This is a genomic window from Sphingomonas sp. PAMC 26617, from assembly GCF_000242835.1.
Classification (GTDB): domain Bacteria; phylum Pseudomonadota; class Alphaproteobacteria; order Sphingomonadales; family Sphingomonadaceae; genus Sphingomonas.
The window spans coordinates 7,677-63,282 of the sequence record NZ_JH594426.1 but is presented as its reverse complement, the minus strand read 5'-3'; the positions used below and the strand labels follow the sequence as shown (position 1 = coordinate 63,282).

The following is a 55,606-nucleotide window of genomic DNA, read 5'->3' as shown; positions in this document are numbered from 1 at the left end:
ATCGGGCACCAAGAAGGGATTCGGACTGCTACTCGCGCTTGCACTCGCGCTGTTCGGCGCGCGCAACGGTGCTGCCTCGATCGTGACCGCGCTCAACATCGCCTATGAGGAAAAGGAAACCAGGAGTTTCATCCGTCTTAATCTGCTGGCGTTGGCAATCACGGCCGCCGGCGTGCTCGTCGCAATTATCGCATTGGTGGCGATCGCCGCGCTTGGCCACCTTGAAACGCTGTTCCCGGGCGCGCCAGGCTTCGTCCTCGTGGCTGGCAAGATTCTCTCCTACCTTCTGGTAGCGCTTGGCGGGGCGGCGGGCGCGGCGACGCTATACCGCTATGCGCCGAACCGCCGGACGGCTAAATGGGTGTGGCTGACCCCCGGATCGCTATTCGCAGCTGTGGCATGGCTTGTGCTTACTATCGGCTTTGGCATCTACGTTGCTAAATTTGGCAATTACAATGCCACCTATGGGTCGCTCGGCGCGGTGGTCGTCATGCTGACTTGGCTCTATCTCTCTTCCTATGTGCTGCTACTGGGCGCGGAGCTAAATTCTGAGCTGGAGCAGCAAACTGCGCACGATACCGCGACTGGTGCCGAACAGCCGCTAGAATCGCGCGGAGCGCGTTCCGCCGACACAGTCGCAGGGGCCGAACCACCAGCGACCACCCCGCGCGGTGAGTCCGTGCCGGAGCATGTGGTTACCTCTAACGCACGGTCGAGCCTGACCAAGGATTTCTTGACGTGTCGAGCAGCTCAGTGGGCCGGCGCCCTTGTCGGCCTCGATCCCGTCGGCGTTGTACCCAGTCTCCTAACGACGGGCGGTTTGGCCCTGCTCAAGCGACGCGAGCGGACGCCCGCGGGACTGGCGCTGCTTGCCGCGGGCGCGCTTCTCGCATGGGTGTGTGGGAGGCAGCCATCAGCAGCGCCGCCCTCGTCCTCCCCTGATCATGAATTCAAGCGTTGAGCCGAAAGACTGTCTATGCACCTCTATAATCGACCCGTCATTTTCCTGCTCACCTCCGCGCTGGGTATGGGTTCTGCGCAAGCGCAACCCGCGCCGGCGCCTCAGAAAGCACCGGCTGATCCAGCCCCTGCTATTCCCCCTGCTACAGCGGCCGCTCCGGCGAGGGCCGCTCCGCGAGTCTCTGATCAGATGTTCGACGCGAAGATCATGCAGGCGCAGGTCATCCTTGATCGTCTTGGCTTTTCGCCTGGCGTAATCGATGGAAAGCAAGGCTTTACGCTAAAGTTGGCACTGTCGGGATTTCAGCAGATGCACGGTTTGCCAACAACCGGCGTACTTGATCCTGCCACTACCGCAGATCTCGCAAAGCTCGCCGGACCGCCGCCAGAACTGGAGATAACGCTTGCTCATGGCGATATTGTCGGCCCCTATGTCGGGCCCTTGCCCAAGCGTGAGGACGATCAGGCAAAGCTTGCTACGCTCGGCTACGCCAGCATCTTGGAAATGCTTGCGGAACGCTACCATACGACGCCTGTGACGCTCGTTGCGCTGAACTCTCCCAGCACGAGGCTTGGCGAGGGTGCCAAGATCAAGGTGCCAAATGTCGCTACCGCCGCGCACGACTACCCGGCCGCCCTCCCCGATGGGTACAAGCAAACCCTGTCCGGACTGAATGTTGCGTCAGGGCAGCCGCAAGCCGACCACCTCGTCGTATCGAAATCGAAACGCAGCCTGTCGGTCTACGACGGTAATAACAAGCTTGTCGCGCAATTTCCGGTTACGACCGGCAGTCAGCATGATCCATTGCCAATTGGGCATTGGAAGGTGCTCGGAGCCTCGTACAATCCCGAGTTCCACTTTAATCCCAAACTGTTTTGGGATGCTAAGAAGGGTGAAAAGAAAGCGACCCTCCCGCCAGGACCAAACGGCCCGGTAGGCATCGTTTGGCTCGATCTCTCCAAGCCGCATTATGGTATCCACGGAACGCCAGAGCCGCAAAACATCGGCCGAACGCAAAGCCACGGCTGTATTCGCATGACAAATTGGGATGCCGCACGCGTGTCACTGATGGTCAAGGCCGGCACCCCGGCGATCTTTGAAAAATAGGTCATGCCCTCCAACCCAGATAAACTGGCAGGTGAGACCCACGAGGGGCCCGTAAGTGGTCATGTCGAGGCAACAGTTCAACGTCTCATCGAGCTGCAAGTCGAGCATGACCGTCAGGCGTCGACCATGCAGCGGGTTGCCAATCGTGTGACTGCGGCGCTTGGTAAGCCAAGTTTTGTCGCATTCATCCTTACTTTAATTATCATTTGGATGATCGGTAATTATATCGCCGACCAACTGGGGGTGCAGGTACTTGAAAGGTTTCCGTTCCCTGATTTGGCGTTCTTTGCGACGATCGGCGCGCTGGTCGTGGCGCTCTTGATTTTGACGACGCAGCGCTACGATGAAGCACTCGCTGAGAAGCGGGCGCAGCTCACGCTTCAGATTGCGATGCTCGGCGAACGCAAGACCACTAAGATCATCGCGCTCCTGGAGGAACAGCGTCGCGACAACCCCCTTTTGGCGTCGCGTATTGACGTTGAGGCTGACCATATGGGGCGACCCTTGGATCCATTAGAAGCGCTCGAAAAGGTTCAGGCGGCGACGTCCAACGATCAAGCGGACTGACAATCAATCAACACTCTGTCGAAAACAGATCGGCGTAAATTATCTTAGCGTTTAAGTAATCATTTTGGGATTCCGTCCTTAAGGGCTGTGACGATAGTCCAATATTACAATGTCGCTTCGGTCCGGGAGGAAACTGTGTCAATCGAACTGAATTTCGAGCAACGTTCTTTGGGTGGTCTGAAGCCGTCACAACCGAACGGGTTGGCGGCAATGTCGCTTGCTGCCCTTGGTATCGTGTATGGCGACATCGGTACGAGCCCACTCTATGCTTTTAAAGTCGCTCTGCAGGCATCTTCTGGGGCCGGTTTTAGCTCGGGGGTGGCAGCGGTTGGCCTTGCTTCGCTGATTATCTGGTCCCTTGTGATCGTCGTTTCGTTAAAATACGCGATTCTTATCCTGAAAGCTGACAATGAGGGTGAAGGCGGCGTCGTTGCCATGCTCGCCTTGCTCGATGCGCGCCACGCAAAAAAGGGAAGCTGGCGCGGCTATCTGCTTGTCATTGGTCTGGTCGGCGCCGCTTTGTTGTATGGGGATGGTGCGATCACGCCCGCAATATCGGTTCTCAGCGCCGTCGAAGGCGTCAAGGTCGATGCGCCGCGTCTCGCGCCGGCGGTCATTCCGATTACCGTCGCAATCCTCGTCATGCTCTTCTTTGTGCAGTCCAAGGGTACGGGCTTTATTGGCCGGATCTTTGGACCTGTTATGCTCGCCTGGTTTGCAGCAATTGCAATTATGGGCGTCGCGGCGATCAGTCGTGAACCGCATGTCCTCATCGCGCTGACACCTTGGCCCGCCATCGCCTATGTTGGACACGCGCCGCTTGGCGTGACGTTTGCAACGCTGGGCGCTGTTTTCCTTGCGGTTACAGGCGGCGAGGCGATGTACGCCGATATGGGACATTTCGGGCGCCTGCCAATCCGATTGGCGTGGTTCGCTATATGTCTTCCAGCTCTGGTGCTGAACTATTTGGGTCAGGCGGCCGACGTATCCATGCATCCCGCCAACGCCGCCAATCCCTTCTTCCAGATGGCTCCTGGCTGGGCACACTACCCTTTGGTCATTTTCGCTACGTCTGCGACTGTGATCGCATCGCAGGCGATCATATCGGGCGTATTTTCGCTCACGCAGCAATCGATCCAGCTGGGATTTTTGCCGCGGCTGCAAATCCGACACACCGCAAGCGAAGAGCAGGGACAAATCTACGTCCCGTTTGCGAATTGGCTGCTTGCCGCGGCAACGCTAGCGGCCGTCCTCGTTTTCCGTTCCTCCGACGCGCTTGCCGGCGCTTACGGCATAGCGGTGTCCGGGCTCATGGTTATTTCGACGATGCTGGCAGCGCTGGTGGCGATCAAATGGGGATATAATCCTCTGCTGGTCTTAGCTGTCAACGGGGCGTTCCTGCTCGTCGACTTTGTGTTCTTCTCTGCAAACGCGACGAAGCTGATCGAAGGGGGCTGGTTCCCTCTGCTCATCGCCGGCATCATTGCCTTCCTGATGCTGACCTGGCGGGAGGGTCTCGGCCTGGTAGAAGCGGTGCGCTCAGTGCAGCGCGAGGATGAGGGACCTTTTCTGGCATCGCTTAAGCAGGAAAGTCTTCACCGAATGCCTGGCGCTGCCGCGTTTTTAAGTGCCTCGCCGACAGGTATTCCGTTGGCGCTGACCCAGCATCTGCGTCATAATCGAGCCCTCCAGGAACGTGTCTTGCTCGTTTCGCTCATTCCACAAAGCACGCCCCACATTCTCGACGCGGACCGCACTAGCGTGACAAGTCTTGCTGACGGCTTTCAGCGCGTCGTGATCAAATATGGCTTCATGGAGCAATTGGACATTCCCGCCGGTCTGGCGATCGCCAATACCTGCGTGCCGTCTTCCGAGCTCGACGACATCAGCTACTATATTGGCCACGAGACCGTGGTAGCCAGCGCTCACGTTAAAGGTATGGCACCATGGAGAGAAGAGCTATTTGTAGCAATGCAGCGAAACACCACGCCGACCGGCTCATCGTTCTGCATCCCATCGCGGCAGGCAGTCGAGATCGGAATGGAGATTGTAATCTGACCTATGCGAGCACCATCCGTTTGTTCACCGCCATCATGTCTGGCAAGAGCGTGGCCAGCCCCGGTCCGACCGAACCGCTTGGCTACGCGCCGGTAAAGCGATGCGTTGGCGATCGTGTGGGTTGTTAGGCTCGGTCGATCGCTCGGCGAGCTGCTCACACTCGTACAGATGCTGCGTAGCCCTCCGGTGTGGACCGCCTTGCCGGGAACGGGTGATTGGCTGACGTAGCACTGGTGCAAGCGACGGTGTTTGCACCGGTGTTGGCGATGGTGCGATGAGTCAGATCACGATTATCTCGGGCGCGGAGCGGCGCCGGGTTTGGACGGACGATCAGAAGCGGGCGCTGGTGGCGGCGGCCTGCGAGCCGCGAGCGAGCGTGGCGGAGATCGCGCGGCGTGCCGACCTGCGGCCGAGCCAGCTTTATCGGTGGCGACGCGATCTTGCCGAGCCGGTGTCGCAGGGCTTCGCGGCGGTGACGGTCGGCGGCGAGCCTGAGCCCGCGGCGGGGTGCACGATAGTACTGGAGGTCGGCGGGGCGGTGGTGCGGATCGCAAGCGATGCGCCGCCCGCATTGGTGGCGGCTGTGGTGCGGTCGCTCAGGCGATGATCCCGGTCCGAAGCGACGTCCGGATCTGGCTCGCGACCGGCTGCACAGACATGCGCCGTGGGATGTTCGGTTTGGCGTTGCTGGTGCAGCAAGGGGTCAAGCGCGACCCGCATGCCGGCGATCTCTACATCTTCCGTGGACGACTCGGCGATCTGATCAAGGTCCTGTGGCATGACGGTGTGGGTATGTCGCTCTATGCCAAGCGGCTCGACCGTGGACGGTTCATATGGCCTGCGGCAACTGACGGCGTCGTAGCGATCACCGCGTCGCAGATGGCGTGTCTGCTCGAAGCGATCGACTGGCGTAATCCGCGCATGACGTGGCGTCCGCAGGCCGCTGGATGATGCTAAAAAGCTAGGTTTTCCGAGGCTTTTTCGCTATCCTCAAGCCATGGCAGCGGCACCCTTCAGCGATGTCACGGCGCTTCGCGCGGCACTTCTGGATGCCGAGGCCGAAGCTGCCCGCGCGAAGGCGATCAACGCCGATCTGGCGGCCCGGGTGGTTCTGCTCGAGTTGCAGAACGAGAAGATGCGTCGGGCACTTTACGGGCAGCGTTCCGAGCGCGGCCAGTTGTTGATCGACCAGCTCGAGCTTGGTCTGGAGGAGCTGGAGGCGAGCGCCGGCGAGGAAGAGGCTCTGGGCCAGCGTACCGCAGCCGGCACCCCTGTCGAGGCATTCACCCGGACGCGACCTTCGCGCAAGCCGTTGCCGGCGCATCTTCCGCGCGAGCGCGTCGTCGTTGCCGCGCCGACCAGTTGCGCCTGCTGCGGGTCGGACCGGCTGTCGAAGCTGGGCGAGGACGTGACCGAGACGCTGGAGATAATCCCGCGGCAGTGGAAGGTCGTGCAGACCGTTCGTGAGCGGTTCGCCTGCCGCGTGTGCGAGGGCATCACTCAGCCACCAGCTCTGTTCCATGCGACGCCGCGCGGACTGTTCGGACCGAGCTTTTTGGCGATAGTCATGTTCGAGAAGTTCGGGACGCATCAGCCGCTCAACCGTCAGCGCGACCGCTATGCTCGGGAGGGCGTGGAGATCAGTCTGTCGACGCTCGCCAACCAGGTCGGGGCATGCGCGGCCGCACTCGCCGCTCCACCGGCTGATCGAGGCGCACGTTCTAGCCGCCGAGCGGCTCCACGGCGATGACACGACCGTGCCGGTGCTGGCGAAGACCAAGGCCCATGTCGGACGCCTGTGGACCTACGTGCGCGATGACCGACCGTTCGCAGGACCTGCGCCGCCAGCTGCCCTGTTCCGCTATTCGCGCGATCGTCGCGCCGAACATCCGGTCGCACATCTCACCGGCTATGGCGGTATCCTGCAAGCCGACGCCTATGCCGGCTACAACACCCTGTTCCGCTCCGATCGGTCGCCGTCACCAGTCACCCGTGCACTCTGCTGGGCACATGCCAGGCGCAAGTTCTTCGAGCTGGGCGACGTCGCCGCGCAGCTGAAGCGGCGTAAGGGTGCATCGGTCATCTCGCCGATCGCGGCCGAAGCGGTCAGGCGGATCGACGAGATCTTCGACGCCGAACGCGCGGTCAACGGCAACACCATCGCGGAGCGGCTTGCCATGCGCCAGGAGATCGCGATCCCGCTCGTCACAGACCTGGAGCAGTGGCTGCGATCCCAGCGTGCCGCGCTCGCACGCCACAACCCGGTCGCGGGTGCGATCGACTACATGCTCAAGGACTGGCCCGCGTTCGTCCGGTTCCTCGACGACGGCCGTATCTGCCTGACCAACAACGCCGCAGAACGCGCGCTGCGCGGCGTGGCCCTCGGCAGGAAGGCGTGGCTGTTCGCAGGCTCCGACCGCGGCGGCGAGCGCCGCGTTCATCTACACGCTGATCTGCACCGCCAAGCTCAACGACATCTATCCGCAAGCCTGGCTCGCCGATGTCCTCGCTTGCATTGCCGACATCCAGCAGAACCAGCTTTACGAACTGCTACCTTGGAACTGGCGACGACCAGCAGAACTGCTCAAGGCCGCGTAAACGCGGTCCTCACCGGATGCTTACGATGCTGCGAGAGTAAAGGGCAAGCCGCCCGGGCCACAACCTCTTGACGGGGACGGGGTTAGCGCAGCGTTCAAACTCGTCGCCGCAAGTATTTCACCGGCTGAACGGCGCGGCAGCTAGGCCTTTAGCTGCGCTTCAGGCGGGCCCGCGACAGACGCCGGTCTTCAAGAGAATAGTATAGCCAGACCTCGCCGTCGCGACTGGTAACGGAAGCGGCAAAAGCGATGTCGCTCGCCGTCCGGTCGGGGACCGGCGGCGGGGTGATCAGCGGCTCGATGCAGCGGTCGACGACGCGGGTGAGTTCGCGGTCGAACGCCACCCAGCCGATCCGCCAGCGTGCATCGTGCGTCGCGCCGTTGTAAAACATCACCGGCATTTCGGGATCGTCGAGCAACATCGGACCTGTCGACAGGTGCCAGTTGTCCCACCCGTCCTCCCGCGGCATGAACGGCGTTGGCTGCTCGTCCCACGGCCCATCCACCTTGGGGCCGATCGCCAAGCCTACGCGGCTCGCCTCGTCGGCCGCATATTCGTAGAACAGGCTCCATCGCCCATCCTTCTCGCGATCGACCGTGGCCTCCTTGGTGTTACCCAGCGACTTTGTGGAGGCAAGCGCCACGCCCGCTTTCACCAATCTGTCGATGCCCAGCCCGGCGGCGTAGAACATCTCGCCATGCGCCATGTCGGCCTCAACACCGGTGTAATAGACGACGTAGCTCCCGTCCTCCATCTTTACCACGGTGGGGTCTTCCACCCCGCCCGAATCCTTCTCGCCCGTACCGCCAGGCAAAATAGAGGCCTGGTCGAGCATCGCAAAGTTTACGCCGTCATCGCTCCAGCCGGCCCAGATGATGCCGGTGTCGGTCATCGGCTCGCCGGGCCGCGTTACCGCGCGCACCATGATCCCGAACCGGCCGTCCGGCTCCAGCCAGACATACGGGCTCATCAAATCGCGCCCCATCAGCAGCGGCGGACCCATTAGCTGAATGTCCTGCAGTTCTTGAACGTTGAAATCGACCGAGCCGGACGACGGATAGACCAGCACCTTGCGGTCGCCGGTCACGCTGTCGGCGCGCAGCCGCGACCGGATGACCGGTACGCCGGGCGCGATCTCGGTCTGGTTGGTGGCGGCGGCGGCGGGCGACGTAGGCGTCGCGGGCTTGTCCCCGATCATGCGCCAATCGCCTGCATCAGCGATAGGCCGCCATCGATCACAATCCTAGCGCCGGTGATGTAGGTGGCCTTGTCGGAGGCAAGGAACACGGCGAGATCGCCCACCTCCTCGGGTCTGCCCGCCCGGTTCATCGGGATGTTCTGTTCCAGCGTCTTGCGATAGACCGGATCGGCGCTGGCTCGCTCGTTCATTGGGGTCAGGATCATGCCCGGTTCGATGGCGTTCACGCGGATGCCATTCGGCGCCTCCTCAATCGCAAGCGTCTCGATCAAATTGGTCAAGCCGCCCTTGGCGGCGCAATAATCGGCTCCGCCAGCCCGGACCGCATAGGCATGGATCGACGATATGTGAATGATCGCACCGGGGCTATTTGCGGGCCGGTCACGCACGAAACGGCGCGATGTCAGGAACGCGCCGGTCAGGTCGGTATCGAGCATGCGCTGCCACTGCGCCATCGTCATTTGCCGCACTGGAACGCCCGCCATGTTAATGCCGGCAGAGTTGACCAGAACGGTAACGAGCCCGAATGCCTGCTCGACGGCCGCGAATGCCGCCTCGACCGATGCCTCGTCGCCGACGTTGCATTGGACCGCGATCGCGTCGCCGCCCGCCGTTTTCACCTTTGCGACGGTATCGCCTCCATCGTTATGGGCATCGTGGAACAGCACTACTACCTTGTCGCCGAGCGCTCCGAACGCAATCGCGCAAGCCGCGCCAATCCCGCTTTCCGCGCCGCTCACTAATACACACCTACCGTTCACCATAACGTTTCCTTTGTCGAAGACTCTCCGTTCGCCATACTTCGGCCTGGGAATGTTCAATCTGCTGCGCGATTGCCGTCGCGGGTTTAGGGAAGAGGCGTAACACCCGATCTAATCAGCGGGACAAAAAAAGACCCCCAAAGTGGGCATACCCTTACGGGCAGCGCCTGGAGAATTCGACCCGAAATACGGGTGAAGGCGCAACAAAGCAAATAGGGCGGCGCCTTTTTGGGATCTCTTTGGGGCAGCTACGATGGTCATTCGTCACCAAAGCCAGGTGTAGTAGGGCGGCGACCCACCATCACGCATGCTGATCGGAGTGGGCGTGATCAAGTCGGCCCCAAGAACCGGATAAGGACCGTAGCACAGGTCGCCTAGCGCGCGACGATAGTGCGCGTTCATCCGACGCCAGCGTCGATGCTTCGGGCCATCGTCAAGCATGTGGCAGCGTTGGCAAAGGGCCGCTAACTGGTGGAGCGCGCTGTCGCTGGGATTACGGTCGCAGATCTTGCCCTGGCGGCCGATGCGCAGGCGTTCTTCAGCGCGTGGTGCACTCGGCAATCGCCCGCTTATTGCCGTTTAGCACGGTTGCTCCCCGCTCCCGAACCCGTCATTCCACAATCAGAGTTGGTAGGGGTGAGCGATGGACAGCAGCTATGATCACACCGTTGGAACCCCCACGGTGAACGATTACCGACGGCTGCGCGTCGCCGCTGGATTGACCGCTCGAAGCCAGGCGGCTGCCGAGGCCGGTTTGCCAAACACGGTGGTCGCTGTCGTAGTTCGCCATGAAGGACGTGCGGTCGGCATGGGTCGTGCGATTGGCGACGGGCTGTTTTACCAAATCGTCGATATCGCAGTTGAACCCGCACATCAGGGAATGGCCTTGGGAAAGTGATCGTGTCGAACTTGATGGAAGCACTTCGGCAGGTAGCGCCTGCCGAAGCCTATGTAAGCCTAGTCGCTGACGGTGAGGCCCACAGGCTTTACGCTCAATACGGCTTCAGCCCCACTGCGCCTGCATCGATTGGCATGGCGCAGTGGATCGGCCGATAGCGCTTCTCGCTAAACCGAAAGCAGCCTGTCGCCTATCCTTCCAAATCCGGCCGATCTGCTTAGGTTTCATTTCGCCCTGAGTCGGAACCGAGCCCTTTCGTGGGAGCGCGGCGTCAGGCCAGAATGATGACGTTCAGCCGCTTTACGAAGCGCCGCGCCACCGCTTCCCGCGACTCCTTGTTGGCGCCGTAGGCCTCGAAGAACGCGGCCAGCACATCCTCGCTAGCCGGCACCGGCGTGTCGCTGTGGAACAAAGGCTCAGGCACGTACTCGATGTCGAGCTGAATCCGCTCGGCAATGGCGTCGCCACGCAAGAGGCACGCGACCAGCAGCGCCCTATCGAGCCCGGTGGTTACGCCGGCGGTGCTGACGTAGTTGCCGTCGGCCACCACCCTAGCACGGACGGGCGTCGCCCGGCAGAAGCGCAGGAGGTCGTGCGCCGCCCAGTGGTGGTCGCCATTCGGTCCCTGAGCAGCCCCGCAGCCCCGTAAAGCAGCGCCGCCGTACACACCGAGAACACCAAGCGGTCTGCTGTCGCGTGGCGACGGATGAGGCTGATCACCTCCGGGTCGTCCATGATGGCCTGCTAGCCGAGCCCGCCGGCAATGTGCAGGACGTCGAACAGGGGCGCTTCGGCGATCCGGAGGACGCGCGTCAAGGTTAACTCCTTGACGTCGACTACGGGTGTGAGCGAGCCCGCCACGACATGAACTTTGGCGCTGGGGATGCGGGAGAACACTTCAAACGGGCCGGCGCAGTCGACCTGATCGAGACGGTCGAAAATGAGCGCACCAATGGTGATCGCCCCTTCGCGCCGTGCGGGCCGCGGGCGGTCCCCGAAGACGACGGGAAGCGTCCGAGCCGCGTCTGTTGCGTCCGTAGATCGTGATGGTGGCGAGTGCATAAAATCTTCCTGCGAGCTGGGGTCAAAGCATCGGCGGCGCGATCCTGCTGGACCGGCCGCCGATCATCCAGGTCAGCCGAACGAAACAGGGCCGACCGCGCCAAACCAGTGCTTGACCTTTGACTGGCTCCGCTCGTCCATGTAGAAAAAGTGGGTCATGGTCGGATGGACAACCGGACCGCCGTTGTCGGGGGTCATAGTCACCTTGCCGCGGAACACCTTAAGATGCGGGCTGTCCCAATACTCTAGAACCTCGTGATGCGCGGTAAAGCCGGAGTCGATGAACTTCCGCAGGTTCTCACGGATGGCCTCGCGACCGTGCCAGTCGGCCACGCCCAGGTTGCAGACCGCGTCCTCGGCGAAGCAGTCGAAGCCCTTACCCCATGTCTTGTCGTCGATCTCGCGCCAGAAGCCGATCAGCCAGGCGGGCGCTTGGGTCTTGGTGAAGGTCACTTGTATCATTGCTGCCTCCTCTTTGGGCATACGGGTGGGCCGGATGGCTGCCGCCAGGGAAAGAGCGTACGAGAAGCCGGCCACGCCGAGCGCCGCGCAAAGCAGCTGCCTCCGGCTCGCTCCGACATCGATGGACCAGTCCATGCCTCTTCCTCCGCTTACGTCAGGTCGGAGCATGCTCGGTGCCAGTCGGCGACGGCGCGATCCGCCACCGCCAATTAGCGAACGAGACAATCGTCGCAATTACCTTAGAGGTAATAGAAGTTAGCGTCGAATCAATTAACCGTGCTTTGCAGCGCAATGCGACGCTAAATTAGAATGGAAAGACGCGACATGACCAAGACCGCTTATCTTGGCGACCTGCTGCGCGAATGGCGTTCGATCCGGGGTCGGAGCCAGCTCGACGTGTCGCTCGAGGCCGACATCTCCCAGCGTCACCTGAGCTTCATCGAAAGCGGGCGAAGCGCGCCGGGGCGTGACAAGCTCGTTAACATCGCAGAGGCGCTCGACGTGCCGCTTCGCGAGCGGAACGTCCTGCTGCTCGCCGCAGGCTATGCCCCCTTGTATCCCGAAGGGGCGTGGGACGCGCCGCAGATGAAGATCATCACTAAAGCCGTGGCCCGCATGCTCAAGGTACAGGAGCCCTATCCGGCCGTGTTGATGGACCGGCACTGGAATGTACTGGCGGCCAACGATGCCTTGCCGCGCTTTTTCGGGCGGTTCGTCGACATGGCCGCGCGAGCGGGTCCGCGAAACCTCCTGCACCTCATGTTCGATCCCTTCGGCATGCGCCCGTTTATCCGCGACTGGGAGCGCACCTCAGCGTCGCTTATCGACAGAGTGCGCCGCGAGGCCGTCGGCCGCGTGATCGACCCGAAGACCCGCGAGCTGCTAGACGCGCTCCTCGCCTACTCCGGTATGCAGGACGGTCGCGGATTCCGCGGTGCGAGCGCGGACCTTCCGATGATCCCGCTCGGGTTCGAAAAGGACGGGGTGACGCTTAATTATTTCTCCATGGTCTCCACCATCGGAACCCCAACTACGGTTGCCGCGCAGGAACTCCGGGTCGAATGTATGTTCCCCGCCGACGAGGAGACGGAACGCTGCCACGCTACCTTCATGGATGGTCCCTGAGGCTGTACTAACCATCAGGTAGAGCCACTCGCCTACACGTGCCAAAGCAACCCCTTTTTCAACGTTAGAACTTCCGCTTCGAGGTACGGCAAAACAGGCTTTCGTTATGCGTCCAAGCGGCTTCGAGTCACCCTTTCCAAGTCGGCAGTGTGGTCATTCGAGTCATTTCTCTAGGAAGTTGTGGCCGATGAGGTTGACCACGTCCTTCATGTGGCCGCCGAGCATCGCTTTGGTTGAGTAAAGTGCTGTGCCGTAAACCTGGGTGGGCTCGATGTGCGGAGGAATCACCAGCTCGAAACGGTCGGTCACCACATCCAACAGCGCAGCGCCGGGCGCGGCCAGCCATTCGACCACCGCCGCCTCGAGATCCTTTGCATGCTCTACACGCCTGCCCCACAGGCCCATCGCCTCCGCGACGCGTCCGAAGTCGGGATTCTTCAGATCGGTGAAGGCGTCGAGCAAACCCTCAACTTTCTGCTCGATCTCGACGAAGGCGAGCGAGGAGTTGTTGAACACCACGATCTTTATCGGAAGACGCTCTTGGACAGCCGTCATCAGGTCGCCGAACATCATGGCGATCCCGCCATCGCCGGACAGGGAGATGACCTGCCTGCCCGGAAATGCGGCGGCCGCCCCCAGTGCGTTCGGCATGGCGTTGGCCATCGTCCCGTGTGTAAGGCTCAGCACCGTTCGGTTCCGCCCGTTGGCTGGGACGTGACGCAGCAGCCATACCATTGGCGACCCGCCGTCCGCCGTGAAGACAGCGTCTTGCTCGGCGTGCTTGGCAATGAGCTGCGCGAGGTACTGGGGATGTATGCTGTGGTCACTCGCAACGGCCCGTCTGTCGAGCTTCGCATACGCCTCGTCACGCGTGCGTCTGATCTCTTTTAAAAATCGATCATCGTCGCGCGGTTCGATGCGGGGGAGAAGCGCGTCGATCGTAGCGGCGATGTCCCCAACGGCACCCAGGTCGATCGGGTGCCGGCGTCCCAGATGGGTTCCGTCGATGTCGATTTGCACGATCGTGGCGCCGTCAGGATAGAACTGACGCCAGGCGAAGTCGCAGCCAAGGAGGAGCAGCGTGTCGCACTCCATCAGGGCCCGATACCCGCTCTCGACACCAAAGACGCCCGTCATCCCTACGGCAAACGGGTTGTCGTATTCGAGGAAGTCTTTCGCGCGGGACGTGTAGGCCACGGGCGCCTTTAGCCTCCCGGCAAGCGCGACGACCTGGTCATGCGCGCCCTGGCATCCCGAGCCTCCGTATATCGCAACTTTGCCAGGTCTATTTAGAGCCTCGGCGATGCGCGCCAGCTCGTCGTCGCCCGGACGTGTAACGGGTGTGGTGCGATGCACACGAAAGGGCGGCTGCGGCGGGGCCTTAGCCTGGGACACATCGGCTGGAACGATCAGCACGGCGACGCCGCGTTTGGTAAGCGCGGCTTGCGCGGCAGCCATGGTAAGCCGGCGTGCGTTCTCAGGCGTGCGGATCTCTTCGCAGAATACACTGGACGCAGCGTAAACTGAGCGGAAGTCGACCTCCTGAGGAAAGTCGAAGCCGATCTCGCTGCGGACGATCTGGCTCGCGATCAGCACGACGGGGCAGCGACTGCGGTGCGCATCGTAAAGTCCGTTGATGAAGTGCAGGCTGCCGGGCCCGCAGGATCCGGCGCACAGCGCAAGTTCGCCAGTCAACATCGCGTCCGCCGCGGCAGCGAAGCCCCCCGCCTCCTCATGCCGCACATGGACGAAGCGCATTCCGTTACGCCGGATCGCGTCGGTGACGTAGTTAAGCGTGTCTCCAGGAACCCCGTAGCACCGTTGCGCCCCGGCCTCCGCCAGCACTTCGATGATGATATCTGCCACCGTCTGGCTCACTGGATCGTTCCCTCCTATTAGGTGGCCGACGCCGTCTGCGAAGGCGTCGGCCGGCAGTGCCGTCGTCAGCCGCCGAAGCCGCCATCCTTGGTCGTCATCAGGATCGACTTGGCGTGCGTATCCGCCTCTCCGCCCGGCGCTGGCGAGGCTGCGGGTTCCTGAGCCGAGCCGGCGTTCTGGGTTTCATCCTCCGGTCCCGTCCGTAGCATCGGCAGTTCGCCCTTGTTCACCTGCATGAGCAGCTGCTTGACGCCCGGCATTGCCTCTGAAATCGGAGAGTCTTCGCCGACGATCGCGATCAGCAAACCCTGGTCGTCATCGGGCGCCGGCACGAGGTTCTCGAACGAACGCGGGACGCCCGGCGGAAATGACACGATGTCGTAGGGATCGAGATCCGCCGATTCCATGTGCGCCGGACTGGACTCCCAGGTGAAGCGCCACTTCCCAGTCAGCGGAATGAAGGTCTCGTTGGTGTTGTGGTTGTGCAGCACCGGGCCGTTGTGAGGTTTGGCGCGCAGAAAGCCTACGCTAAAGCCAGCCTTTGGATGGATCGCGGACGGCGTGTCGTCACCCACCGGGTTAACGGCATCGGCACCCTTGGGCGGCTCGAAGCCGAAAACGTTCAGGATGAACTTTTGGTGGCCCTCGATTTCGCTGTCGGGCAGGCCGTGGCTCGAGCCCTTCAGGTCCTTGAACCTGGCGACATAGCCGGCCAGCATCTCGTCACGGGTGATCCAGCGGATAGGTAGCATGACACGTTCTCCTTCATGTTGCGTGTTCAGGTTGCGACGTCAAAGCGGGCCCGCACTAGTCGTCCGAACTCAGCGGGACGCTGCACCGACGGCAGGTGGCCGCCGCCCTCGATCCGGTGCTGCTCAGACCCGGCGAAGCGGGCCCGTACCGGATCACGCATGGCGGGCGGCAACAGGGGGTCAGCGTCGTCGTCGAGCACCATGACCTGCGCGGGGGACAAGGCAGGAGGAGCGAGCGGAGGGGCGGCCATCATCAGCAGCAGTCGCGACTTGTATCCATCAAATGGCTGAAGCGGGCCCACAAGGGCCTGAACCACCGCCTTCAACCGTATGTGTCCGTCGTCATCGGAAGCGTCGCCGGGGATGCCAGCGAGGTTAGCCTTAACGATAGCTGCCGCGTCCTTTGCTTCGAAGACGGAAATTGGCGGCGACTGGGCCAGAAACGGGCGTACGTCGAAAAAGCCGTTGGCGACGATGAGTTGCTCGATCCTATTGGGATGCGAGAGCGCGAAGCCTTGGGCAAGGTATCCTCCCAGCGACGACCCGATGACGCTGACCCTTTCTAAACCCAGCGCGGACAAGAAGTCCGCGAAGCCCCGCGTCATCTCCTGGGCGTCCGTGATGCTCGGGGCGTCGACAGTGACCACGTCGACCATGCCGCCAAGCGCCATTGCCCCATCGAACAGGAGATCGCCTCCGCCCTGGATCCCGGGCAAAAAGACGACAGGAGGCCTGCTTCGATCGACTTGGTTCCTACGATAGATCCAGCTGTGACCCGCGACTTCGACCGACCGTCGCGGCCAGTCGCGCTGGAACCGGACCAATTTTTCCAAGACGTCACGCTCAATCGCGGACCTGCGGTCGGGCGAGCTGACCGTCATTGCGCGCGCGCGATCGCCGATTGCAGCAGGCCGCCAATAGAGGACCCGACGCTTGCGTTAATGGCTGTCGCGGACTTGGGATAATTTGCTACGGCCATAGCGAGATCCCCGGAGTGAACGGGCCTTTTCGGATGGCGTGTGGCTTAGGAGATTGCTTGATCGCCGCAGTTTTCTGGCTTGGTTGTGGGGTCTGATCGCCGCTTCCGTATTCCGCTTTTGATTGGAAATTTCAGATACGCGCTGTCGTCTTTAAGCAGGATGGTAACTTTACCGGCGGGTCGCGTTACGATGCTCAACGATGGAGCAACCGACATGACACAATTCTCGCTGGCCACTGTCAGCACGCAAACCGGGCCGGCAGCGGCACTTATCGTCGCGAATCGATGCTTCCTGCTGGCTCAGCTGGATCCCGCGCTGGCGGGCGTCGACGCGCTGGCCGTGTTGAGATCGTGGGATTCCATGCTACCGCGTTTGAAGACGTTGGCGGACGCGGCTCCGGCATCGAGCGCCATCGCCGATCCCCATATGCTCGCCCCGATCCTATATCCCGATACCCTGCTGGCGGTGGGCGCGAACTATTCCGGCCACCTAAAGGAAATGGGGCTTAAAGTGGAGAAGTGGGCGGTCATGCCGTTCTTCATCCGCCCCCCGAGGACGACGCTGGTCGGCCCAGGCGAGACGGTGCGAATCCCGCGCTCGACCAAGCAGTTCGACTGGGAATGTGAACTGGCCATCGTTGTGGGGGCGCCTCTTCGACACGCATCCAAGGAGGAGGCGGCCGCGGCCATTGCCGGATACACGATAGGCCTCGATCTTTCTTGTCGGGATCTTATCCCTGTCGACAACGAACTCCATGTCGATCTTCTTCGAGGGAAGGCGCAGGACACGATGGCGCCATGCGGTCCAGCCATCGTGCCCGCGGAGTTCATCGATAACGTAGACGATCTGAGAATACAGCTATCTGTCAACGGTGAGACCATGATGGACGCCCGCACCTCCGAGATGCTCTACAAGTGTGACGAGATGCTGGCGACGATCAGCGAATACATTACGCTGGCACCCGGTGATATCTGCTTCACGGGGTCACCTTCCGGTTCCGCCGGCGTACATGGCGACCGCTGGCTCAAGCCAGGTGATCACATCCGCGCCGAGATCGAGCAGGTCGGCGTCCTCGAAGTGACGATGCGCTCCGATGGATAAGGAAATGCTGCCGATGACCAACCCCGACACCCCGGCGATCAAGGGGATCCACCACATCAAACTCCCCGTCACAAACCTGCATCGTTCACTCGAATTCTACCAACAGGTCTTCGGGGCGGAGCGGATACCGCAGGCCGATCATCGACGCGAGGACGATGGAGCGCTCTACGCGTACATCTGCGAGGTGCCTGGACTGGGGACCAAGCTGGAACTTCGGCTGAACCCTGAGCACGCTGAACGCCAGCGTGGGTTCGACTTTCTCACTATTGCAGTCAGCGACCGGGCGGTGCTTGAGCTTTGGCGGCAACGGCTTAATCAGCTCGGGCTCGAGAACTCCGGCGAGATCGTCGCGATACAGGCGTGGCTGATCGCCTTCGACGACCCGGACGGGCACCGGCTCAGGCTGTATACGCTAGAAACGCACGGGCCGGAAGAAAAGCCAGACGAGGACAACATCTGGCTTCGGAACTAGCTCTCGGGGGAAGCTGCTGCGGCGGCAACCCTGGCAAGATGACGCCACTTTCCGGGTGACTCCCCGACCCCTGTCCGAAATGCAGTGGTGAAGTGCGTCTGAGACGAGAAGCCGACGCTCATTGCGATGTCCGAGAGCGTCGTATTCTGAAGCACCAGCATCTCCTGAGCCCGCTCTAGGCGCCGCCTAAGCAGATACCTGCTAGGCGTCTGACCCAAGGCCTTGGCGAACTGGGCCGCAAAGTACACCGGACTTAATCCAACATGGTCCGCAAGATCCTTTAGCGTCAGCCGTTCGGAAAGATTCGCCTCGATAAACTCCAACGAGGCGCGGATGCGCCATGGCGGCATTGAGGACCCCGCCGCCCCTCGCTGCCCCGCGCTACGGGCGTGTCTGCCCAGAAGCCTGTTCAGCGCCATTGCGGCAAGCACGTCGGCCTCAAGCAGAAGCTGGTCGTCCTCCGATTCCGCCATGGTGACCATGAGACCCGCCATTTGGCAAAGCACCGGGTCGTGATGTGATCGATCGTCATCAAGCTCCAGACCAGATGGTGCGGCTGCCTGATATAAATCCTCGTACGCACTCGGCACCATCTCGGTCGGGATGAAGATGTGTATCGCTTCGAAAGGGCGGCGGAACCTGCACCTCACCTCTCTCGATGGGGCGGTAATGGACACCATGCCGGTGTTGGACGGACCCTCATATTTTGCTTTGCCGTCGATGTGGCATGAGACCCAGGCGACCTCCAGCGGTATTACAACCGTATAATGGGCTGCGAGCCCTGCCGAAAAGTGCTCCGTCTCCCCGGACTGTCCATCCCTCCACCTAGTCGCAATCATCTTGGAAGAGCCAGGAGAAGACTTAATAAGAGAAGGAGTGCGTCCCCATGAGACCGATCGCTCAAGGTTCAGCAACCCAGACCCAATCTTGCCCGCTCGGTACATCGAAAATCTCCTCGACGGCTAGTGCATAGCACATAGTGTCATTCAACCGATAGTGAGCTGCTGCCTGTTCCGTGGACACCGAGATAAGGTATTTTTGAAACCGGAGTATGATGACGTAACGACGGAAGTTCAAATTTGAGGCGATGAGGCGCTCGGCGCCAAGGTCCGGGCCAGCTTCATCTCCAGCTATCGGACATACGGCGCGTGTTGCGTCTGGCACGACCTTATGGCCGAAGGCTTATCATGTGGTTTGCATCGTATTGAGCGGCTGATGCGTGTCCACGGCCTGAAGGCCCACCCACGGCGTGGTGGCCTGCCCAAGGACGACGGCCTGCGGTCAGTCGTTGCAGATATGGGTGCCGGTCTCCCATCAGACGTTCCCAATCGAGCACGCGCTGCCTGAGCTGTATCTCTCATCTTGAGGGTGGTTCCGCTTGTTGGCAGTCGGCCAGGCTACCGGGTTCGGCGAAGCGTATCGGGTGTTCGGCGAAACCTGTTTGCGGTTGAAGCCCGAATAACCGCTTCGAGATCCGTCACCCGATGGAGCGGATTTATGTCAATCAATCGATTTGCCCGCCGCAATAGCTGCCAGGATGAAAACGTGGAGCGTGCCTTCGTCGACGACTTCCGCGTGCCAAAGGGTGTCATGGTCCGGCGCAGCCTCCTGGGCGTCGCGTTGTCCGGTTTTGCAATGCCGACGCTGGCTCAGCTGGAACGCGCAGGAATCTCTACGACAGAACCATCTTGGAACTTGGCCGACATTTATCCAAACGTCGCGTCACGGGATGAAGCACGCACAGCAGTGCTCGGTCATTTGGATACTCTACGCGAGGCTAACCCTATCGACAGTCCAGACACACTCCTGGAGGTGCTACGACTACAGTCCGATCTCGAAAGGCAAGCCGAAAAGGTCGAAACCTACGCGACTTTGGCGGCCGACGCCGATCACCGGGATGCACCGGCGCAGGAGCGCCTTCAGCTTGCAAATGCCCTCTCGGTCAAAATGGATGACGCAGCCGCGTGGATCCCGCCTGCCGTCGTTCGTTTAACCTAGACAGTCATGCTCCTTCAGGGCCGTGGGGACGGAGGCCGCCCCGCTCGAGCAAATAGGCGGGGGACGCGCAGGCCACGAGACGGAAGGGTGTGAGCGCGGGCGCGATGAATCTGAAGTCGACCAACTCGACCATCCGGAATACCGCTTCGAAGCCCTCCTCGGCAAGATGCTATTGCAAAACCGCACGATCGCGTCGACGATCGGTCTGCAAGCCAGGGCCTTGATCCTTAATCGCAGGGTCGGTTCCCCATGGCGCCATCCAACTACGAAGGGAACGACACATGGTCGATGATTCGATACTGGCCGGCAAGGTGGCGATCGTGACCGGCTCGGGCGGCGGTATCGGTGCCGGTATAGTGCAGCGACTTGCGGCGCAGGGAGCCATGACCGTGGTGAATTATCGTAGCGACGCGGCCGCGGCGACCAAGATCGTAACGGCGATCACTTCGGAGGGCGGCGTCGCAATCGCGGTGCAGGCCGATGCAAGCGATCCCGGGCAAATTGCTTCGCTTTTCGACGAGGCGGAGGTGGCGTTTGGCCCGGTAGATCTCTTGGTCAACAACGCCGCTACGCGCGGCCCACACGCATCGGTCCACGACGTCACGCTTGAGCAATATGACCAAATATTCAAATCCAACGTGCAAGGCCCGCTGCTGTGCACGATCGAGTTCGCTCGTCGGGCGAAAAGAGGCGGCAGAATCGTAAACATGACGTCTGGTCAAGCGCGGACTCCGATGCCGGGATCATCGCTCTATGCCGGGACGAAGGGCGCGCTGGAGGCCTTCACGCGGGCCTTCGCGGCGGATCTGGGACCACTTGGCATCACAGTGAACGCCGTCGCCCCTGGTGCGACCGCCACGGACAAGTTCAAGACGGCCAACTCGGACGCGGTTAAGCAGAAGACGATTCAGGACACCGCGCTGGGGAGGCTAGGAACGCCGGATGATATCGCCGACGTGGTGGCGTTCCTGCTATCCGATGCCGCGCACTGGGTAACAGGTCAGGTCCTAGACGCTAACGGCGGTCTGCGACGATGACTCCAGCATCACCGGTACTGCAATAGAGCGCGAGCCGGCCGGCTCGCGCTGACTCATCTACCAATGCATTTCAGTAATCGTGAGAGGACGATATCCCGTAGCGCTGCGGAAGACCAGCCCGCCGATCAATGCAGCTGCGCGGCACAGCATGAACAGCAGGCCGGTGCCACCTCCCGCGTCCAGGAACCTACCGCCGGTCTCATCAACAAGCCGTGGGGCACCGACTTTCTCTATGCGCTGACCATCGACCCGGGCAAGCTGTGCCACAAGCCACACATCGACTACCTGCGCCAGGCGGGCAGCAAGGCAATCGAGCTGGTCATGTAACTCATCATGCGCGGTGTGTTGGGACCACGGGCGCATGAAATGCACCTCTTCTACTACTTGCCCGCGAGCAACACCGCGGTCGGCCACACGGGGACGGCGGCATGAGGATCGCCCTCGCAGGTGCCGGCGCATTCGCGGAAGCGTATGCCCCTGTCGAGACAATACCAACTTGCAGTCTCCGAGACGTCGCATCGCTGAGGCCGTGATCGCGGCACAGCATGGCGGTCATGCCGCCAACCCGGTGCTCGCACGTCGCGACCTCGGTATGCTCGGCCGATTGGTCACACTGCAGACCGTGATCGTCCAGGGATCGGACTGATCGGAGGCTTGTCTCGCGGAGCGCAGGCCAGGCGCCACCTGCTTCACGGCTTAAATTCCGCGACTACCTCGCTGACGAAGCTCCTTAGCTTAGGCGTCTGCCGTCGGTCCGGATGAAACAGTAGGTGCATCGGGCGGGACGGAGTGTCGTAATCGGGCAGCACTCGGACCAGGCGACCGGACGACAGGGATGCGCGCGCCAGATCTTCGGCAATGAACGCGATCCCGAAGCCCTCCAATGCCGCTTGAAGCAGGGCTGCGGCGTTATTGACGCGCAGTCGGCTGCTGATCTCAACCGCATGCGTCCGACCGTCGCGTATGAACCTCCAGTCGTTCACGGTCGGCCCCGAGGGGTTGGCATAACCTAGACAGTCATGCTCCGTCAGAGCCGCGGGAATGGAGGGCGCACCCCGCTCGATCAGGTAGGCGGGGGATGCGCAGGCTACGAGGCGGAAGGGTGCGAGCGGGCATGCGGTGAAGCTGGAAGCGACCGCCTCGCCGATCCGGAATACCGCTTCGAAACCCTCCTCGGTCGGATCGACAAAGCGATCACTGAGGACGAGGTCGATCTCGACCGCTTGATGACGCTGCAGGTAGCGCGTCACGAGCGGCATCAGGCTATGCGTACCGAACGTCACTGGCGCATTGATCCGCAGTCGGCCACGTGGCTCACCCCTTGCTTCGTCAGCTAGTGAGTCCGCCCATTCAGCATCGGCGAGTACGAGCTTGCATCGATCGTAATAGGTCTTGCCGATCTCCGTCAGGCTCTGTCGCCGGGTGGTTCTGTTCAGCAGGCGCGCGCCGATCCGGGCCTCCAGGTAGGTCACATGCTTGGCGACCATCTGCGACGAGATGCCCAGCGCGCCCGCCGCCGCAGCGAAGGATCCAACCTCCGCCGCCTTGGTAAACGCAGTCATGCTGGTAATCCGGTCCACTCGCCACTCCTGGTTGTGAGACCTGGGTTGTGAACAGCATTTATGGAGCCGTCGCAACTCGCCATCTAACGTTTTCAGCAGCGCGCTTGGTCGCTGGCATTTTTCAGAGGTCATCCAAATGAAAGTCGGCATCATCGGCGCAGGCAATATCGGCGGCGCGTTGACTCGCAGGTTCCGCGTCGCAGGGCATCAGGTCACGGTCGCCAATTCGCGCGGCCCCGCCACCCTACAGGCGCTGGCGGAGGAGACTGGCGCTACCGCAGGTACGATCGCCGACGCGGTGGCGGGCTTGGAGGTGGTGGTCGTCACCATCCCAATGCACAACATACCCGGCCTTCCCGGCGACCTGTTCGCCGACGCGCCCGCCGATCTCGTCGTCATCGACACTAGCAACTACTATCCTCGGGAGCGTGACGGCAAGCTCGACGGGATTGAGGACGGGGGCACGGAGAGCGGCTGGGTCGAGAAGCATCTCAGTCGCCCGGTAATCAAAGCGTTCAACTCGATTATCGCCGACCACCTGCAGAATGGTGGCAAGCCGGCAGGCGCGGTAGACCGCATCGCGCTGGCGGTGGCGGGCGACGATCCCAAGTTCAAGGCGACAGTCATGGCGCTGATCGACGGCATCGGTTTCGACACGGTAGACGCCGGCGACATCGCGGACTCATGGCGTCAGCAGCCCGGCACGCCCGGCTACCTCAAGGATTACGACGTAGCAGGCGTTCGCCGCGCGCTCGCCGGAGCGATCAACGAGCGTAAGCCCGAGTGGCGTGCGACGCCGGACAGCCCAGGCAGCTTCGATACGCCCGCTTGAGAAGACCGCAGACCCTATCGATAACGAGGATACGAGATATGCGCTTCATCACCTGCGCAGCTGCTGCCGCCATCGCGTTCGCCTCCCCGCCTGCCGTGGCGCAGAGCCGTCCGGGCTCCACCCCGGCGGCAGCGACCAACACCGGCGTATGGACGTACAAAGGCACGGGTACGGTCAACACCTACTGGATCGAGACGCCCGGCGGCGGACTGGTTGTGATCGACGTTCAACGCGACTTGGTCCACGCCGCGCAGGCGCTGGCCGCGGTTAAGGCGCTTGGCAAGCCGGTGCGCGCGATCCTGATCACCCATGCGCATCCTGATCACTATGCCGGAATCGGCCAGTTCAAGCAGGCGTTTCCCGAAGCGGTCGTCTATGCCTCGAAGGCGACCGCGAAGGCGATCCGCGAAGACACCTACGGTTGGAGCGCGATAACCCAAAAGGAGGCTCCCGACATCACCCCTAAGGTGTTCGTGGCGCCGGACAGGAGCTTCGACGACAACGCGACGCTCACGATCGACGGCCTTACCATCCTGACGCGCGAACTGGGTGCGGGCGAAGCGCACGACACCACAGCCTATTACTTGCCCCTGTCCCGCGATCTCTACATCGGGGACGTGGTGCTGAACGGGCTGCATGGTCCTATTGCCGAGGGTAACAGTGGCCCGTGGCTCGGGATCCTTGACAAGCTTGAGGTCTCGTTCCCCAACGCGCGCATCGTGCATCCCGGCCACGGGGCGTCCGGGCCGATGCAGCCGATGTACGACGACGAGCGGCAGTACCTGCGCACAAGCCGGGCGATCGCGGCGGAGGAGATCGTAAGGGGAGGTTTCACCGACGCGGCCAAGACTGCCACCGTCAGTCGGATCAATGCGCGGTTCCGATACACGAACCCCACAGGACAGAAGGACATCGTCACGAACAACGTCGATGGACTGTTCAAGGAACTCTCCCAACCCCCGGTCCGGCCGGTCAAGTGAGGTTCGGCGCCTCCAGAAGGTCAATGGCGGGCCTGATGCTCATGGCGGTGCTGATCGCGATGGCGCCGACGGTCGGCAAGGCGACCGACGTTCCGACCCCGATTCCGGGCACAAGCACCCGGATCGACGCGATCAGGCAGCGCGGTTCGCTCCGCATGGCGGTCTTGGATGAATATCCTTGGCTCAAGCGTAACCCGAACGAAGCAGACGCTCCTTTCGAGGGTCCGGCATGGGTGCTGGCCGAGGAATATGCGAAGCGCCTCGGTGTGAAACTTGAAACGGTCGAGGTCGAATTCGATACCAAGGTGGCCGTCCTTTCGAGCGACGCCGTTGATATCACCGTCGCACCGTTGCTGGCCACGCCGGCACGTCAGAGGCTGGTCGACATGATTGAATATTCGGTGTCCGCGCAGTGCCTGTTCGGCCGCGCAGATAACCCCAAGTTGGCGAGCGCCAGCGGCATCGACGACATGAACCGGCCCGATGTGACTGTCACTTTCATCACCCACTCGCCGCAGGGCGATTGGTTGCAGAAGCGTCTGCCCAAGACGGCCAGCCGTGGCGTCCCGGGCAACCTGGCCGACGTGCCCGTCGACGAGATCATGTCGGGTCGCGCCGATGTGACCACCATCGACAAGTACTTCTTCGCTGGCCTCGCGAAGAAGACACCCGGCCTGGTGTCCTTACCAAGGGGCGAGGCCTGCTTGGCGAGCAAAGAGCTTCCGATTCCGATCGGGATGGCGATCGCGAAGGACCAGCCGGTGTTCCTTGCCTGGCTCCGCGCAGTTGCGGTCGCTACCAAGCCGCTGGCCGATGCCGAGCAGGCGAAGGTCGAACTGGCGGGAAGCTGACACGATGCGGCGGTGCCATCTGATGATCGTTGCGGCGCTCGTTCCGCCCGTGGCGGCGCGACGCTGCTTTTCATGGGCGTCCCGACCTGGGTCGCGTCGCTGACCAGCGCGCCATTCGGGGCCACTGCGGACGGCCGGTCCGTTACCCGCTATCATGACCAGCCGCAGCGGCGTGCGGGTGAGCTTCGTCAATTATGGCGGGATCATCAAAGATGTCAGTACGCCGGACTGGCAGGGCCGCGTCGCTCCGATCGTGCTCGGCCTCCCGACCCTGCGCGACTAGGAGACGATCGGCGCGCGCACCGGATATTATTTCGGTGCGCTGATCGGGCGGTTCTCCAACTGGATCGACAACGGCCCCTTCACGCTCGACGGCCGTAGGTATCAGCTAAGCCTATCCGCTGAGGGCTGAGCGGTGTTGATTTAACCACGCGTTCAAAGCAGCGACAAGGGCTCGATAGCAGCGCCTAAGACGTCGGTTTAGTGACAGCTCGCGTCTAGAGCACAATCGCTCCTGCCATGGGGAGGAACCATGCGCAGGGAGGTCGCATTGCCTTTTGCAATCGGCTCGCACTCGAATGCGAAAAGGGTCGGCCTGGTCGAAGGAGGCGTGAGCTACCGTGGAGTCCTTGGAAGGGCGAGCATGGCCAGTCGAAGCAGGATTTGATCGACGCGTAGCACCTCAATACTTGTGCCGCGGCGATGGTAGCCGCATCAAACGACACCCCGCTCCGAGGACGGGGAGCCTCGCGACCCTCGCGTCAATCAGCGTGCAAGCTGTTCGGCGAGGAAGACGCCGGTAGCCTCGAACGACTGTTCGGCGGCGATCAGGGCACCCACCCGCGCTTGGAAAACGTGCGGCATACCCTGCCAGACGTTCAGAGTTACGGCCGCGCCGGCGTTGCCCGCCTTCGTGGCATAGCGTCGTGCGTCGTCCAGCAACACTTCGTCCTCGCCCACATCGATGCGGATGGGGGGCAAGCCCGACAGCGATCCAGACAACGGCGACGCGCGTCGGTCGGTGGCGTCTTGCCCTTGGAGGTATTTGTTCGCGAGGGCCGCCAGCGCCTCGCGCGTGAAGATCGGATCGGCCTCTGCGCGGGTATCATAGCTTGCCCCGCTGAGCGTCAGGTCGGTCCAGGGCGACATGACGGCAGCCGCGATCGGAGGGCGAACCGCGAGCATGTCGGCCAGCATGGAAATGAGCGCCAATGCAAGGCCGCCACCCGCCGACTCTCCCGTGACAGCCAATGGGCCCGCGCTCATCTCCGCAAGTCCGGTGTAAGCCGCCAGCACGTCGTCGAACGCAGCCGGAAACGCATGCTCGGGGGCAAGTCGGTAGTCGGCGACGAAGGTGTCGGCGCCGCTCCGCATCGCTAGATGACTGGCGAAGTTCGCCGTCGCGGCCGCCGATCCGAGCACATAGCCGCCGCCATGTAGGAACAGGGCGCAGGCGGCGGTCGAATGGGAGCTCACGCGGCACCAAAGACCGCGAACACCGCCGATCACATCGGGCTCGATCCGTACGCCCTGCGCCATAGGAGTTGCGGCGCGCGCGGCGTTGAACATGACTCGCGCTTCCGGGCCCAGAAGCACGCCCTTGCGTGGCGCGGTTGCGGCACGATAAGCGACACAGGAATCAACGTCGCGAGGATCGATCGGATGGACGGCCTGCTTCAGCACGGCTGTCTCGTGGGATGCAGGGTGTCACCCATCCCGGCGCGCTCGAGGTAGGCGGCGCGGACGCGGTCCCCGATCTTGTTGATCTCGTCCGCACCGCCATCGGTCGGGTCGACCGTGACGCGGAACGGTCGCTTACCATAGGGCATGGCCACCAGACGCACGATCTCGCGGCCGATATCGGCGGGATCCATGTCGTCGGTCTGGACCGCCTCGTCGCCCTTCATCGCCTGGTCGCCGAGCTCTCTAGTCGGGCCGTTGGCGTACTCGGCCGCGCGGGCCGTGTCGGCAGGGTGGTCCGCATGGGCGAAATGACTTGTGCCCGTGGTGTAGACGCCCGGTGACACGATTACGGACTCAATGCCCCAGCGGGACACCTCGCCGGCATAGCTCACCGCGAGCGAGTCCATTCCTGCCTTGGCGGCGAAGTACGGGCCCAGATAGGGCGGGCTCCCGCCGCGGGTGCTGGTCGAGCCGACCCAGATCATCAGCGGCTCGCCGCCGCCGGTGCGCATGTGCGGCAGAGCTGCGCGATTAAGGCGCTGCGTCCCCACGACGTTGACGTCATACTCCTTGGCGAGCTGCTCGGGCGTAAATGCCTCTGCCGGGCCGAAGGTCATGTGGCCGGCATTGTGGATCAGAACGTCGATGCATCGCTGCTCGGCGATGACCTGCGCCACGGCCGCGTTGACCGACGTCTCGTCCTGCACATCGAGCTCGATCACCCGGATGTCGACGCCGTGCTCGGCCGAATACTGCTTCGCTTTTTCGACCTTTTCGGAACGTCACGTCCAACAATTCCGAAAAGGTCGAATACTGCTTCGCTTTTTCGACCTTTTCGGAATTGTTGGACGTGACGTTCCGCATCGAGGCATAAACAACGTGCCCCGCGTCGGCGAGTTGATAGGCGGTCAGCTCGCCGAAGCCGCTGGATGCGCCGGTGATGAGAATGGTCTTGGGCATTTGGCCCCCCTTGCTGTAAGAAATCGCCGCTCAGATCATGCCGCCGTTCAGGCGAAGCACCTGGCCGTTGACCCAGCCTCCGTCCCCGCCGACCAGGAAGGAGATGGCGTTGGCGATGTCGACTGGCTTGCCCAGGCGTTCCATCGGGTTCATCTTGGCTATGCTGTCGATCAACTCCCGCGTCTTGCCCGCCGTGAACAGCGGCGTGTCCGTCGGCCCGGGAGCGACCGAGTTAACGGTGATCCGGCGGCCCCGCATCTCCTTGGCGAAGATGTGCGTCATCGCTTCGACGCCCGCCTTGGTGGCGGCATAGACGCCATAGGTGGGCTGATAAAGGCCGACGACGCTGGAGGAGAAGCTGACGACACGGCCGCCGTCGCGCATCCGCCGACCGGCCTCGCGCAGGCCGTTGAATACGCCCTTGAGATTGATTGCGACGTGCTGGTCGAACAGCTCGTCCTCGGTCGTCGTGATCGGTGCGAGCTTCATGATGCCGGCGTTGTTCACCAGCACGTCGACACCGCCATAGGCCTGCTCGGCGGCGTCGAACAGCGCCTTCACCGCGGCCGGGTCGGACACGTGGGCCTGCACCGCAGTGGCCGTCCCGCCCGCCTGCTCGATCTTCGCCACGAGCGCCTGGGCGACGTCGGCCCCGCTGGAATAGTTGATCACGACCGCCAAGCCGTCGTGCGCCAAGCGCTCGGCCACTGCGGCGCCGATGCCACGGGATCCGCCAGTGATGATCGCCGTGCGGCGTTGCGGGGTGGATAAAAGAGCCATGATGAGATCCAATTCAGGTTGGGTTTGGTTGCGCCCTCGCTCAGACGAAGGCGCCGTTGAAAAGAAGCGTTTGGCCGTTGACCCAGCCGCCATCCGGGCCGACGAGGAAGGAGATGGCGGCGGTTGTGGGGCTCACCGAGCCGCTCGAGCGGCGGCTGCTTGGCTGCGTGCTCGATCTGCTCAGGCGTCTTGCCGGCCAGTAACAGTTCGGTGGCCACCGGTCCGGGCGCGATCGCGTTCACGGTAACGCCGCGTCCGCGCATCTCCTTGGCGGCGATCGCGGTCAGTTCCTTCACGCCGACCTTGGTCGCGGCGTAGACGCCGTAGCGGGGCTGGAGGACGATTCTCGTTCCAGAAGACAAGTTGATGATGCGCCAGCCTGAACTGAGCCTGCGTGCTGCCTCACGCAACACGTTGAACGATCCCTTGAGGGTGACGCCTACCAGTATGTCGAACTCCTCGACCGGCCCCTCGGCAAGGGTGTTCGTCTTCTGAACGCCTGCATTGATGACCAAGACGGTGAGATCGCCTGCCTCCCGGCTCACCCGATCGAAGAGCGAAGTGACCGCGGCCACGTCGCTGACATCCGCCTCCATCGCCGTAGCTTGGCTGCCGGCGTCCCGTATCCGCGCGATGGCGGTTTCCGCCGCAGCTGCATTTCCAGCGTAGTTCACGACCGTATGGAAGCCGTCGCGCGCCAGACGAGCTACAGCTTTGGCGCCGATCCCGTGCCACGCGCACGTGACGAGCGCCGCCTCAACCGGCTCGAACCTAGTGTGCAACTCTGTTTGCATAACGTGACGTATCGTAAAGTGATGTAGAACGGTGTCAATTGGCTTGTTCGTAACGCAGCGTTACGTCTGTCGACATGACCATGCCTCCCTTCAAAGCCCGGATCGGGCGACCTCGCGCCACGGCGGCTGACTCGCATGAGGCGATTCTCACCGCTGTTTATGACCTCCTGCACGAAATGTCGGTCCGCGAACTGACGATGGATAAGGTCGCCAAGCGCGCAGGTGTCGGCAAGCCGACGCTCTACCGCTGGTGGAAATCCAAGCCGGCGCTTGTAATCGCAATGTTCAACGAGCGGATCGTCCCCACCCTTAACGCGCCTGAGGGGACGACGCTCGAAGCATCGATCCGCTTAAAGGTTGAACGACTCGTCTCGGCGTTCAACGGCTTTTTCGGCAAGGTCATTTCGGAGTTGGTTGCCGAGGGTCAGGGCGATCCGGAGATCCTGCGCGAGCTCAACGACGGCTATATCCAGTCCCGGCGCGCCGGAACGATCGGCGAGATCATCGAAGCGCAGGAGCAGGGGACGGTGCCCAAGGAGATCGATCCGGAGATAGTCGTGGATGCGATCTTCGGAAGCCTCTACTTCACGCTTCTTTTGAAGTTGCGGCCATTGTCGCCAGACTATGCCGATCGCGTGGTCAGCTTAAGCAAGACGATGCTTGCACTTTCATAGACGTCTTGAGCGTTTTCCAATGATTTAGGCTTCCTCATCTCGTCAGGTATTCGGGAAGGAGAAAGCACAAAGGCACTCTCAAATACCGAGAAGGGGCGTCACGACGGCAAACACATCATTTCCTACACCCAGGTGTAGAATTAGGATGAGCCGGCTCAACTCGAGCCCGTTTTGCCGATCGACGGCATGGAGAGCATGAGCTTGCTCGCCAACACTCTCGAAAGCCTGCCCGCTAATCCTGAGTAGATGTTTGCTGATGCTGGTACGATGAATGATGTGGCTCGCCATATCACTCCGCTTGGCCTGGGAAAAACTGCACTAAAGGGAAATATAGCTCAGGCCGGGGCGATCGGCCGACACCGGATCGGCTGAAACCGTTCAGTGCTTCGCCTTCACTGCTGGCTACATAACTCTATTTTATGACTAAGATCGCCCAAAGTTGAACAAAGATTGCTCGTGGTAGTAGCTTTTGAAGCTGACGTTCCTATGTCGCTCGCGGCTCAACGGAGCGCCTCCGCAAGCCGTAGAAGCATCGCGGTGACCATCTGAGGATCAAGAGGCGCCGCGGCGTCTCGTAGGCGCGCTTCTGCATCGGCCACGATTCCAGAGGCGGCATTCAAGGCGTCACGCCCCGACCCCGTTAACTCGGTAGTCTGAACCCGCCCATGTTCGGGATGAGGTTTCCGTACGATAAAGCCCGACCGCTCAAGTCCGACCAGAATGGCCTGCATCGTTTGCGGGGTCACAAAAGCGCGGCGCGCGAGCACCGCGTTCGAAGCACCGGACTCTGTCTCCAGAAAGGTCAGAACGGTATATTGAGGTGTGGTCAAGCCAATCTCTCGCAGTCCAGAATCTAAGCGGGTGCGAAGCGCCTGTTGAGACTGTTTCAACGCAAAGCCGATCGTCGCGTACGGGTTACTCATGCGCGCATTAACATTCCGACTTGACATATAAGTGCCCTTATATAATATCAGGACCCTGATGTTAATGGCTTACGTAGTCAAAGGAAAGCTTGAACATGCCTCACCTGATCGGACCAGATTTCGTTGGCATTCAAGTCGAAGACCTCGATGCTGCACGGACATTTTACACGCAAGTCGTCGGGCTGACCGTCGCCGCTCATAGTCCACCGGGTGCCGTTGTGTTCGAGACCACGCCGGTTCCGTTCTCTGTCCGCACGCCCTTGGTCGACTTAGGGGCTACGGACAAGCTCGGCTGGGGCGTCGCGATCTGGTTTGGCTGCGATGACGCCGACGCATTGCACGAACACCTTGTCGAGCAGGGCACGCCAATCGTCTTTGCGCCGAAAGATGGGCCTTTTGGCCGCTACTTCGCGTTCCGCGATCCATTTGGATACACGATTACGACCCACACCGTTGTACAATCTTGAGCATGGGATGATCGGCTACCACCTTGTCGCTATAGCCGATCAAGCTTCAGAATCTGTCAGGAAGATATTTACTAGACCCGGTCATCCGTGATCCGTTTGTGCCTAGCGTACGTAAAACTCACTTTCGTGTCGTGCCCCCCAGTTGAAGGCCGCCATGCGGCACGGCCCCTGCATCAAGGGTCATGGTCAAGATTGGCATAACAACCGTCAACGCGATCGTGCAGTTTCACGATCGCATCTGTCCGGAGATGCGCTCAGAACGATGGCGAACGGCCCACGGGTCCTTGCGGTCCTTCCAACGCTTGCCGGTCCCAGCGGTCGGGAACTGCGACGGCCTCATAAGTGGATTGCAGGAATTGCAGCAGGTCGCCGTCGGGATCGGCGGCTGCGCGCACTGTGCTATAAGGAAGCACGAACTCTCGTAACGCTGGATCATATCTCGCGTCTGCCGGCGCGACACTCCCCGCCGCATAGGCGGCTGGCACAGGATAGGCTTCCGCATAGAAGCTTGGTTCCGCCATCTCGCCTGAGCCCGGCCAGAACCCCACGCCGGCCTGTTCCCGACTGTATGCGTCGCGCACTACGGCATCGGACAAATGAGGGAAGCCACCGGGATGCACAGTCGCGGGCCGACCGGAAAACCGCGTCACGGCCAGGTCGAAACTGCCCCAGAATAGGTGGATCGGGCTGCATTTGCCCTGAAACCGTGTGCGGAAAACCTGGAACACCCGCTCGACTTGGATCAGTGCGCGCCAGTAGGTGCGCGCGACAGCTGGATCGAACGGTCGCGCCACCTCGTCGCGGGCAAAGGGCACCGCGTCGGATAGTTCGCATGGCGTGGGCGTGATCGTTACCACCACGTCCAGTTCGCCGAGCGCGAGCATGACCATCTGATAGAAATCGGCGACGCTGCCGAGGCGTAAGGGAACGCGACCCTCACGACCATCGGTTCCCCGCAGCACGAGCGCCTCGGCGATGAAGTCGAATTCGATCTCGAAGGCACGAGCGCCGTCGGGAACGAGCCCGGTCGAAAGCCCACGCGCGGACACGTAGAGGGGCACATGCCAAGTATGATCGACCCACGGCGTCTTCGCGAAACGAACCTTTCCCACGATCTGACACCAGAGATGCAGCGTGTCCGTCGTTCGTCGGAGGTCGATATTCGCCAGATCAGGCCACGGATTCAGGATCGCACTCCTCATCTCGTTTCTCCTTCGTGCGTCGGGCAAGGATGAAGAAAGGCCATAACCACGCGTTTGCGATATGGCAGTGTTCCGTTGACGCTGTTTGCACGATACAGCCGACGATAAAGGTTGAACGGCTGATGTCGACGCCTTGAATCAGGTTGTCTATGTGACGAAAACATGGGAACTCCCAAGGCCGGACAAACAAGCGAAAGGAACGTCATGTTGACTAAGCCATTGTGGTTCCTAGGAACGCTGACGCTAGGCATTGTCTTTAGCAGCACGTCTGGCCTCGCCGCGGGGCAAGATGGCGGTCCGACCGGCACATTGCGCTATTCGAAAGAAGCGGCCGTCGCGGCGCAGCAGAAAAGCGCAAAGTCGCTGGTCGAGCGTTATCAGGCCGCGCTGAACAATTCCGATTTCGCTACTATCCGCACCTTCTTCGCTCCTGATGCGGTCGCTGAGTGGAACGAGAAACAGACGATGGTTGGCGTGGACGCCATGAGGGAGCCCTACGAGGCGCTGTTCAAGACAACGAAATTCTCCACTGATTTCCAGTTCGATGCGGCGGACATCTATGGCGACGTCGCCATCGTTCGTACCCATCACCCCGTCGGCCAGGTGGAAGTGACGATCAAGACTGGGAAGAAGACGCTGGATTTCAACCGCGAAATCTTCGTGCTCCGCCGCTTCGGACCCGATTGGAAGATCGTCCTTTACACCTTCAGCCGTCAGCCCAGGCAGGGCGAGCAGTGACGTGATGAACGACCCGCTAAGCCGACGACGCGCGCTCTGTCTCGCCGGGGCGACGGCGGCGACGGTATTTGCGGGTCCTGGCCTTGCGGCCGGGCCGAAATCGTCCGGGTTATTCGTGCGCCAGAGCAGGGCTGACCGGTCGCTGACGATCATCAGCTCGGCGCTCACACAAGAGGAGGCGCGCGCGTCGATGCCCGACGGTGCCTTCGAATACGTCCACGGTGCGTCGGGCGACGAATGGACCTTGCGTCAGAACATCGAACACATGCGCGCGTTGGCTTTTAGTCCGCATCGGCTTGCCGGCTTTTCAAAGGCGGACACCAGCGCGACGCTGTTCGGTCGGGCATTGCCGGCACCGATCTATGTCTGCCCGATGGGCGCGCAGGACATCGTCCACGTCGACGCGGAACTGGCGAGTGTCCGCGGCGCGAATAGGGCGGGACTCGCCTACTTACTGTCAAGCGCCTCCAACCGTTCGCTAGAAGAGGTGGCGCGCGCGACTCCAGAGGCCCTGCGGCTATTCGCGATCTACCTCAACGACGAACCCGCGGTGAACGTGAGCTTGGCGCGCCGCGCACGCCAAGCGGGTTACGCCGCGATAATAATGACCATAGATTCGCTCGGTCCGGGCAGCAGCGAGCGGTATCGCGCGATGGGTTCGCCTGGTTCGCCGAATGCCGGCTATGGCAACTTCGACCCGCGCCGCGGCGGCAGCGGCAAGTTCCAGCGCCTCAAGAAGGATTTTAAGCCTTCCGACATCGCGATGCTGCGCGAGGCGTCCGGGCTACCCGTGATGGTCAAGGGCGTGCTTCGACCGGACGATGCGGAGCGTTGCCTAGCCGCCGGCGCAGCCGGGATCGTGGTTTCCAATCACGGGGGTCGCACACTCGATGGCGCACCGGCAGCTATTGATGTGCTCGCAGCCATCGTCCACGCTATTGGTGGCCGCGTGCCAGTCCTGTTTGACAGTGGTGTCCGGCGTGGCGAAGATGTCGTGCGGGCTCTGGCACTGGGGGCGACCGCCGTCGGGGTCGGCCGGCCTGTGCTCGATGCGATGGCCCTCGGCGGGGCGACGGGAGTGGCAGATATGCTTGAATGGTTTAAGTCCGATTTGGCGACCGCCATGCTGCTCGTCGGCGCGCCGCGCGTGGCGGACCTGTCGCGCGACTATCTGCAGATCTGATGATACCAGCTCAAGGCTCCAAGAGCGCAGACGTTGCCGCAAAGCTCAGTCGCCGCGCGACTACGATTGCGCTTTTTGAGGAGCTCGGCCCAGGCCTAGTGACAGGTGCCGCGGACGATGATCCCAGTGGCATCGCCACTTATTCGCAAGCGGGTGCGCAGTTCGGCTATGCGCTCGGCTGGACAATGATTCTCACCTTTCCGCTGATGAGTGCAATTCAATTGATCAGTGCGCGCATCGGTCGTGTCACGGGACGTGGCTTGGCTGGGAATATGGAGGACGTGCTGGCACGTCCGGTCGTGACCGCCCTCGTCACGCTGCTGTTCGTGGCGAACACAATCAACATTGGTGCCGATCTCGCGGCGATGGGGGCCGCGGCCGAACTTGTGACTGGGCTCAGTGCGCATGCAACGACGGTTGGCTTCGCGCTGCTGTCTCTGGTGCTGCAGATCTTTGTACCCTACCGACGATATTCGAAGCTTCTTAAGTGGCTCACCCTCACGCTATTCGCCTATGTCGCGCTTGTTTTTATTGTTCCGCTGGACTGGAAACAGCTGGTGGCCGGACTCGTTATACCCAGAATCAATGGTAGGGCGGCGGTGATCACGATCGTCGCGGTCTTCGGAACCACGATCAGTCCTTATCTTTTTTTCTGGCAGAGCGCACAGGAGGTCGAGGGGATAGCAGGGCGGACTGGCGCGAAGCCGCTGCGCGATGCCCCGGAGCAGGCGCAAGGCGAATTTCACCGAATGAGGTTCGATACCTTGTTCGGCATGGCTGTGTCCAACCTTGTGGCGCTCGCGATCATCATTGGAACGGCTGCCACTCTGCATGCCACGGGCACCGCTTCCATCGAGACGGCGGCTGATGCCGCAAAAGCACTTCGCCCCGTTGCTGGCCCTTTTGCCTTCCTGTTATTTAGTTTCGGGATCATCGGGACCGGCCTTCTCGCGGTTCCGGTTCTTGCCGGCTCCGCTGCCTATGCGGTCAGCGACACACGTAAATGGCACGGCAGTTTGGACGACAAACCGCGGCAGGCGATCGGCTTCTACTCCGTGATCGGGCTGGCGACGGTTCTGGGAATTGGTATTGACTGGTCACCGCTTGATCCCATTAAGGCCTTGTTCTGGAGCGCCGTGATTAACGGCGTCGTCGCGGTGCCGATTATGGCCGCCATGATGCTCGTGGTTTCACGGCGACAGACGATGGGAGACTTCACCGCGTCGCCTATATTATTGACCCTGGGATGGACGGCGACCGTGCTTATGGCCATGGCGGCTGCGGCGCTGGCCGTCGTTAGCTAAGGCCCCCCTATAACGCCAGAAACTCGGCCTGCTGAAAACACAATCGCTAAAATGGCAACTCCGTTAGCATTAGAAGAGATCGAGATGGACAAGTTTGAACTCATTGCGGCGGACTATATTTAGCAGCAGAGTCTGCTAACGCAGATCGAGCTGCAGTCGGCTTCACGCTCTCTTCGACACGCATGCCACCTTATGATAAAGCAAATTATCTACGTAGTAGGGCAGCACATGACCACGGTTGAAATTAAGGTGGATGACCAGTAAAAACTCACTTGCGATTTTCCATCGTCCGTCGACCATCAACAGTTGGAGAGATGTGAATGGGTGCCCAAAGCGGGACCCCGCTATGAGCGAGGCAAATACGTACAATTCTTGGGAAATATGGTTTATGAAGGGGTTCCAATTGGCGCCGATCGGGACCCTTTCATCGGTAAAGATTCGACGGACGATTAATAGTTTGGCAACAATGATAGGAGTTTCGCTTTAGGTGCCGGTCCACAGAAACGCTGGCAAATCCGAGCGTAGAGCATCGCAACCGTGAGCGCGAACACGATTGACATAGATATGACGACCGCAACGAGAAGCGGGTTTGACGGGCCCCTTTGGTCCAGCAGAAACGGCAAACGGGTTGGCGTGACATAGATCATCGCCATAAACAGCAGCCCGAAACTTCCGGCGAAAGCGAACGACGTCCACGGCAAGTAGGCGCCGGTTTCCCGTTGGAATCTGGCTGATGCCTTCCACCGGCGAGCGTATGGCGCGAGTGCCTTCAGAGCTTCGGCTCGGCCGCTGGCTTCACGTCAGTGTCCGCACTCTTGTAGCTTCGGCGCAGGGCTCACCCATTCCGCATCCAAGGAGAGCATCATGCCACGCCCTTCGCTTCGTCGAACGCCGATCGGTTGTCTTCGATCTTTGCGATATGAGCGCCGGCCCAGTATCCAAGTTCGCGGATTGGGCCGGCCAACGAGTAGCCGAGATCTGTAAGCGCGTACTCTACCTGAGGCGGCACGGTTGAGTGAACGGTGCGGGACACCATGCCATCGCGTTCGAGAGCGCGCAGTGTCCGCGAAAGCATCTGTTGGCTGATGCCGCCAATGATGCGCTTGATCTCGTTGAAGCGACGCGGTTGTTCAGTCAGCGTCAACACGATCATCACGGTCCATTTGTCGCCGATCAGGCTGAGGACGCCGCTCAACCGCTTGCATTCGACATGTATCGGCTCCGGGGCGGTCAGCTCCATGTGACTAGGTCCTGAAAAAATGACTTCTTGCCGAACCGCCTTAGGCCCCATAGCTGGTGCAGGTCACTTTTCCAGACCGGAGCCGACAGAATGAACATCCTGCACATCGATGCCAGCGCGAGCGACACCGCAACCTCGCATACGCGCCGCCTCTCCAGCGAACTGATCGAGCGGCTCAAAGCGGCCAACCCCAACGCGACGATCGTGTACCGCGATGTTGTCGCCAATCAGCTCCCCCATGTCGACATGACGATCAGGCACGCCTGGACACCCGAGAACAGCGGGGATGCGAAGCTGATCGAGACCATGAACCGTTCCAAGGCACTGGTCGACGAGCTGAAGGCAGCTGACGTGATCGTGGTCGGCTCACCCATGTACAATTTCACGGTGCCCTCGACCCTCAAGGCTTGGATCGACCACGTCTCCATCGCCGGGCAGACTTTCAGCTACACGGCTGAGGGGCCGCGGGGCCTGCTGAGCGGCAAGGCGTATCTCGTCCTCTCCTCGGGTGGGATCTATTCGCAAGGACCGTTCGCCGCGAACGATCACCTATCGACCTACCTCGAGGTGATCTTCCGCTTTCTGGGCATCCAGGACATCGAGGTGATCCGAGCGGAAGGCGTCGCGTACGGACCTGAGCAGGACCAGTCCGCAATGGCGAGTGCCTTCGAGAAGATCGAGGCGATCGCGGTCGCAGCCTAAGGGTATCGATCGTTAGCCAGCCACGGAGATGCGCTGTGGCTGGCCGGACGACCGCGTCGGCTGTGGATTCCGCGATCGGCGCTGCTATGCGACGATTGGGATGCGCAATCGAGTCAGCATCGTCGTTACGGCTTAGAACCTTGAATCCATCTCGCAAAGGGACTGACGCACGCGCCCGACGCAAAAAGAGGGGTGCGATATGACATTTACCGCTGACAGACCGTGCGCAATTGGTGCTGGTATCTACAGCGCGGCCCACGTCGCATCCGGCAGACGAGAGCCCGTGGACAGAGGCAGGGCGCTGCTGTCGCACAGGGGGGACTGGCACGATGGCGAACGATAATGAGCGGTATTACGCGCGACGTGCGCAACAGGAACTCGCGCTAGCCGCTCGGGCTGCCGAGACGAATATCAAGGTAATTCATCTGAATATGGCGGCACATTATTCAACGTTGCGGGAACGGTCTGCCGCACTGCATAAAGTGGGGGACCAAGATGTCGGATCAAGGTAAAAGTCCCGTCGAGATGGCCGACAACGAGCTGATCGCGGAGTGGGAGGACTTTGATTACGACGCCGAGGACACGTCGTCGCGCAGCGACGCCCTCGCGACGGAACTGGAAAAGGGTAATCTCAATTTCTGACGATGAGCAGCGAGGCCGCTCCGTCATTGCTTCACACCGTTTCTGGCGATCCCTATCTGTTCCGTGTGGGTGCCAGATTCGACCGATTGGAAGATCTCCGGATACGGTCGGTGAATCTCCGCGCGGAGTGCGGTAATTGCGGGCATCGAGGTGTTGTGGATGGTCCAGAGCTGTCGCGCTGGTTCGCGATGCATCGATGGAACGGGGCAGGCGAGAAGTTCGCCGAGCATATGCGGTGCAGCGTCTGCAAGCGCCAGCCTATCAGCCTCGAGCCGACACGGGAGCCGCCTTTGACGGAGTTAGGTCCGCGTAGCGCGGCCGAGTGGCAGGCGATCGTGAAGCGTCTTCGCCGATGATCCGGCGCCGGGAGAAATCTTAAGTAAGGCTGCGGGCGGGAAACACTGGTCCTCGGATGGTCATTTCGGTCAGATCGTAGGGGCGCTGAAGCGCCACCACGTCGTCATAGGATCCGCGCAGCCAGGTATCGACTGCCTCGGGTTCGAGGATCGTAATCATGGCCTTGGGATGGGTCGGTGACGCTGAACCACATCTCCCCTTTCAGCAGCGGCTTGCCGTCGCCCAAGTCGTGCTTCTCTGGCGTGAACTCCGCAAACTCGGACGAGGATCACGGCCAGTTGACCGCCGCCCTCGATGATAAGCTCGACGAGGCGCTTGAGCGCGGTCAGTGTTTTGGGGTGGAGATCGTGCGCGTCTTCGACGAACAGCGCGAACGGCCATTTGGCCTTGCGGAACAGCTCCTGCAAATCGCGTTCGCGCCGTTCCGACTGGGTGGGTGTCGAGGCGGTCTTCTCCAACGACAGATCATAGAACAGTGCCGCGACCAGCAGCGGCAGCGATATCTTGGCCTTCTACCGACTGAGCGCACGTGGCACGATCACGCGCCCCTCGCGCTCCAGTTCCTCGCGCAGTCGCCGCGTCAGTACGGTCTTACCCGAGCCGATGGTGGCGGTGAGCGCGATCAGGCGTCCGCCCCTGATCGCAGTCTTCAGATCATGGAAGAGCTGGGCATGATGCGAGGTCTCAAATAAGCCGAGATCGACCGGGGGCCGTGCCATGCCGTAATAGCGCATCACCTCGGTCTGCATCAGCCACTTGGTCTATGGCCGGGGGGAAATCGCCCACGGATTCCGTCCATCACCTCGGGCGTGGACAGCGCGCGCGCGAGCAGCGCGTCGATGGAGGCGCGATCCCATCGGCAGGCCTGCGACTGATCACCACAATGTCGTCCTCGCCCGTCAGGACCGAGCGGGGCATCCCGATCCTCGTCGCCAGCGCATCGACCCGATCCGCGCGGACCTCGCGCCGGCTCTTGCGATGCTTGTGATAGCGATGCAGCGGCACCGGCCCGCCGACCGGATCGAACGGGCCGTACCGCTCGTCGCCATGCTCGACCCATAGTTCCTGGTCGAACAGCCCCCACCAGACGATCACGGTTTCGCCAGCTACTTCGGGCGCGACCCCATAGGTGACGCTAGCGACGGTCAGTCGGCAATCGAGGCCGACCTTGCGGCGCTCGGCTTCGCGCGCGAATGCGCAGTAGCGTTCCCAACTGCACAGGCCACGGATGCCGCCCTCGGGCAGATGGCCGAGCCAGTCGTCGATCCGGGAATGCGGTTCGCGACGATGATCACCGCTGTTGTAGGTGGCGATGTAGCGCGCGAGCCAGCGGTTGGCCTCCTCCTCGCTGGCGGGTTCATTGAAGTGATACAGCGTCTCGTGCGCTTCCTTGACTGTGCGGAACAGTCGCTCGACCTTGCCCTTGGCGCGCGCGGTCGTGCGCCGTCCGTCTGACCTTGCCGGCATGTGCGAGGTGACGGTGATTCCGAGACATCCATGACCCGCTTAAAGACGCTCGATTTACCGACCGGCCCGCCATCAAGCTGAATGTTCTCCAGAATGCCTTCGTCCCGATTATCCTCCTTCGGTGCCATCGCCCGGAACAGGAAGCGAAGCGCCCCCTCGGCATCCTCGCCATATACCAGCGCATATTCCTGGTAGACGACGCCCGACCGGTCATCGACCGCCGAGAACAGCATCAGCGTTGGCGCGCCCTGCCGGTCCGGATCGATCCAGGTCGGAACCTTCAGCTGCTTGAGGTCGGACGGACCCATGTCGAAATGACAGAGCATGTTGGCGCGTTCGGCCCGATACCGCACTGCAGCAGGCTCGCGCGTCACCCGCTCGGTATCGTATCCGTGTTGCCGCATGTGCCGGTTGAGCGTCGAGGCCGCCAACCGTCCTGGCGGCAGCCTTACCAGACCGCGATGAGGGACTCGACGCCGTGTTCGGTGTAATATCGAGGATACGCTTCGTCGAGAGACGACGGCCCGGCTGGTTGGTCGTGCGGCTCTTCATCGCTGCAGCGATTTCACACCACCATTCGATCTCGCCTGCAGCCATGGTGCGCAACAGGCCGCGATCGGCGCGGTGTGCGTCCATCGGACGCCGCGTGCCGCGCAACGCCCGGTAGAGCGTGGCGCGGGTAATGTCGTAGAGCTCGACGCCAGGGTTACTGTTTGTGCCATATCTGTACGATAATACCGGGTGAGATGCAGCGAAACCGGCCCGAGGGTAAGCGGCGGCGGCCGAGATCAGCCGCGTTCCGGCGGCTACGCATAACGTCTATATTCCGACAAATTTATCACCCGGTGCCAGGTTGGCGATGGCCCGACGCAACGATGCGCTGTATCAGCGCGTCTTCTTGGGGAAGCTGTCCATCCAGCATTAGGGTCGCGAGACCGTGAACCAATGCCCACGCCTGAACCGCCTCGATGTCCGCTGAGCCTTGTTCGGCGCCCTCAGGGAGGTTCGCGGCGGCATTCGCGAGCAGGAACCGCAAGGCTTCATTCTCGCCCGATGTATGCGCCAGCGCCGACGAAGCGAATATAAGCCGGTATAGCGCGGGGTTCGCGAGTGCAAATCGGACATAGGCTTGCCCTGTGGCCGCGAACCCCGCCGAGCCGCCGCCCACCCGGTCGGCGGCGGCATGCTGCGCGGCGGCCAGTCGGTCGAGCCCCTCACGCGCAAGCGCCGCCATCAACGCGGTTTTGTCCGGGAAGTGGCGGTAGACCGCGGTAGCGCTTACGCCGACCGTGCGCGCCACCTCCCGCAGGGACAGGCCCTCGACATCCCGAACGGCGAGGAGCGCCAGGCCCGCATCGACCAGCGCCGCGCGCAAGTCGCCGTGATGATACCGCCTTACATCCATGTTGACACCGTTATCTTAAGCTATATGGTGACGTTGTAAACATTGGGGGTCGATATGGCTAGTCGAGTCGAAGCGCTGATCCGTACAGGCGTGACCAAAGGCATCCAGGCAGTGGCCGCGTTCAATCGCGCGCGCCTTCCCGAGCCGCCCGCGCATCCGTTTCTAAGCGGCATCCACCGGCCGATGCGGGAGGAACTGACCCTCACCGATTTGTCGGTGACTGGTACGCTCCCGTCGGCGCTGGACGGCCGGTACTTGCGGATCGGCCCTAACCCGGTGGCGGCGGACCCGGCCTCGTATCATTGGTTCATAGGCGATGGCATGGTGCACGGGCTCGCGCTCAAGGACGGTCGCGCGCTCTGGTACCGCAACCGCTGGATCCGTTCGCAGGCGGTGGCCAGTGCTCTAGGCGAGCAGCCGGCTCCGGGTCCTCGCCACGGCGGGTTCGACACGGTTAATACCAACGTCGTCGAGGTGTCCGGGCGAACCTTTGCGCTGGTGGAGGCGGGCAGCTATCCGGTCGAGTTGTCGGACGATCTCGAGAGCCAGACCTATAATCCGTTCGACAATACGCTGGCCGGTTCGTTCACCGCGCACCCGCACCGCGATCCCCTGACCGGCGAACAGCACGCCATCTGCTACGAGGCGACCAAGCTCGGCGAGATACGCCACGTCGTGATCGACGCTGCTGGAAAGGTCGTGCGCGAGGAGCCGATTGCGGTCGGACACGGGCCGATGATTCACGATTGCGCCATCACCGGTCGTTACGTCGTCATTCTCGACTTGCCGGTTACCTTTTCGATGCGGACGCTAATTGGCGGGCACGGTTACCCTTACCGTTGGAATCCGGAGCACAAGGCGCGCGTTGGCCTGATGCCCCGTCGCGGCGGCGCTGGCGACATAATATGGTGCAACGTCGATCCGGCCTACGTCTTTCACGTCGTCAACGCTTACGATCGGCCTGACGGACGCGTGACGCTCGACGTCTGCGCTTATGCGACGATGTTCGCGGGCGAGCATGGCGGACCTGACACGATATCGCGGGGACTTGAGCGGTGGACGGTCGATCCGGCGACCGCCTCGGTCAGCATATGCGTGATTGATCCGGCTCCGCAGGAGTTCCCGCGCATCGATGAGCGCCGCTTGGGGCAGGCTTACCGCTACGCCTATACGATGGCGCTCGACGAGAACGCCGGCTTCGTCCTCGGCGGTTCGCTCTACAAGCATGATGTGGTTGCGGGCACTCGCGAAGTCCACAATTTCGGCACCGACCGACGCCCGGGCGAATTTGTATTCGTGCCCGCGCACGAGGGCGCGGGGGAGGATGAGGGCTGGCTAGTCGGCCTGGTCATTGACGCTAATGCCAATAACACGGATTTGTCGATTATCGACGCTCGCCGGTTCGAGGAGGCCCCCGTTGCCAGCGTGCGCCTGCCGCACCTTGTCCCGCCGGGGTTCCATGGCAACTGGCTGCCAACGAGAACGGATTCGTGACCGTTATTTTGACCATCAAACAAACAGTAGAGATGACAATCGGCAGGATAATGCAGATTTCGAAAAATCCGACGCGCAGCAGAAGGTCGGGGAGACGGTGCGAGTTACGGGCCCGTCACGAGATTGTCGCTCCGCGCTGTATTTCCGACCAATCCGAGGTGAGTGGCACCAAAGCCATCTCTTCGTGGTGGGACACCCTAGGCCAGTAGTCTCGGACAGCCCTTGACCCACCTTCCGCTCCATCCCGGAATGGCCGTTCCCGTTCACACGCCCCCGAGATCCGCCGATAGCACGGAACGGATCGCGGTCGCTAACTTGGCCGGCGCCTCAAGCGGAGCGAGGTGCCCCACGCCCGGGGAGCACCGTGAATCCGGTGTTCGGCACCACATCGCCGAATGCGCTGCGAAGCGCCTGTTCGGGCTCAATCCGGTTCGCGTCGCCGACGATCACGTGAACCAGGACGGCAATCCGTCGGGCATTGTCGGCGATGTCGGCCATTATTCCGCGTTCAGGCCATTCGCGTTTCGCTGCACGATAGCCGCAAAGCATGTCCTCGATGACCTGCTGGCGCTGCGCGTCGTTCAGCGGAAGGGCGGACAGGATGCCAACGACTTTCTCCGCACCTTCCCAACTCTGGTAAGATGCAAGCATCCCGGCCCGTTGCTCTTCCGGGACGCCGAGAGATGTTGGCGGAGCGGGCGCGACCAAGATCAGTCGGCGGAGACCGTTGGGCGCCGTTGCCGCGACGATCTGCGCCACCTTGCCGCCCATGGAGTGGCCGATGATGACGTAATTTCCGAGGCCGAGTTCCCCGATCACGCCAATCACGTCGTTTGCCAGCGTCTCGAGTTCATATGCCCCAGCTTGCTTGTCCGACCGTCCCCAGCCGCGGAAATCGAGCGACACGCAGCGATGATATGCTGCCAAATCGGCGACGACAGCGGACCAAGTGCGGCTGCTTCCGCCCCAGTAATGGAGGAAGACGAGGGTAGGGCCGCCCTTGCCAGCCTCAATCATTTTTAGGTAGGTGCCGTTGACGCGAACGACGGACGGTTTGCCGGACATGAACATCTCCTCGCTGATGTGAAATCAGCCGGCCTTCGCAATGACGTGGCGAGGAGGCAAGTGTAGACTAATGCAACAAGCCTAGCGTGCTTTCTCCCAGGTAAGGGACAGCCGAACTAATTGGGCACAATTGCTTCGGGCAGATATTCCACGAGGCAACCGGCTTCCTTGGACGTTTGGAAAAGACGGGATAGAAAAGTCAGTCAAGGTTGCGGGGTCGCTTGCGAATACCGAACCGTTAACGTGCGAGACGGTGAAAACTGTCCATGACTAGGTTCAGTAAGCTACCTCCCAGCTAAACAGCATAGCGGAATACACGTTTGCAGGCAGGCATCCGCTCGATACGGTACGAGCTTTTCGCCATGCGTAAACCTGTGCATATAACTCCGACGCGTGGCCGCCCGTGGGTTTGGCGCACTGACTTTCGCTCGTCAGGGGGGACGCGCGGTCCCCCTAAAATCAATTGATGCTACCTAACGGCAACTCTTTACGCCGCAACCACGCCAAAGTGATCGACAGCGCGAATAGCAATACGGCACCGCCGGGGTTACTATGTAGGATGAACAGATGGGCGAGAGTGGCAAAAGCCATAGTGACGCCAAGCCACAACGCCGCGAATGCGATCCGCCCCGGGACAAACAACGCTATCGCACCAATAATCTCGACGATTGCGGTCACGTAGCGAAAACCTTGGCCTAAACCAATATTTTGAAACACCTGTACCATCGTTGGCACTCCAGCCAATTTGCGTGCGGCAGCAGCGAGAAACGCGATTGCAAGGAGCACGCGAATGACATTTGACACAATTTTCGAGACTCGATCGTTTGCCCCACTAGTCACGTTTTGCATGGTGTTCTCCGTTAAGGCATTTGCATAGTCGTTAGCCGACGCGCACATGGAGGCCTTGCACGCGACGTCGTCAGGATTGACGCACTTGTTCAAGTTCGTTGGTTAATTTCAGAAAGCTCGCAACTTCGACGGCACTATGCGCTTGTTTCAAGGAACCGATTGGTTCTGAGTTCATCATAAGCTTGAGCGATCTCCTCCTCGCTCCCCATGACAAATGGTCCGCGCGCAACGACCGGCTCAAGGATCGGTTGGCCGGAGTAGACCATCAGACGTCCGCCTGATGCGGTTGTAACTTCGAATTGGCGGGACTCTTGCGTGAGCTCGATCCAGACAACATCGCCGGCGACCATGGAGCGACCGCTCTCCGGATGCTCGAACGAACCTTTCAATACGTACGCAAACATGCGCTCGCCCGGGGCAATCTCAAGCAGGCAACGACCATCGGCACCGAGCCGGACGTCCGAAATTGTTAGCGGCCAGCGACTCCATTCGGGCTCGCCCGGCTGCAGGCTGCCTGCACCATAAATCGTCACGCTACCGTTTTGCGCCGGTCGCATCATCGCCTGTCCAAGGCGCTGCTCGCGTGTTCCTGGGTTGCTGTTGCGAAGCTGCGCAGGAAGGCCCACCCAAAGTTGCAACGCGTGAACCAATTGCCCATCATGGGGACCGCCGTCATGGACGATACCGCGCCCGGCCGTCATCCACTGTGCATCACCGGGTCCAACCACGCCTTTGAAGCCCAGATGGTCACTATGCAGCATCTGGCCGTCGAGGATTATCATCACGGTTTCAAGGCCGCGATGTGGATGAGGATGAAACCCTGCCGAGGGATCGATATAATCCTCGACGAGCAAAACGAACGGCGAGTGCTCCTCCAACGCATCGGGACGTACGACGAAACGATTACGCGCTCCCTGTCCAAGTTGCTGTAATGGTCCAACGCGATCGATGCGTTCGATATTGGCGAACTGATACACTTTCAAAATCCCGATCATCCTAGGTGTGATGTGACCCGGCCGACAGTTGCCCGTCGAACGACACGACTGGAGGCCAACAGGCAGGGGAACCCATTCAAAATAGCCGGGCTTAACGGCTCGCCACGATGTCAAATTTAACGCCGACCTCCAAAGCGACCCATTTCCCGCTCGCCCAAGTGCCTTGGCCTACGCCGTATGCTGTCCGCATGAGGCTAATGTGTCCCGTGGCGTGCGCGACGTTTCCGGTAATCTGCACGGTGAAGGGCAGAACGACCCGGCGCGAAACACCGCGAAGCGCGAGCACGCCTGTTGCCTCATAGAAATTAGTGCCAATCCGACGGACAGCCGACGTCGCGTACCGAGCTTGTCCAAAATGACCGACGTCAAACCATTCGGATCCAGGCAGCGCAGTATCCCGCTGCGGATCGTTAGTGGAGGCGCTGGCCAGATCGACAAGGACGACGATTTGCGATGTTTCTGGGTGTGCTGGATCAAAGTGGATCGACGCGTTCCAGCGCCGGAACGTGCCGTCGAACCGTGAGCCGGTCTGCGTTCCAGAGAACGTTAGGCGGCTCTTTGTAGGGGAGATCGCCCAGTGGGGGGGCACCTGTGCCGGCGCTGCCGATGCGCCGCTTGCCCATAGCAACATGATCGCGGCGATAGGAGGGTAAAGGACAAAATTTATCATGGAGCTTCCTCAATTTGCGGTGCGGCCGCATTGAGATCCGCTCGCCCGGGCAGCATGCGGAGCAGAACGTCGTCGCGCAGAATGAAATGGTGGCGGAGCGCCGCTGCGGTGTGCAGCGCGACAACAGCTATGAAGCAGTACGCGCCATAAGCGTGAACCTGCTTTAGCACGTCACCGACTGCCTCTCTGTTCGGCAGAGCGGCAAAATACGGGATATCAGGCCAGGGGATCACGCCGAAAAGCACCGTTGGAATGGCTAAAACCGAAGCGGACACCAATGCCCAGCCCGTAATCGGTTGTGCCAGCAGCAGGACGTATAAGAGGGAATGGCTGCTGGAAGCGGCAGCCCTCTCCAAAACCGGCATCTCGATTTTAAGCGGAGGTGGTCGGTGGGTCAGGCGCCAGACGACACGCAACACAGCTAGGATCAGGACAGTGATGCCAATCGACTTGTGCAACTGGTACAGCTGGAAAAGTTTCGCCGACGCCAAGTCTACATGAACCATCACCAAGCCCATGGTGACGAGGATGATGATGCCCAGTGCGATCACCCAGTGCAGGGTGATCGCCACCAGATCATATCGCCAAGGGCTAACGGGCAGGTTCACGGCTGAAGGACAAAAGCGCCAGCGATCGTAAGCCGCACGTCGTCACCAATCATCGGAACGCCGTAACTGACACCGAAGTCGCTACGCTTGATCATACCGAAAGCGTCGAAGCCGATCGTGTAGGACTTGTCGATTGGATTAACGCCAGCGCCGACAAAGCGAGCAGTCAGCACTACCGGTTTAGTGACGCCGTGAAGCGTCAGATTGCCAGCGACGCTGGCAGTGCCGTCGGCAAGCTTGGTAACCTTCGTCGAGGTGAACGTTGCGACTGGAAACTTGGCGGCGTCGAACCACTGTCCACCCTTTAATTCCTCGTTCAGCTTGGATACGGTCGTCTGTACCGACGTAATCGGAACGCTGATTTGCAGCTTGGATACGCCGGCGTTCGCCGGATTGATCGTCAGAGAGCCCGAGGCGCCGGAGAAAAAGCCCGAGAAGTTGCTGAAACCGATGTGCGAGATCTGAAAGCCAATTTGCGTATGTGCAGGTTCTACCTGATAAACTCCAGCTTTCACCGAAGCTGGATTGGTCGATGCGATCTGCGCAAACGCAGCGGTAGCTAATAGGCTTACGGAGATAGCCGAGGTGGCTAATCCGAAGATTGTGGGCTTATTCATTGAAGAGTCTCCCCGTTAGAAGGATGATCGTGACGCACTAACAATAAGCGCAAATCAGGCCGCGATTTGCTCGACGGCCGCGCGTGCCGAGGCGATGGCCTTTTCACGGGTATCGGCCACATTGAGACCCTCAGCGATGACCGTCTCGATGTTCTTCACCCCGATGAAGCCCATAGCGGTGCGCAGCAGCGATTCAGCGTGCTCAGCGGATTTGAATACCGATTCTTCACCATAGTAAGCGCCCCGCGCAATCGCGAAGATAAGTCGCTTGTCGCCGGCTAAACCTTCCGGACCGTTCGGCCCTACTCTGAAGGTCGTCCCCGGGATAACAATCCGGTCGATCCAAGCCTTCAGCTCGGAGGGGAGCGAAAAATTGTACATCGGCACGCCGATCACGACGATATCCGCTTCGATGAACTCTTTCAGGATAGTATCGCTGTTGTCGCGCTTGGCCTGCTGTGCCTCGTCAAGCACTGGCACTGCTTTGGAAAGCGGATGCGCCGATGGCGCTGTTACGGCTGTGAAGTGTGGCAGGTCCTCAGCGACGATATCGCGATAGGTCACCTCGTGGTGTGCAGCCCCCCCAACCCTCTCAACGACGAGGGCGGAGAGCTCGCGGGAGACCGAATGCGAACCGGTGATGCTGCTGTCGATATGTAGGAGTTTCATGATTATGGTTCCGATTGTTACCTCGGTTATGGTATGTGCCTGCTTGGAGCGGCTCGCAAGAACGCACAAAGATGATACTGAAGGCACAAGAATGTGACTGATACAGCTGTAGAAGTGACCCCCCCGCGCCTTGGAGTCGGGGTCTGTCTAAAGGCCTCTCAGGTAATTGGCCGAATTGGCGACAAGTGGACTGTCCTTGTCATGATGCTGCTGAGCGAGCGGGGATATCGGTTCAATGAACTGAAGCGTGGGATCGATGGCATCTCACAGCGGATGCTCACGTTGACCTTACGGAATATGGAGCGCGACGGTCTGGTCACTCGCACCGTCACTCCCTCGATCCCGCCTCGGGTCGATTACGAGTTGACTGACGTTGGACGCTCCTTGGCGGGACCGGTCAAGATATTAGGAGAATGGGCTTTTCAGCATCTCGAATGCATTGCGGCCGCGCAGGCATCTTATGATGCACGGAACTCTGATACTTGAGACTCGCGACAAAACAGAGTTACTGTTTTTTGTGCGAAATCCCAAGCATCGTGAGGGCCTTAAGTTGGGTGGTCGACCGATTGCTTCGTATCGTTCACATCAGCTTTTCATTTAAAAGCGCGGGAGTGTTGCTTTCGCGCGGATCGACTCCGCTAAACCGCGATGTCTCCGGGCGGGGGTGGATCAAAGGCATCGAGCTTGGCGAGTACCCCGTCTGGAAGGTCGATTGCGGCGGCCGCGACATTCTCTTCTAGGTGCACACGGTCTGTGGTGCCTGGGATGAGCAAGATGTTGGGCGCGTGAGACAGTAGCCAGGTCAGCCCAAGTTGGGTGGGCGTGATCCCAAGCCTTCGAGCGATCGCGACGATCTCGTGCTGTTCAACCACTTTTGACATCCCCGGATACGCTCCGCCGAGCGGGAAGAACGGGACCCACGCGACGTTCTCACGGCGACACAACGCGAGCACATCCTCAAACTCTTGGTTCACGAGGCTGTAAGCGTTCTGGACGCAGACGATCCCCGCCGGGATCGCGCGCTGAACAGTCGCAAGGCTCACCGCACTGAGCCCGATCGCGCCGATCTTGCCCTCACCGCGAAGCGCGATCATCGTCGCGAGTTGGTCATCGACATCGACTACCTGATCGCCTTCCGCGCGCAGGCCGGGCCCGACGTCGAGACGCCGCAGATTGACCACCGGGATATGGTCGAGCCCGAGGCTTCGAAGATTGTCCTCGATGCTGGCCCGCAGCTGCTCGGGCCGTTGCGCAGGCCGCATCGGTACCTTGCCCCCAGGGTTGGGATCGGCCCCAATCTTGCTCGCGACGGTTATCCCCACATTCGCTCGGGCGACGCCCCCAATCAGCGCATTAATCGCCCCATCGCTGTAGAACTGCGCCGTGTCGAAGTGGTCGACACCCAACGCGACGGCGTGCTCTAGGAGAGTCATGGCCTTGGCCGGTTCGGACATGAGCTTGCGTAACTGCATTGCGCCGTAGCCCATCCGGGCGACGGATCGCTCACCCAACTTATAGGTACCTGCGCGCGCAGCTGCTAACGGGGTCGGTGAAGTCATTGGACTTGCTCCTGTGATCATCAAACAACCGGAGGACGCTCCGTTTGTTCCTTGCGTTGAGGAGTAATCGCCGCTTGTCAACTGCCGGTCCACGTCGCGCCGACGCTTTAAAGAATCGTGATCGGCTTGTGGCTGAGGCCGACGTACTGTTTTCCAGCGTTGACGGGCCGGTGACTCTGGATATGATCGCGAAGGCGGCTGGGGTTGGCATCGGCACGCTTTACCGCCATTTTCCGACGCGCGAGGCGCTGGTGGAGGCGGTGTACCGCCTAGAGCTGGACGCGCTGGACCGGCGAGCGGGCGCCCTACTTGAGAAATACACGGCGTCAGACGCGATGCAGCACTGGCTCGACGATTACCTGCGTTTTGTCGCGACCAAGCGCGCGATGCAGGACGCCCTGCGCGTCGCGATCACGCCGGGGGGCGATGCCGCCTCGAGCGTACGTCTCAGGATCAGCGCCATTGTCGGCAAGTTTCTGAGCTCCGGTGCGGTAGATCGAACGCTGCGGAACGACGTGTCGCCGGACGATGTTACGCTTGGCCTCCTAGGAATGATGTCGGCGGCGACCGCGGCATCGCAGTCGGATCAGGCGCGTCGAATGCTCGGACTGTTACTGACGGGGTTGAAGAACCGCTGACCGAGCGAAGCGATCGCTTCGAGTTGCGACTGAAACAGCGCATATCCAAATCTGCTTCGAAGATGACCCGCGCCATGCCGAATGGCTTATGAGCATTGGGTATGAACTTCTCTGTGGCACTCCCGTCAATCAGATCCTTGCGCGGCGCTCGCAACGTCAGGCCGCGACAACTTCAGCCCTACTGGTTCCAGCTATTCGGGCAGCGTTACGGGAAAGGTGATCAGGGTTCCTGTTGCGACTATGTTGCCGCGGCGAGCAGCCCATAACCCTCTTGAAGGCGGTGCTGAAGGCGCTCTCGGACTCATACCCCAGCGACAAGGCCATGACGGAAATAGGATCGCTGGAGTTTTCCAGCCGGTCCGCCGCCAGCAGCATCCTCCAGCGCGCCAGATAGTCCATCGCCGACGATCCGACCGTCGCTTTGAATTTCAGTGTAAAAGCGGTCCGCGACATGCCGGCACGCTGCGCCAGGGCCTGCAGTGTCCAGCGATAGGAAGGCCTCTCGTGCATGGCGCTGATCGCTGCCGCCATCTGTTTATCGGCCAGGGCGAAGAGCCATCCGACGCCGTCTCCGGGTTTCTCCGAGAGATAAAGCCGAAAAGCAAGGACCAGCATCATATAGGCGAGTTGTTGGGCGACGAGAGAGCCGCCCGGCTGTGGCTCCCGAAGTTCTTGGCTCATCCGTTCCAGCGACCAGCGCAGCGCGGCCTTATCCGATTGTGTCCGGAGATGGATGATGGGCGGCAACATTCCCAATAGGAAGCTGGACTGACTTTCGTCGAGGATGAAATGACCACCGATGATGAAGCAGTTGCCGCCGCCGTTGTACGAGACGATGCCGCCGTTGGTTGCGGTCGAATAAACCGTGGCGGCGTCTACCGGTGTCAGCGCTGCGTCGCTTGCCAGGCGGATCGGCCGTCCACTCGCCAGCAAAAAACAATCTCCTGGTTTAAGATGCACCGGGTCAGCAACGCCGTCCACCGACAACCAGCACTCGCCGGAAATCACGGCGTGGCATTTGATCCCGTCCTTTTGGGGAAACTGAAAAGACCACTCGCCAGCAGCGTCGAAGCCCCCGCCAACATAGCTGCGAGGCTTCAGCAGTGACAGCACGTCTGAAAGCGGATCCATTCGCTGCTCCGAACGATCTGGAAGATATTACGAACGATAGCGCATGGATCGTACGACAGCAATCCGCTATCACCACGCATCAGGATCGCCGATCGCGGTAATGATCTCCGACTAAGCAGGGAGAGCGTTAAGCTCATGCCGTCGTACGTATCTGCAAACGACGCTGCGCCTTGAAACCGATCCTGGCGACGCAATCAGCCACAAGCTGGAGATCCCACATGCCCATTACAAATACCGCATTCGTGCCCAACATGACCAACAAGACCGTGATCGTGACCGGTGCCAACAGCGGCATAGGCTTTGCTACCGCGAAAATGTTAGCAAAGCGCGGGGCTCGCGTGGTGCTAGCGGTCCGCGACATCGCCAAAGGCGAGAAGGCCGCCAGCGGGATATCCGGCATAACGGAGGTCAGGAAGCTCGACCTCGCCAGCCTGGCTTCGATCCGAGCTTTCGCATCGGATTGGCAGAACCCCGTTGACCTGCTGATCAATAATGCCGGCGTTACATCGCCGTCCCTGCGGCGCACTGCCGACGGTTTCGAACTGCAATTCGGCACCAATCACCTAGGCCCATTTGCCCTGACGAACCTGCTGCTACCAAATATTACCGGCCGCGTCGTGACGGTCGGTTCGCAAGCCGAGCAGATGGGCCGCATCGACTTTGACGACCTGAATTGGGAACGGACGCTGTACAGCGAGTTTCGCTCGTATGCGAACTCGAAGCTGGCGAACCTGTTGTTTACCGCGGAACTTCAGCGCCGTCTAAGTGCGGCCAACTCCCGCGTTATCGCGACTGTTGCCCATCCGGGTCTGGTGTCCTCGAATATCTATGATGAAGCGACAGGGCTTGTCATGCGGCTCATGGTCCGACTGGCGGCACAAAGCCCCGAATGGGGCGCGCTTCCGGTGCTCTACGCGGCAGTCGCCGACATTCCTGGCAACAGCTTCGTCGGACCTAGGAATCTCTTTCATATGCGCGGCGCCCCAGAGATCATCAAGAGTTCCAAAGCCGCATGCAATGACGAACTCGCTAAGCAGCTCTGGACCACGTCAGAACAATTAACTCGGGTGCAGTTCGCCATTTAAAACGATCGACCTCAAATCTAAGTTTAGGCGCTTGCGTCGCAGCCCCCTTTCCCCAATACAAAATGACTAACTGCTTGCCAGTACGCCCGGTTCTTTCGATCGGATGAAAGACAAAACATAAGTATTAATAATAGAGCCCTTTCAGAGGAATACCGTTAGCCGGAATAAGCTGGCGGGTACTATCACGAGGCGCTGTCCGCGATACGATTAAGCAGCTCCTCAAGCAGAAGTTTCTCACCAGAAGAAAGAACAGAAACGTGATCCAAAGATGCGCGGAGCGCAGCAGCCGCGCCGCTCGGGCCCGCTTGAGCTGACACTCTCGCCTCCCCGGTGATCGCGGCCATTGTTGCCTCGCGCGCTACCTCAGACAGTCCGCTATCTCGGCGGTCGGCCGGCTCCCCGAGCAGGGTAAGCACAGTTCCGACGCACATCGCTTGAACGAGGGCGAGCGCCCGTGTCTCGCTAATTCGCAGGCGTCCTGCCAAGGCGATGTTTCTAATCCGCTGCCGCAGGACATTCAGTCCGGCACTGACTGGCGGCGAAGCCGGTCCCAACTCCGGATCACCACTCATGATCGTGAACAGCCCGGGATGCTCCAATCCAAATGTGACGTGCATGTCCCATCCGATGCGTAGGTCCTGCACCGGATCAGGATGAGGCTGACGCAACGACTTTTTAGCAACATACTCGGCAAGGCCATTTTCGGCGACAGCGTCAAGGAGTCCACGCTTGTCGCCGAACAAGCGGTAAATTGTGGGGGCCTGGACACCAGCGGCGGCTGCCACTGCTCTTGTAGTCACCGCAGAACGACCACCAGCTGCGATCAGCATCACGGCAGCCGCAACGATCCGGCTACGCGCATTCTCGGCTACTTTGCCGTCGGTGCTAATGTCGGCGCCTGTCATCTAATCCGAGTAACGCAAAAGCGTTTCCAACGATAGCCGCGCTTGTGGCAATCTCGAACCGGTGCTACCAACCTTTTGTTACCAATGCTATTTCCGCTACTTTTGGCGGACGAAAGGTCGCTTGTGATCGTCGTATCTGGAGCCACCGGCCAACTTGGCCGTGCCATCGTTCACAAGCTTGTCGAGCTCGTGCCCGCAAATCAAATCGGGGTCAGCGTCCGCGATATCGCTAAGGCAAGCGAGCTTCAGGAACTTGGCATCCGCGTCCGCCATGGCGACTTTGAGAAGGCAGAAACCCTGCCATATGCTTTCGAGGGAGCCGACCAAATCCTATTGGTGTCTTCGAATGCCGCTGCCTCCGGCGGTGATCCGTTGGCCCAGCACCGAGCGGCCATTGACGCCTCCCAAGCCGTGGGCGCCCAGCGTATCGTCTACACGAGCCACATTTCGGCAAGTCCTAACTCGGCCTTCCCCCCCGCCCGCGACCACGCTGCCACCGAAGTGATGCTTCGCGAGTCTGGCCTGAATTGGACTTCGCTCCGTAATGGGTTTTACGCTTCAAGCGGGCTCTTCCTGATGGGTGACGCTCCTAAAACCGCTATGATAGAGGCGCCGGCAGACGGCCCGGTCTCGTGGACAGCTCACGACGATCTAGCGGCGGTCGCGGCCGTCATTCTTGCTGACCAAGGTCGTTTTGACGGTCCCACCCCGCCCCTGACAGCGGCGGAAGCGCTCGATCTGTCGGACGTTGCCGACGTGTTGACGAAACTTCTGCATCGTCGAGTTCGCCGGGGAACTGTCAGTGATGATGAGTTTGAAGCAAAAATGACGGCGCGCGGCGCACCGCCGTCTTTCGCCAAAATGTCTCTCGGTCTTTATCGCGCGAGCCGCGCAGGCGAGTTCGCAGCGGTTGATCCAACGCTCGAGCGTTTGATCGGTCGACCGCCGATCGCGATGCGCGATGTGATCGCAGCAAAGGTCATCAGCAGCGTGGAAGGAAAAGGCGGTGCCGCTTAGGCTTTCGGAGAAAGGGCCTTTCGCCCCGCCTCCCGTGCTGAAGGAGCCGCTGGAGCGCCTTTCCAAAGCGGTTCAGTCGTGGCCTGGCATCATCGCCGCTAGCCATTGGAACCTCTGGCGCAATGACCAGGTGGATGGAGTCGATTTTTATCACGGTGACGACGAGCTAGGGCATATCCATCTCGACGGTGAACTCCATCTCACTCTGCCGCTCAAGGTTGCTAACCACCTGATCCGAACCGGCCTAGCGAGGAAATTTCCGTATGGGAGCGATTGGGTTTCGCTGCAAATCTGCTCCGAAGATGACTCGCGCCATGCCGAATGGCTTATCAGCCTTGGGTATGAACTTCTCGGCGGCACTCCCGTCAATCAGATCCTTGCGCGGCGCCCGCTGTATTAGGTGTTTAGTCCCGGCATTTGGTGGATCGGATTAACGCTGAACCGGTCTGGTTCTGAAGTCCAGACTTTGGCGATGTATTCGTAGGGTGTGAGGCCGCTGAGCGTCTTGAGCCAACGGGCAAAATTATACGCCGCGATGAAGTC

General features: G+C 61.0%; 59 protein-coding genes and 5 pseudogenes (1 of these 64 running past the window's edge). 32 read left to right on the top strand and 32 right to left on the bottom strand.

Translation table 11 applies throughout. The features are described from left to right. The 7 genes and pseudogenes from RH91_RS19185 to tnpC form a co-directional block, all read left to right on the top strand. Positions 1-961 carry the 3' portion of a YihY/virulence factor BrkB family protein gene (locus RH91_RS19185; protein WP_232283601.1) on the top strand. It extends 230 nt beyond the left edge of the window, so the window shows 961 of its 1,191 coding nt (coding positions 231-1,191); its start codon lies off the left edge, out of view; the stop codon is at positions 959-961. 189 nt (positions 962-1,150) lie between these two features. After that, on the top strand, positions 1,151-2,068 hold the full coding sequence (locus RH91_RS19180) for a L,D-transpeptidase family protein (RefSeq protein WP_010164883.1): 918 nt from the start codon (positions 1,151-1,153) through the stop codon (positions 2,066-2,068). 3 nt (positions 2,069-2,071) lie between these two features. Continuing rightward, positions 2,072-2,635, top strand: a complete 564-nt coding sequence (locus RH91_RS19175; protein WP_010164881.1) for a DUF1003 domain-containing protein — start codon at positions 2,072-2,074, stop codon at positions 2,633-2,635. A gap of 135 nt (positions 2,636-2,770) precedes the next feature. Continuing rightward, a complete protein-coding gene (locus RH91_RS19170) occupies positions 2,771-4,693 on the top strand; it encodes a potassium transporter Kup (protein WP_232283600.1) in 1,923 nt (640 codons plus the stop codon). A 274-nt stretch (positions 4,694-4,967) separates the two neighbouring features. Continuing rightward, positions 4,968-5,300: an IS66-like element accessory protein TnpA gene (tnpA, locus tag RH91_RS19165; RefSeq protein ID WP_010164877.1), complete on the top strand. Its 333-nt coding sequence runs from the start codon at positions 4,968-4,970 to the stop codon at positions 5,298-5,300. Then, positions 5,297-5,644 (top strand): IS66 family insertion sequence element accessory protein TnpB, encoded by a 348-nt coding sequence (gene tnpB / locus RH91_RS19160; RefSeq protein WP_010164876.1) that lies wholly within the window; start codon positions 5,297-5,299, stop codon positions 5,642-5,644. Before tnpA ends, tnpB begins: the two co-directional genes overlap by 4 nt. 46 nt (positions 5,645-5,690) lie before the next feature. Beyond that, a pseudogene (gene tnpC, locus RH91_RS19155) lies at positions 5,691-7,291 on the top strand (IS66 family transposase). A gap of 148 nt (positions 7,292-7,439) precedes the next feature. Here tnpC and RH91_RS19150 read toward each other — a convergent pair. Beyond that, positions 7,440-8,489 (bottom strand): glycosidase, encoded by a 1,050-nt coding sequence (locus RH91_RS19150; RefSeq protein ID WP_010164871.1) that lies wholly within the window; start codon positions 8,487-8,489, stop codon positions 7,440-7,442. Then, positions 8,486-9,253 carry an SDR family NAD(P)-dependent oxidoreductase gene (locus RH91_RS19145; RefSeq protein ID WP_029624081.1) on the bottom strand — a complete coding sequence of 256 codons (768 nt, stop codon included), beginning with the start codon at positions 9,251-9,253 and terminating at the stop codon, positions 8,486-8,488. Before RH91_RS19145 ends, RH91_RS19150 begins: the two co-directional genes overlap by 4 nt. A 640-nt stretch (positions 9,254-9,893) precedes the next feature. Between RH91_RS19145 and RH91_RS23245 the strand changes: the two genes are divergently transcribed. Further along, a complete protein-coding gene (locus RH91_RS23245) occupies positions 9,894-10,148 on the top strand; it encodes a GNAT family N-acetyltransferase (protein ID WP_010164869.1) in 255 nt (84 codons plus the stop codon). Between the two features lie 271 nt (positions 10,149-10,419). Here the strand turns inward: RH91_RS23245 and RH91_RS22110 are convergent, their stop codons facing one another. From RH91_RS22110 to RH91_RS19130, 3 genes are all read right to left on the bottom strand, one after another. Beyond that, a complete protein-coding gene (locus tag RH91_RS22110; RefSeq protein ID WP_051116744.1) occupies positions 10,420-10,695 on the bottom strand; it encodes a hypothetical protein in 276 nt (91 codons plus the stop codon). Positions 10,696-10,892: 197 nt separating this feature from the next. Next, a complete protein-coding gene (locus RH91_RS22105; protein WP_051116743.1) occupies positions 10,893-11,210 on the bottom strand; it encodes a hypothetical protein in 318 nt (105 codons plus the stop codon). Between the two features lie 72 nt (positions 11,211-11,282). Next, on the bottom strand, positions 11,283-11,807 hold the full coding sequence (locus RH91_RS19130) for a nuclear transport factor 2 family protein (RefSeq protein ID WP_010164868.1): 525 nt from the start codon (positions 11,805-11,807) through the stop codon (positions 11,283-11,285). Between the two features lie 189 nt (positions 11,808-11,996). Here RH91_RS19130 and RH91_RS19125 point away from each other — a divergent pair, with 189 nt between their 5' ends. Continuing rightward, positions 11,997-12,797 (top strand): helix-turn-helix domain-containing protein, encoded by an 801-nt coding sequence (locus tag RH91_RS19125; protein ID WP_037479882.1) that lies wholly within the window; start codon positions 11,997-11,999, stop codon positions 12,795-12,797. 162 nt (positions 12,798-12,959) lie between these two features. Here RH91_RS19125 and RH91_RS19120 read toward each other — a convergent pair whose 3' ends face one another. The 3 genes from RH91_RS19120 to RH91_RS19110 form a co-directional block, all read right to left on the bottom strand. Further along, positions 12,960-14,675, bottom strand: a complete 1,716-nt coding sequence (locus RH91_RS19120; RefSeq protein WP_010164865.1) for a ubiquinone-dependent pyruvate dehydrogenase — start codon at positions 14,673-14,675, stop codon at positions 12,960-12,962. A gap of 65 nt (positions 14,676-14,740) precedes the next feature. Next, on the bottom strand, positions 14,741-15,427 hold the full coding sequence (locus RH91_RS19115; RefSeq protein ID WP_157137032.1) for a cupin domain-containing protein: 687 nt from the start codon (positions 15,425-15,427) through the stop codon (positions 14,741-14,743). A gap of 26 nt (positions 15,428-15,453) precedes the next feature. Beyond that, positions 15,454-16,308 (bottom strand): alpha/beta fold hydrolase, encoded by an 855-nt coding sequence (locus RH91_RS19110; protein WP_010164862.1) that lies wholly within the window; start codon positions 16,306-16,308, stop codon positions 15,454-15,456. A 312-nt stretch (positions 16,309-16,620) separates the two neighbouring features. Between RH91_RS19110 and RH91_RS19105 the strand changes: the two genes are divergently transcribed. Both RH91_RS19105 and RH91_RS19100 read left to right on the top strand, forming a co-directional pair. After that, on the top strand, positions 16,621-17,508 hold the full coding sequence (locus tag RH91_RS19105) for a fumarylacetoacetate hydrolase family protein (RefSeq protein WP_010164860.1): 888 nt from the start codon (positions 16,621-16,623) through the stop codon (positions 17,506-17,508). Next, a complete protein-coding gene (locus tag RH91_RS19100) occupies positions 17,501-17,980 on the top strand; it encodes a VOC family protein (protein WP_010164858.1) in 480 nt (159 codons plus the stop codon). Before RH91_RS19105 ends, RH91_RS19100 begins: the two co-directional genes overlap by 8 nt. Here the strand turns inward: RH91_RS19100 and RH91_RS19095 are convergent. Next, positions 17,977-18,924 (bottom strand): helix-turn-helix transcriptional regulator, encoded by a 948-nt coding sequence (locus RH91_RS19095; RefSeq protein ID WP_081469587.1) that lies wholly within the window; start codon positions 18,922-18,924, stop codon positions 17,977-17,979. The genes RH91_RS19100 and RH91_RS19095 overlap by 4 nt on opposite strands. Before the next feature lie 142 nt (positions 18,925-19,066). On the opposite strand from RH91_RS19095, the pseudogene RH91_RS21800 reads away from it, so the two are divergent. The 4 genes and pseudogenes from RH91_RS21800 to RH91_RS19080 form a co-directional block, all read left to right on the top strand. Beyond that, positions 19,067-19,270: pseudogene (locus RH91_RS21800) on the top strand (IS3 family transposase); the annotation flags it as partial. A gap of 207 nt (positions 19,271-19,477) precedes the next feature. Further along, positions 19,478-19,978, top strand: a complete 501-nt coding sequence (locus RH91_RS19090) for an oligoendopeptidase F (protein WP_010164853.1) — start codon at positions 19,478-19,480, stop codon at positions 19,976-19,978. Between the two features lie 281 nt (positions 19,979-20,259). Continuing rightward, positions 20,260-21,015, top strand: coding sequence for a glucose 1-dehydrogenase (locus RH91_RS19085; protein ID WP_010164851.1), 756 nt, complete (start codon positions 20,260-20,262; stop codon positions 21,013-21,015). Between the two features lie 63 nt (positions 21,016-21,078). Then, entirely contained in the window at positions 21,079-21,342 is a 264-nt protein-coding gene (locus tag RH91_RS19080) for a protocatechuate 4,5-dioxygenase subunit beta (protein ID WP_010164850.1), read from the top strand. 362 nt (positions 21,343-21,704) lie between these two features. On the opposite strand, the gene RH91_RS19075 is transcribed toward RH91_RS19080, so the two are convergent. Continuing rightward, positions 21,705-22,595 (bottom strand): LysR family transcriptional regulator, encoded by an 891-nt coding sequence (locus RH91_RS19075; protein WP_029624078.1) that lies wholly within the window; start codon positions 22,593-22,595, stop codon positions 21,705-21,707. Between the two features lie 22 nt (positions 22,596-22,617). Here RH91_RS19075 and RH91_RS19070 point away from each other — a divergent pair, with 22 nt between their 5' ends. The 5 genes from RH91_RS19070 (at position 22,618) to RH91_RS23640 (ending at position 25,652) form a co-directional block, all read left to right on the top strand. After that, a complete protein-coding gene (locus tag RH91_RS19070) occupies positions 22,618-23,409 on the top strand; it encodes an NADPH-dependent F420 reductase (protein WP_269724696.1) in 792 nt (263 codons plus the stop codon). 38 nt (positions 23,410-23,447) lie between these two features. Next, a complete protein-coding gene (locus tag RH91_RS19065; RefSeq protein WP_010164845.1) occupies positions 23,448-24,389 on the top strand; it encodes an MBL fold metallo-hydrolase in 942 nt (313 codons plus the stop codon). Positions 24,390-24,430: 41 nt separating this feature from the next. Next, a complete protein-coding gene (locus RH91_RS19060) occupies positions 24,431-25,240 on the top strand; it encodes a substrate-binding periplasmic protein (protein ID WP_157137031.1) in 810 nt (269 codons plus the stop codon). Between the two features lie 154 nt (positions 25,241-25,394). Further along, positions 25,395-25,523 (top strand): hypothetical protein, encoded by a 129-nt coding sequence (locus tag RH91_RS23505; protein ID WP_010164843.1) that lies wholly within the window; start codon positions 25,395-25,397, stop codon positions 25,521-25,523. A 6-nt stretch (positions 25,524-25,529) separates the two neighbouring features. Further along, positions 25,530-25,652 (top strand): aldose epimerase family protein, encoded by a 123-nt coding sequence (locus tag RH91_RS23640; protein WP_157137057.1) that lies wholly within the window; start codon positions 25,530-25,532, stop codon positions 25,650-25,652. Between the two features lie 353 nt (positions 25,653-26,005). Here the strand turns inward: RH91_RS23640 and RH91_RS19055 are convergent, their stop codons facing one another. From RH91_RS19055 to RH91_RS19040, 4 genes are all read right to left on the bottom strand, one after another. Continuing rightward, on the bottom strand, positions 26,006-26,923 hold the full coding sequence (locus RH91_RS19055; protein ID WP_010164842.1) for an alpha/beta hydrolase: 918 nt from the start codon (positions 26,921-26,923) through the stop codon (positions 26,006-26,008). Beyond that, complete coding sequence (locus RH91_RS19050; protein ID WP_010164841.1) at positions 26,917-27,645, bottom strand: SDR family NAD(P)-dependent oxidoreductase; 729 nt, start codon at positions 27,643-27,645, stop codon at positions 26,917-26,919. Before RH91_RS19050 ends, RH91_RS19055 begins: the two co-directional genes overlap by 7 nt. 268 nt (positions 27,646-27,913) lie before the next feature. Then, positions 27,914-28,663: an SDR family oxidoreductase gene (locus RH91_RS19045; protein ID WP_029624077.1), complete on the bottom strand. Its 750-nt coding sequence runs from the start codon at positions 28,661-28,663 to the stop codon at positions 27,914-27,916. Continuing rightward, positions 28,552-29,457: an SDR family NAD(P)-dependent oxidoreductase gene (locus RH91_RS19040; protein ID WP_010164839.1), complete on the bottom strand. Its 906-nt coding sequence runs from the start codon at positions 29,455-29,457 to the stop codon at positions 28,552-28,554. Before RH91_RS19040 ends, RH91_RS19045 begins: the two co-directional genes overlap by 112 nt. Before the next feature lie 74 nt (positions 29,458-29,531). Between RH91_RS19040 and RH91_RS19035 the strand changes: the two genes are divergently transcribed. Further along, complete coding sequence (locus RH91_RS19035; RefSeq protein WP_010164836.1) at positions 29,532-30,131, top strand: TetR/AcrR family transcriptional regulator; 600 nt, start codon at positions 29,532-29,534, stop codon at positions 30,129-30,131. Positions 30,132-30,631: 500 nt separating this feature from the next. Here the strand turns inward: RH91_RS19035 and RH91_RS19025 are convergent, their stop codons facing one another. Then, a complete protein-coding gene (locus RH91_RS19025) occupies positions 30,632-31,054 on the bottom strand; it encodes a MarR family winged helix-turn-helix transcriptional regulator (protein WP_010164834.1) in 423 nt (140 codons plus the stop codon). A gap of 95 nt (positions 31,055-31,149) precedes the next feature. Here RH91_RS19025 and RH91_RS19020 point away from each other — a divergent pair, with 95 nt between their 5' ends. Further along, positions 31,150-31,521, top strand: a complete 372-nt coding sequence (locus RH91_RS19020) for a VOC family protein (RefSeq protein WP_010164833.1) — start codon at positions 31,150-31,152, stop codon at positions 31,519-31,521. A gap of 254 nt (positions 31,522-31,775) precedes the next feature. Here the strand turns inward: RH91_RS19020 and RH91_RS19015 are convergent, their stop codons facing one another. Continuing rightward, on the bottom strand, positions 31,776-32,723 hold the full coding sequence (locus RH91_RS19015) for a DUF5996 family protein (protein WP_010164832.1): 948 nt from the start codon (positions 32,721-32,723) through the stop codon (positions 31,776-31,778). A 204-nt stretch (positions 32,724-32,927) separates the two neighbouring features. Here RH91_RS19015 and RH91_RS19010 point away from each other — a divergent pair, with 204 nt between their 5' ends. The 3 genes from RH91_RS19010 to RH91_RS19000 all read left to right on the top strand — a co-directional run bounded on the left by RH91_RS19010 (position 32,928) and on the right by RH91_RS19000 (position 35,948). Next, on the top strand, positions 32,928-33,461 hold the full coding sequence (locus RH91_RS19010) for a YybH family protein (RefSeq protein WP_037479873.1): 534 nt from the start codon (positions 32,928-32,930) through the stop codon (positions 33,459-33,461). Between the two features lie 4 nt (positions 33,462-33,465). Next, the gene (locus RH91_RS19005) at positions 33,466-34,644 is read left to right on the top strand and encodes an alpha-hydroxy acid oxidase (protein WP_010164823.1); all 1,179 of its coding nucleotides are present in this window, start codon (positions 33,466-33,468) and stop codon (positions 34,642-34,644) included. 98 nt (positions 34,645-34,742) lie between these two features. Then, positions 34,743-35,948, top strand: a complete 1,206-nt coding sequence (locus tag RH91_RS19000; RefSeq protein ID WP_232283599.1) for an NRAMP family divalent metal transporter — start codon at positions 34,743-34,745, stop codon at positions 35,946-35,948. An 862-nt stretch (positions 35,949-36,810) separates the two neighbouring features. Here RH91_RS19000 and RH91_RS18995 read toward each other — a convergent pair. Further along, entirely contained in the window at positions 36,811-37,188 is a 378-nt protein-coding gene (locus tag RH91_RS18995) for a winged helix-turn-helix transcriptional regulator (protein ID WP_010164821.1), read from the bottom strand. Positions 37,189-37,278: 90 nt separating this feature from the next. Between RH91_RS18995 and RH91_RS18990 the strand changes: the two genes are divergently transcribed. Further along, complete coding sequence (locus tag RH91_RS18990; RefSeq protein ID WP_010164820.1) at positions 37,279-37,890, top strand: FMN-dependent NADH-azoreductase; 612 nt, start codon at positions 37,279-37,281, stop codon at positions 37,888-37,890. Positions 37,891-38,907: 1,017 nt separating this feature from the next. Here the strand turns inward: RH91_RS18990 and RH91_RS23240 are convergent. From RH91_RS23240 to RH91_RS18965, 4 genes and pseudogenes are all read right to left on the bottom strand, one after another. Beyond that, a pseudogene (locus tag RH91_RS23240) lies at positions 38,908-39,151 on the bottom strand (DUF159 family protein); the annotation flags it as partial. A gap of 250 nt (positions 39,152-39,401) precedes the next feature. Continuing rightward, positions 39,402-39,638 carry an AAA ATPase gene (locus RH91_RS23235; protein WP_010164818.1) on the bottom strand — a complete coding sequence of 79 codons (237 nt, stop codon included), beginning with the start codon at positions 39,636-39,638 and terminating at the stop codon, positions 39,402-39,404. A gap of 145 nt (positions 39,639-39,783) precedes the next feature. Then, positions 39,784-41,052, bottom strand: a pseudogene (locus RH91_RS18970) (IS481 family transposase); the annotation flags it as partial. 142 nt (positions 41,053-41,194) lie between these two features. Then, the gene (locus tag RH91_RS18965) at positions 41,195-41,731 is read right to left on the bottom strand and encodes a TetR/AcrR family transcriptional regulator (RefSeq protein ID WP_232283598.1); all 537 of its coding nucleotides are present in this window, start codon (positions 41,729-41,731) and stop codon (positions 41,195-41,197) included. 120 nt (positions 41,732-41,851) lie between these two features. Here RH91_RS18965 and RH91_RS18960 point away from each other — a divergent pair, with 120 nt between their 5' ends. After that, positions 41,852-43,255, top strand: a complete 1,404-nt coding sequence (locus tag RH91_RS18960; protein ID WP_010164813.1) for an 8'-apo-carotenoid 13,14-cleaving dioxygenase — start codon at positions 41,852-41,854, stop codon at positions 43,253-43,255. Between the two features lie 327 nt (positions 43,256-43,582). Here RH91_RS18960 and RH91_RS18955 read toward each other — a convergent pair whose 3' ends face one another. The 7 genes from RH91_RS18955 to RH91_RS18920 all read right to left on the bottom strand — a co-directional run bounded on the left by RH91_RS18955 (position 43,583) and on the right by RH91_RS18920 (position 48,728). Continuing rightward, positions 43,583-44,320 carry an alpha/beta fold hydrolase gene (locus RH91_RS18955; protein ID WP_198283309.1) on the bottom strand — a complete coding sequence of 246 codons (738 nt, stop codon included), beginning with the start codon at positions 44,318-44,320 and terminating at the stop codon, positions 43,583-43,585. 459 nt (positions 44,321-44,779) lie between these two features. Beyond that, positions 44,780-45,169: a DoxX family protein gene (locus tag RH91_RS18950; protein WP_037479864.1), complete on the bottom strand. Its 390-nt coding sequence runs from the start codon at positions 45,167-45,169 to the stop codon at positions 44,780-44,782. Between the two features lie 134 nt (positions 45,170-45,303). After that, complete coding sequence (locus RH91_RS21780; protein ID WP_081469585.1) at positions 45,304-46,164, bottom strand: pirin family protein; 861 nt, start codon at positions 46,162-46,164, stop codon at positions 45,304-45,306. Positions 46,165-46,255: 91 nt separating this feature from the next. Further along, complete coding sequence (locus RH91_RS18935; protein ID WP_010164806.1) at positions 46,256-46,834, bottom strand: YceI family protein; 579 nt, start codon at positions 46,832-46,834, stop codon at positions 46,256-46,258. Next, on the bottom strand, positions 46,831-47,406 hold the full coding sequence (locus RH91_RS18930; RefSeq protein WP_198283308.1) for a cytochrome b: 576 nt from the start codon (positions 47,404-47,406) through the stop codon (positions 46,831-46,833). The genes RH91_RS18935 and RH91_RS18930 overlap by 4 nt, the downstream gene beginning before the upstream one ends. Positions 47,407-47,438: 32 nt before the next feature. Then, entirely contained in the window at positions 47,439-48,059 is a 621-nt protein-coding gene (locus RH91_RS18925; protein ID WP_051116740.1) for a YceI family protein, read from the bottom strand. A gap of 54 nt (positions 48,060-48,113) precedes the next feature. Then, positions 48,114-48,728: an FMN-dependent NADH-azoreductase gene (locus RH91_RS18920; RefSeq protein ID WP_010164803.1), complete on the bottom strand. Its 615-nt coding sequence runs from the start codon at positions 48,726-48,728 to the stop codon at positions 48,114-48,116. A 93-nt stretch (positions 48,729-48,821) separates the two neighbouring features. On the opposite strand from RH91_RS18920, the gene RH91_RS18915 reads away from it, so the two are divergent. Continuing rightward, entirely contained in the window at positions 48,822-49,214 is a 393-nt protein-coding gene (locus tag RH91_RS18915) for a winged helix-turn-helix transcriptional regulator (protein WP_051116739.1), read from the top strand. A gap of 152 nt (positions 49,215-49,366) precedes the next feature. Here RH91_RS18915 and RH91_RS18910 read toward each other — a convergent pair whose 3' ends face one another. Beyond that, on the bottom strand, positions 49,367-50,287 hold the full coding sequence (locus tag RH91_RS18910; RefSeq protein ID WP_029624070.1) for an aldo/keto reductase: 921 nt from the start codon (positions 50,285-50,287) through the stop codon (positions 49,367-49,369). Between the two features lie 128 nt (positions 50,288-50,415). Here RH91_RS18910 and RH91_RS18905 point away from each other — a divergent pair, with 128 nt between their 5' ends. Further along, the gene (locus RH91_RS18905) at positions 50,416-50,925 is read left to right on the top strand and encodes a TetR/AcrR family transcriptional regulator (protein ID WP_010164798.1); all 510 of its coding nucleotides are present in this window, start codon (positions 50,416-50,418) and stop codon (positions 50,923-50,925) included. A 156-nt stretch (positions 50,926-51,081) separates the two neighbouring features. Here RH91_RS18905 and RH91_RS18900 read toward each other — a convergent pair whose 3' ends face one another. Further along, on the bottom strand, positions 51,082-52,056 hold the full coding sequence (locus RH91_RS18900; RefSeq protein WP_010164797.1) for an AraC family transcriptional regulator: 975 nt from the start codon (positions 52,054-52,056) through the stop codon (positions 51,082-51,084). A gap of 170 nt (positions 52,057-52,226) precedes the next feature. Here RH91_RS18900 and RH91_RS18895 point away from each other — a divergent pair, with 170 nt between their 5' ends. After that, positions 52,227-53,141 (top strand): oxidoreductase, encoded by a 915-nt coding sequence (locus RH91_RS18895; RefSeq protein WP_269724694.1) that lies wholly within the window; start codon positions 52,227-52,229, stop codon positions 53,139-53,141. Between the two features lie 182 nt (positions 53,142-53,323). On the opposite strand, the gene RH91_RS18890 is transcribed toward RH91_RS18895, so the two are convergent. Next, positions 53,324-54,046: a TetR/AcrR family transcriptional regulator gene (locus RH91_RS18890; protein WP_010164794.1), complete on the bottom strand. Its 723-nt coding sequence runs from the start codon at positions 54,044-54,046 to the stop codon at positions 53,324-53,326. A 123-nt stretch (positions 54,047-54,169) separates the two neighbouring features. Here RH91_RS18890 and RH91_RS18885 point away from each other — a divergent pair, with 123 nt between their 5' ends. Both RH91_RS18885 and RH91_RS18880 read left to right on the top strand, forming a co-directional pair. After that, positions 54,170-55,063, top strand: coding sequence for an NAD(P)H-binding protein (locus RH91_RS18885; RefSeq protein ID WP_037479858.1), 894 nt, complete (start codon positions 54,170-54,172; stop codon positions 55,061-55,063). A gap of 34 nt (positions 55,064-55,097) precedes the next feature. Beyond that, positions 55,098-55,463, top strand: coding sequence for a luciferase domain-containing protein (locus RH91_RS18880; protein WP_010164790.1), 366 nt, complete (start codon positions 55,098-55,100; stop codon positions 55,461-55,463). Here the strand turns inward: RH91_RS18880 and RH91_RS22610 are convergent. Then, positions 55,460-55,606, bottom strand: a pseudogene (locus tag RH91_RS22610) (IS481 family transposase); the annotation flags it as partial. The gene RH91_RS18880 and the pseudogene RH91_RS22610 overlap by 4 nt on opposite strands.

Bases quoted from the DNA above. Each gene is read 5' to 3' on its own strand.
- RH91_RS19005 (WP_010164823.1), top strand. From the start codon at position 33,466: ATGAACGACCCGCTAAGCCGACGACGCGCGCTCTGTCTCGCCGGGGCG.
- RH91_RS18925 (WP_051116740.1), bottom strand. From the start codon at position 48,059: ATGAATAAGCCCACAATCTTCGGATTAGCCACCTCGGCTATCTCCGTA.
- RH91_RS19095 (WP_081469587.1), bottom strand. From the start codon at position 18,924: ATGTACCGAGCGGGCAAGATTGGGTCTGGGTTGCTGAACCTTGAGCGA.
- RH91_RS19065 (WP_010164845.1), top strand. From the start codon at position 23,448: ATGCGCTTCATCACCTGCGCAGCTGCTGCCGCCATCGCGTTCGCCTCC.
- RH91_RS19040 (WP_010164839.1), bottom strand. From the start codon at position 29,457: ATGCAAACAGAGTTGCACACTAGGTTCGAGCCGGTTGAGGCGGCGCTC.
- RH91_RS18990 (WP_010164820.1), top strand. From the start codon at position 37,279: ATGAACATCCTGCACATCGATGCCAGCGCGAGCGACACCGCAACCTCG.
- RH91_RS19180 (WP_010164883.1), top strand. From the start codon at position 1,151: ATGTTCGACGCGAAGATCATGCAGGCGCAGGTCATCCTTGATCGTCTT.
- RH91_RS19130 (WP_010164868.1), bottom strand. From the start codon at position 11,807: ATGGACTGGTCCATCGATGTCGGAGCGAGCCGGAGGCAGCTGCTTTGC.
- RH91_RS19010 (WP_037479873.1), top strand. From the start codon at position 32,928: ATGTTGACTAAGCCATTGTGGTTCCTAGGAACGCTGACGCTAGGCATT.
- RH91_RS19015 (WP_010164832.1), bottom strand. From the start codon at position 32,723: ATGAGGAGTGCGATCCTGAATCCGTGGCCTGATCTGGCGAATATCGAC.
- tnpB (WP_010164876.1), top strand. From the start codon at position 5,297: ATGATCCCGGTCCGAAGCGACGTCCGGATCTGGCTCGCGACCGGCTGC.
- RH91_RS18890 (WP_010164794.1), bottom strand. From the start codon at position 54,046: ATGACAGGCGCCGACATTAGCACCGACGGCAAAGTAGCCGAGAATGCG.
- RH91_RS18995 (WP_010164821.1), bottom strand. From the start codon at position 37,188: ATGGAGCTGACCGCCCCGGAGCCGATACATGTCGAATGCAAGCGGTTG.
- RH91_RS19080 (WP_010164850.1), top strand. From the start codon at position 21,079: ATGCATTTCAGTAATCGTGAGAGGACGATATCCCGTAGCGCTGCGGAA.
- RH91_RS21780 (WP_081469585.1), bottom strand. From the start codon at position 46,164: ATGATCGGGATTTTGAAAGTGTATCAGTTCGCCAATATCGAACGCATC.
- RH91_RS19090 (WP_010164853.1), top strand. From the start codon at position 19,478: ATGTCAATCAATCGATTTGCCCGCCGCAATAGCTGCCAGGATGAAAAC.
- RH91_RS19125 (WP_037479882.1), top strand. From the start codon at position 11,997: ATGACCAAGACCGCTTATCTTGGCGACCTGCTGCGCGAATGGCGTTCG.
- RH91_RS19025 (WP_010164834.1), bottom strand. From the start codon at position 31,054: ATGAGTAACCCGTACGCGACGATCGGCTTTGCGTTGAAACAGTCTCAA.
- RH91_RS23245 (WP_010164869.1), top strand. From the start codon at position 9,894: ATGGACAGCAGCTATGATCACACCGTTGGAACCCCCACGGTGAACGAT.
- RH91_RS23505 (WP_010164843.1), top strand. From the start codon at position 25,395: ATGACCAGCCGCAGCGGCGTGCGGGTGAGCTTCGTCAATTATGGCGGG.
- tnpA (WP_010164877.1), top strand. From the start codon at position 4,968: ATGAGTCAGATCACGATTATCTCGGGCGCGGAGCGGCGCCGGGTTTGG.
- RH91_RS19100 (WP_010164858.1), top strand. From the start codon at position 17,501: ATGGATAAGGAAATGCTGCCGATGACCAACCCCGACACCCCGGCGATC.
- RH91_RS18900 (WP_010164797.1), bottom strand. From the start codon at position 52,056: ATGGATCCGCTTTCAGACGTGCTGTCACTGCTGAAGCCTCGCAGCTAT.
- RH91_RS18920 (WP_010164803.1), bottom strand. From the start codon at position 48,728: ATGAAACTCCTACATATCGACAGCAGCATCACCGGTTCGCATTCGGTC.
- RH91_RS19105 (WP_010164860.1), top strand. From the start codon at position 16,621: ATGACACAATTCTCGCTGGCCACTGTCAGCACGCAAACCGGGCCGGCA.
- RH91_RS19020 (WP_010164833.1), top strand. From the start codon at position 31,150: ATGCCTCACCTGATCGGACCAGATTTCGTTGGCATTCAAGTCGAAGAC.
- RH91_RS23235 (WP_010164818.1), bottom strand. From the start codon at position 39,638: ATGCAGACCGAGGTGATGCGCTATTACGGCATGGCACGGCCCCCGGTC.
- RH91_RS18955 (WP_198283309.1), bottom strand. From the start codon at position 44,320: ATGTCCGGCAAACCGTCCGTCGTTCGCGTCAACGGCACCTACCTAAAA.
- RH91_RS19115 (WP_157137032.1), bottom strand. From the start codon at position 15,427: ATGCTACCTATCCGCTGGATCACCCGTGACGAGATGCTGGCCGGCTAT.
- RH91_RS22105 (WP_051116743.1), bottom strand. From the start codon at position 11,210: ATGCACTCGCCACCATCACGATCTACGGACGCAACAGACGCGGCTCGG.
- RH91_RS19150 (WP_010164871.1), bottom strand. From the start codon at position 8,489: ATGATCGGGGACAAGCCCGCGACGCCTACGTCGCCCGCCGCCGCCGCC.
- RH91_RS18910 (WP_029624070.1), bottom strand. From the start codon at position 50,287: ATGACTTCACCGACCCCGTTAGCAGCTGCGCGCGCAGGTACCTATAAG.
- RH91_RS19175 (WP_010164881.1), top strand. From the start codon at position 2,072: ATGCCCTCCAACCCAGATAAACTGGCAGGTGAGACCCACGAGGGGCCC.
- RH91_RS19085 (WP_010164851.1), top strand. From the start codon at position 20,260: ATGGTCGATGATTCGATACTGGCCGGCAAGGTGGCGATCGTGACCGGC.
- RH91_RS19145 (WP_029624081.1), bottom strand. From the start codon at position 9,253: ATGGTGAACGGTAGGTGTGTATTAGTGAGCGGCGCGGAAAGCGGGATT.
- RH91_RS19110 (WP_010164862.1), bottom strand. From the start codon at position 16,308: ATGACGGTCAGCTCGCCCGACCGCAGGTCCGCGATTGAGCGTGACGTC.
- RH91_RS18935 (WP_010164806.1), bottom strand. From the start codon at position 46,834: ATGATAAATTTTGTCCTTTACCCTCCTATCGCCGCGATCATGTTGCTA.
- RH91_RS18950 (WP_037479864.1), bottom strand. From the start codon at position 45,169: ATGCAAAACGTGACTAGTGGGGCAAACGATCGAGTCTCGAAAATTGTG.
- RH91_RS19060 (WP_157137031.1), top strand. From the start codon at position 24,431: ATGGCGGTGCTGATCGCGATGGCGCCGACGGTCGGCAAGGCGACCGAC.
- RH91_RS19035 (WP_010164836.1), top strand. From the start codon at position 29,532: ATGACCATGCCTCCCTTCAAAGCCCGGATCGGGCGACCTCGCGCCACG.
- RH91_RS19045 (WP_029624077.1), bottom strand. From the start codon at position 28,663: ATGGCTCTTTTATCCACCCCGCAACGCCGCACGGCGATCATCACTGGC.